Consider the following 57,044-nt stretch of genomic DNA (forward strand, 5'->3'; position numbering starts at 1 on the left):
ACGCCGGTTCCGGCATCGAGCTGAACAGCAAGTTCTTCAAGCTCGTGAGCTGGTACGACAACGAGTGGGGTTACTCCAACCGAGTCGTCGATCTCGTGAAATACATTGTGAGCAAAGGCCTGTAATCTGAAACGAACACAGCAACCTTGAAAGCCTTCGACGGGCCGGCTCACACGAGCCGGCCCGTTTTGTGTACCTGCTCATCTCCCCACTTCCCATGACCCTCCTTTTCTGTTTCCAACCATGTCCCTGTTTTCACAAATTCAGCTCCTGCCCCGGCCCTTCTGGGTTCTCGTAGGAGCCACCTTCGTCAACCGGTTCGGCGTCTTCGTCGTGCCGTTTCTGGCGTTGTTCATCACGCGGAACGGCAACACGCCGGCGCAGGCCGGACTGGCCGTGGCGGCCTATTCGCTTGGCGGTTTCGTCGCCTCCGCGATCGGCGGCTGGATGGCCGACCGTCTCGGCCGAAACGTCACCATGGCCCTGGCCGCCCTTTCGGGTGCGGTGTGCATGCTCGCCATGTCGCAGGCCGTGGACTGGCGGGCGCTGGCTATACTGGCCTTCATCACCGGAGCGATCACGGATTCCGGGCATCCCGCCAGCGTCGCGCTCGTGCAGGACATCGTGCCGCCGGAGCAACGCGTTACCGCTTACGCGGTGCAACGCTTCGCGATCAACCTCGCGTGGTCGCTGGGCCCGGCGACGGCGGGGTTCCTCGCTGAACACTCGTTCTTCTGGCTCTTCGCCGTCGATGCGGCCACCTCGGCCATCTTTGGCATCATCGCGTGGCTGTTTCTGCCGCGCGGACGCCGCACGGCGAGGGAGCACGCGGGCTGGAGTCATGCATGGCAGTCGATTCGCGTGAACAAGCCCTTCCTCGCGCTATTCGGTGCCTGCCTGTGCGTGGCGTGGATCTTCCGGCAGACGAACACGACCTTCCCGCTGCACTTCGAGCGCAACGGGCTAGAACTGCATCTTTGCGGTCTGGTACTGGCGATGAACGGCGCGATGATCTGTCTCTTTGAAGTCCCGCTGGCGTCGGGACTGCGGATGTGGCCGGTGAAGCAGGTGCTGGCGATTGGCTATATCCTCATGGGCGGAAGCTTCCTCATCTTTCTTGCCAGCGGGTCGCTCACGGCCTTTGTCTTGATGATGATCGTCTTCACCATCGGCGAGATGTCCGCATTTTCGCGTCAGCAGGCGTATGCTGCGAGCCTTTCTCCTGAAGACATGCGCGGACGCTACGTCGGCTTCCTTGGCTTTGCGTGGTGCGCCGGCAGCACGGCGAGTTCGGCGCTCGGCATGTCGCTCTACGATTATCACTCCACGGCGTTGTGGACGCTGAACGCCGGTCTCGGTGTTCTGGCTGCGCTGCTCATCCTTTACAGCCGCAAGGCACGCGTTTCATGAGCGATCCCAAGCCACCTTTGAATGCCGTGCTCAGTGCCGTGCTCGCGTTTGGCCTGTGGGGCGTGCTGCCGGTTTACTGGAAACAGCTCGGCCACCTCGGCAGCGACGTGGCGCTGGCGCAGCGCGTCGTTTGGACGGCTGTTGCCGTGCTACCACTGCTCGCGCTGCGCAGGGAATGGCGCGGGTTCATGATGTCATTGCGAGACATGATCGTGCTCAAAACGCATGCGTGGTCGGCGTTTCTGCTCGCCATCAACTGGGGCGTCTTCGTCTGGGCCGCGCAGCACGGGCGCATCCTCGATTGCAGTCTCGGCTACTTCATCAATCCGCTGCTCAACGTGCTCATTGGCAGCCGCTTGTTTGGCGAACGTTTGTCGAGACTGCAAAAGCTCAGCATCGCCTCCGCCGCCTGCGGAGTGATGACGCAACTGGTGCTCGTCGGACGCTTCCCGTGGATCGGTCTGCTGCTGGCGGGCTCGTTTGCTCTCTATGGACTCGCACGACGTCGTTCGCCGCTCGGATCGTTGCCGGGTCTCGCCGTCGAAACGGTTGTCGGCGTACCCGTGGCAGCGTTGTATTTGATCTGGAGCCAGCAAGGCGGAGCCACGATCTGGGGCACCGCATCCATCCACGACGTGCTGCTCATCGCCGGTCTAGGTGTCATCACCACGATCCCGCTGCTCGGCTTCGCGCACGGAGCGCGGCAGCTTCCCTTCGCCCTGCTCGGCGTGCTGCAGTTCCTCGCGCCCACCGGTCAGTTCTTGGTGGGAGCGTTCATTTACCACGAAACCATCAGCGCCGCCTCGCTCGTGTCCTTCGGACTCATCTGGACGGGAGTGCTGCTGTTCTGCAGCGATCTCTGGCTACGCCAGCCGGCGAAGAGCTGAAAACCTCAGGGTCTCGCTTCGAGCGACAGTTCAATGATCCGCGCGCAGAGGTCCGGAAACTCGATGCCCACGGCTTTGGCCGCCTTCGGCAGCAGGCTGCTGCTGGTCATGCCTGGGATGGTATTGATCTCAAGTACGAAGGGCGCCTGATCGCTGTCGCGCAGCATCACGTCGACACGACCATAGACTTCCGTGCCACAGGAGCGGAAGGCCTTCAGCGCCGCATCCTGTACGGCCTTGGTGACTTCGGGGCTCAGCTCTGCCGGGCAATGGTAGAGCGTTTTGCCGGTGCCGCTCATCCACGGATACTTGTTGTTGATGTCGTAGAAGCCTTCGGCCGGCTCGATGTGGATGATCGGAAACACCTGATCGCCGAGAATGCCCACCGTCAGCTCTTTTCCGGCCACGTAATCTTCGATCAGTGTGTCTTTGCCAAATTTCTTCGCGTCTTCGATGGCGGCATCGAACTCGGCCTGCTGATGGCAGATGTGCACCCCCACGCTTGATCCTTCGCGCGGTGGCTTGACGACGAGCGGAAGCCTGATCTCCAGCGGCTGGCTGCCATCCGTGAGGTAGTTCTGCGAACGCGGTGTCGGTACGCCGGCGGCGATGAAGCGCTCCTTGCTCAGCACCTTGTCAAAGGCCACACGGCTGCTCTCCACGCCCGCGCCGGTGTAGCGGATCCCCCGTTGTTCCAGGATGGCCTGAATCTGTCCGTCCTCGCCGAAGGTGCCATGGATCAGGTTCATGGCGATGAAGGTGTCCGCCGGAACGTCGAAATCCGGTCCGCTGACGTCGATCTCGATCACATTCGCGCCCTTGCTGCGCAGTGCCTCGGCCACGCTTTCGGCCGTTTTGAGGGAGACTTTACGTTCGGAGCCGGGGCCGCCCATGAGGAGGGCGATTTTCTTGTTCGTGAGGTCGAGCATGGTGCGGAGATATGGAATGAGGACGGCGGATTGGCAAAGGAATCCTGGCAATGTCCATGCCATGCGCCACGTCTTTTCCGGCATCATGAAACTGCGTTTGTTGTTCGTCCTCCTTTTCGCCGGAACCGCCCTGCCGGCTGATTTCGATCTTTTGATCACCAACGCGCAGATTGCCGATGGCAGCGGCGCACCGCTGGTTCGCGGCAGCATCGCTGTGAAGGATGGAAGGATTGTCGCGGTCGGAACAGTCCCGGGCACGGCGGATGCAACCATCGACGCTGGCGGCAAGGTCGCTGCGCCAGGTTTCATCGACGTGCACACTCACTCGGAGGACATCTGCCGCATTCCTACAGCAGAGAATTTTCTGCGAATGGGCGTGACGACGATCATTACCGGCAACTGCGGCCATTCGCGCACGGATGTGGCGAAATTCTTCGAGGAGATCGTGGAGTCGAAGGTTGCCGTCAATGTGGCCACGCTGATCGGTCATGGCTCCGTGCGTGAGCAGGGCATGGGCGGGAGCTTCATCCGGGCGCCGAACGCCGAACAGCTCGCGGTGATGGAGGAAATCGTCGATCAAGCGATGAAGGACGGTGCGGTCGGACTGAGCACCGGGTTGATTTATGTCCCAGGTTCCTTCGCCAAAACGGAAGAACTCATCGAACTCGCAAAGGTCGCCGCCGCACACGACGGCATCTACGTCAGTCACATGCGCTACGAGACCACCCGGATTTTTGAAGCGCTGGATGAGATCATTCGCATCGCCCGCGAGGCCGGAGTTCGCGCCGAGGTCTCCCACATCAAGCTTTCAGGACCCACGGCATGGGGAGGAGCCGACAAGGTGCTCGCTGTGCTCGACAAGGCGCGCGGGGAGGGTTTGAAGATCACGCACGATCAATACGCCTACACTGCCTCCAGCACCGGCTTGCGACAAACTCTGCCCGACAGTGCTCTCGAAGGCGAACATGCGGACTATCTCGCGCGCATCGCCGATGCAGGACGGAAGGCGGAGATCATCGCCAAAATGGCTGAGATGCGCGAACGGCAGGGCCGTAAGGACTACAGCTATGCGGTGATCGCCCGCTGCAAGGCCGATCCGTCGCTCAATGGAAAGACGGTTCCTGAAGCTGCAAAAATGCGGCGCGGTTCGGACACCCTGGAGGATCAGATCGAACTCATCCTCGACATCGAAGCGCGTGGTGGTGCAAGCGCCGTCTTCCACGGGATGAACGAGGATGATTTGCAGGTCTTCATGCGCAGTCCCTTCACGATGACCGCCAGCGACGGCGGGCCGCGTCGCCTCGGGGAGGACGTGCCACATCCACGCAGCTACGGCAACAATGCCCGCGTGCTGGGCCGCTACGTGCGTGAGTTGAAACTGCTGACGCTTCAGGAAGCCGTGCGCCGCATGACATCATTGCCTGCACACACTTTTCATCTCAAGGAGCGCGGGATGCTCAAAGCCGGAGCGCATGCCGACATCGTCATCTTTGATCCAGCCAAAGTCACGGACCCCGCGACTTTCAATGACCCGCATCATTACGCCGAGGGATTCAGCGATGTGATCGTAAACGGCGGCGTGGTCATTCGTGACGGGACGCTCACCGAGGTGCGCAGCGGCGGCCCGCTGCGCATGTCACAGTAGCCTTACGGCATGGCCGTTTCCGCGCCGAGATGGCCGTTGCGGAAAAGCCAGGAAGCAGACTGATAAAGAGAGATCGTGTCGTCGAGCTGATGTTTGGAGAGCTCGGATTTATCGGGAGTGATCGTTCCTGCCTTGAGATCGACTTTGCCCGTCGTAAACTCCTGTTTGGGCTTCAGGATGGCCAGCTCTCCCTGGGTTATGTATGCGATCTTTTGGTAGTTCGAGACGTAAATGCGCTCCTCTTCGGTGGTGTAGCCTGGGGAGAACACATCCTGGCCAAAGGAGCGCGTGGTGTAGCTCCAGTTCATCATGCCAAACAGCGTGGGGACGATGTCGATCTGGCTGCAAAGGCGGTCATAGACGCGCGGCTGAATGAGCTGGGGATTCCAAACGATGGCAGGAATGTGATACTTCGTCACGTCCAGTTCCATGCGGCCCGCACTGCCATGGCAATGATCGGCGACGATGACAAAGATCGTGTTGGCGAACCAGGGCTTTGTTTTCGCCTTCTCCAAGAAATCACCGATGCACCAGTCAGTGTATTTGACCGCGGCATCGCGCGAGCCCTGTGGCATGTCGATTCGGTTCTCCGGGAAGGTGAAGGGGCGGTGGTTGGAGACCGTCATCACATGCATGAAGAAAGGCTTGTTTGCCGCGTGGCTTGAGTCCGCCTCCTGCGTGGCCCAGCGGAAAAGATCTTCATCAGCCACCCCCCAGGCGTTTTGAAAGGTGATCTCGCTCTCGGGCTTGGAGCCGCGATCGATGACTCGGTAGTTGTTGCGGGAGAAGTAGTTGCGCATGTTGTCAAACATGGCGTCGCCTCCGTAAACATAGCTCACGTCGTAGCCACGTCGGCGGCAGAGCGATCCCGAAGTGAAGAGATTCGTGTTTTTCGGCCGCCACACGATCGACTGGCCTGGAGTGGGCGGCACGCAAAGCGTCAGCGCCTCGAGGCCGCGCACGGTGCGCGTGCCGGTGGCATACAGATTGGTGAAAAGGATGCCCTCATCCGCGAGGCGGTCGAGATTGGGCGTGAGATAGGACCTCATTTTGAAGTTCACCTTGAAATGGCTCATGAAGGCCGCGCTGAGGCTCTCCACGGAGACAAACACGATGTTGTGCCGCTTTTCAGGCCCTTCGTGCTTGATGAAACGGCGCAGGTCGTGTGGATCAGTGCTGGCGGGCGGTGTGTCGGAAAGTGTGAGCAACTCTTTCGCACGTGCGAGCGCCTTGTCCGTGTTCTGTTTCAGGTAGAAGCGCTCATAGTCGATCTCGCTTTCCCAAAACGCCGCGCAGAAGGCGTACGGGCCGTCCTTGGCCAGTTCACGGTTGAACTCATCGTTGAAGCGTGGGAGCTGCGACTGGGAGAAAACATTCGAGATGCCGATCACTACGACGGTGATGCCGAGGACAGGGACGAGACGGCGGGTCCATGCCGCATCTCCGGCACAAACCCATTGCACCGCGCCCAGCCTCCAAGCCCCCCAAGCCACGCCGGCTCCCGCCAGCCCCAGTCCGGTGAAGATCAGCGGCATCGGATAAGACTGCTGGATGTTGTCGATCACCTCCTGGGTGAAGATGAGGTAGTCCACCGCGATGAAGTTGAACCGCACTTGAAACTCGTCCCAGAAGAACCACTCCGCCACGCCGATGAAGATCAGCGCCACGGCGTAAAGGCCGGTGAGTACCGCCACGATCCATGGCGCGGCCTTGCTGCGCCAGAGCATGACCGGCAGGAGCAGCGTGAGCAAAAACCAAGGCACGAGAGCGTAGCACGCGGCCAGAAGGTCATACCAGAGCCCGAATCCGAATGAACCCAGCAAAGACAAGTCCCAGGCCACATCGTTCCTCGCCTGAAACAACAGCGCCAGCCGGGTGAACAACGCCAGGATCAGAAAGAGAGTGGCCAACATCACCGCACCGCGGGATAGAGGGGATCGAGGCGCCAAACGTTGGAGCAGGCCGCGGCTGTTCTGTGCGGGAGAGGCTTGGGAGGACATTCCCGAGACCATGTTTCCCATTGGGGGCTTGCCGAATGACAAGACTGTCATCATCATGAAAAAGCTGTCATCTTTCCGGACGTGCCGCCGGCGATGATGACAGCTTCTTCATTCGCCTTCGTTGGAGTCCGGGTTCAAACAGCGCATTCATGAAAGTTCTGATCGTCGAGGATGACCAAAAGACCGCGGCTCTGCTCACCCATGCGCTATCGCAGGAAGGCTTTGTGGTGACACATGCCACGGACGGAGAACGGGGCCTGCGCGAGGCGCTCACAGATTCCTACGATGCCATGGTGACCGACATCATGCTTCCGAAACGTGACGGTCTCAGCCTCGTCGGCGCCATGCGCAAGGAGGGGTGCACGACCCCCGTCATCATGCTCTCCGCCCGCGGGGAGGTGGAGCAGCGTGTGGAAGGCCTGAATGCCGGAGCCGATGACTACCTCGCAAAACCTTTTGCCATGTCAGAACTGGTGGCTCGGCTGCGCTCCCTGCTGAGGCGGAACGCAGGTCTTCGTCCTGCGGTGCTGACGCTGAATGACCTCGCCTATGACCTCACCACCCGGGAGACTCGGCGCGGGGGCAAACGCATCGAGCTGTCCTCTCGGGAAAGCCTGCTGCTGGAGTGCCTGATGCGCGCCGAAGGGCGCGTGGTGAGCCGCCGCGATATCATCGAGGCCGTCTGGGAGTATGACTTTGATCCTGGCTCAAATCTGGTGGACGTCTATGTCCGGCGTCTGCGGGAAAAGATTGACCGTGGGCATTCCACACCGTTGATCCAGACCGTCCGCGGTCTGGGCTATGCCCTTCGCCTTCAGCCATGAGTCTGCGCCGCCGCATCATGACCCTCTACATTGTCACGCAGTGCGTGTCCTTGGTCATCGTTGCGTTCTGGAGCTGGTTCGAATTCGAGGAGCAGCGGGAGATCGTGCGCCAGGGTGGGGTGGCGGCGGTGGAGCGCGAAAGCCCCTTCGTGGAGACTTTGGAGATTGTCACTGCCGGTGGAGTGCCCGCATTGGTGGTGGGCATCTTTGTGGGTGGATTGCTCCTTCGTCGTGCCTTGGAACCCATCGGCAGGCTGACCTTGGAACTGGAAAACACGGACATTTCGAATCTCTCGCGTCCAGTGCCTCGCAGCGGCAGCGGCGATGAAATCGACCGCATGACGATCGTGTTCAACAGCATGAAAGAACGTCTCGGCGCGTCCTTCACCCAGGCACGCGAGTTCACGCTGCATGCATCTCATGAGCTGAAGACACCGCTGACGATTCTTCATGGCACCCTCGAGCAGATGCTCGGGGACTCAGCGGTTCCGGAAGCACAAAAGGAACGCATCTCTTCGATGCTGGAGGAGGTGCAGCGCCTCGCCGGCATCGTCGGTCAGCTGGCCTTCCTCGCAAAAGCAGACGCCGGACTGCTTTCCTTTTCTCATGATCGGGTGGCCATGGACGATCTGGTGCGGGACCTGATGGAGGATCTCAACCACCTCTCCGCGCCGAATGAAATCACCGTGACTCTCACGGAGTGCCAGCCCGCCATCGTTCGCGGCGACCGCATGCGACTCCGACAGCTCCTGCTCAACCTCGCTGACAATGCAGTGAAGTACAATGTGCCACGCGGTACCATCACTCTCTCGCTAAAACCCGTGCAAGGGCGGATCTGCCTGGAGATCTGCAACACAGGACCGGTCCTGCCCGAAAACCTGCGTGCCCGTGTTTTCGAGCGCTTCTTCAGAGGTGATGAAGCCCACGGTGGGGACATCGAAGGCAGCGGCCTTGGCCTCAGTATCGCCCAGACGATCGTTCAGGCTCACCAAGGCCTCATCACGCTCCAAGTATCGCCTGAAGGTCTAAACTGCGTCACCGTCTGCTTCCCAAAGATTGCCGAATGAACCCCTCCTGTGTCATGCCAATGTTGTCCCTCGTGCTGCTCGCCGCATGCACAGCTTATCGGTCGAAGCCGATTTCACCGGAAGAGTCGGCTGCCGATTTTGCGCAGCGCCGCTTGGATTCCCCCGGTGTGAGGAAGTTTTTGGAAGAGCAGAAGGCATCCCGTGGCGCATGGAATGTGGACCGTCTTTCTCTCGTAGCAGCCTACTATCATCCGGACGTGGCTCTCGCGCGGGCGGAGGCGGATGAGATGTCTGCGGCGATCAAAACGGCGGAGATGCGCCCGAATCCGGTGTTCACCTTCGGGCCTCAGTTCGCCGGCAATCGTGTCAGTCCTTACACGCCGTGGTTCATCGCCGGCAATGTCTTCATCCCAATCGAAACCGCAGGCAAACGCAGCAAGCGCACGCAACAGGCCATCGCTGCCGCCGAAGCAGCGCGCTGGCGCGTTTCTTCACGCGCTTGGGCGGCCCGCTCTCGTGTTCGTGCGGCCATGCTGGAGTTGCATGGCGCGCGTGAGAACATCCGCCTGCTCGAAACGGAACAGAAGCTGCACGATGAGGCGATCAAAAAGCTGACCGCGCAGATGGAGGCCGGAGATGTCTCACCGTTCGAACTCACGCAAGCGCGTCTGATGCTCAATCGTGCCCGCCTGGCATTGCAGGACGCGCAGCGTCTGGCCGCAACGGGTGAGGCAAAGCTGGCGGCAGCGGTGGGTGTGCCGTTGAGCGCGATCCGGTCGGTGTCGCTCGACTTTTCGTCTTTGCAGCGCCTGCCAGATGTCAGCGAGAGTTCCACCCGTCGTCACGCACTGACCCAGCGTGCGGATCTGCTGTCGCTGCTGGCAGACTACGCAGCTGCCGAATCGGCCCTGAAACTTGAGATCGCGAAACAGTATCCGGACCTGAGGATTGGTCCTGGGTTCGACTACAATCAGGGGCAGAACCGTTGGCAACTTGGCGTGAGCCTCGACCTGCCTGTAAATGGCAATCGCGGCCCCATCGCTCAAGCCGAGGCCCGACGTGTGACGGCGGAGAAACGTTTCCTCGCGCAGCAAAACACGATTCAGGGCGAGCTCGACATCGCGCTTGCTGCTTATCGAGCATCGAGAGCCAAAGCATCCACTGCCGCACTCCTCGCGCAGGAGGCCCGGGCTGCGTCAGACACGACAAAACGCATGGTCGACGCTGGGCAGGTCTCCGCTCTAGAACTAACCCGCCGTCAGATCGAGGCCAGTAACGCGAACGTGGCGCTCATGGCCGCCAACATCGAAGCCCAAAGTGCTGCCGGCGCCCTCGAAGACGCCATGCAGGCCACGTTGCGATAACCCGCCACCTTTTATGAAGCATCTCCTCATCCTCGCCCTCGCCGCCATGGCATTGCGCGCCGCCGACTCCGGCGGTTCCGCACCTGCCACAGTCACCAAGGAGGGGGACCTGGTGGTCTTGACGCTCAAACCAGAGGCCGAACAGAATCTCCGCCTCAAAGTCGTCGCCGTTGAGAGGCGCAGCCTCCCTGAAGTGCGATTGTTTTCTGGGGAAGTCGTCACGCCACTGGCAGCAGAAGGCAAGCCGGTCGCACCTGTGCTTGGGGGCACCTTGGACGAGGTGCTACGTCTCGCGGATCTTCAAGCCGCCGCCGACGGACGCATCCTGCAGGCGCAAGTGCAGATCGACGCGGCGAAGATCGCCGTCGACCGCGCTGAAAAGATGCTCAGCGCAGAAGCCGGCAGCGCGCGCTCGGTTGATGAAGCGAAGACGGCCCTCGCTCTCGCGGAGGCGGCCATGACCACGGCCAAAGCACAGCGTGACCTGCTGGGGGCCGCAGTGGGACAAGGTGGCGCGAAGCGTGAATGGATCCGTGTGGCGATCTACAGCGGGGAGTCTGCGCTCCTCGACGCCAAATCAGCGGCCGTCGTCAAACCGCTTGGTTCTGCAAACGCTGGACAGAGCGCCAAGCCTGTCGCTGGTCCACCGACGGCCAACGCTCTTACCAACACGGTGGACTGGTACTATGCGCTGCCTGCTGAAACCTCGCTTCGCGCTGGAGAACGCGTGGCCGTCGAGATTCCCACGCTCGAAAACAAGACGGAGTCACTCGTCATTCCGTTCAGCGCGGTTCTCAGTGACATCCATGGCGGACAGTGGGTTTATGCGCAGACCGGCGAGCACACCTACACTCGCAAGCGCATCCAGGTCGCGCGCGTCGCTGGTGGCGAGGCCGTTCTTTCCAGTGGGCCGCCGGTCGGAACCAAGGTGGTCACCGACGGCAGCGCCGAACTGTTCGGCACGGAATTCATGACGGGAAAATAACTCCATGCTTCAAGCCATAGTCACCTGGGCGCTGAACATGCGCGTGCTCGTCGTCGCGGCGGCGTTGGCGTTGCTTTTTGTCGGCGTCAATGCCACGCGCGATGCGCCTCTCGACGTGTTTCCGGAGTTTGCTCCTCCTCTGGTTGAAGTTCAAACCGAGGCGCCGGGCCTTTCCACCGAAGAAGTGGATTCACTCGTCACCGTCCCGCTTGAGAATTCGCTCAATGGCCTGCCGTTTCTTAAAACCCTGCGCTCGAAGTCCGTGCTGGGACTGTCGTCCGTGGTGATGATCTTCGATACCGGCACGGACATTCTCAAAGCGCGACAACTCGTGCAGGAGAGGCTGAACCTCGCACAGAACCGTTTGCCCTCTGTAGTGAAGCCGCCGGTGCTCATGGCTCCTTATTCTTCTCTAAGCCGTGTTTTGAAAGTGGGACTGACGTCAGAGACGCTTTCGCAGATGGAGATGAGCGAACTCGCCTTCTGGACGATGCGCCCGCGGCTCATGTCCGTGCCCGGTGTGGCGAATGTGGCCATCTGGGGCCAGCGCGACAGGCAGTTTCAGGTGCTCGTCGATCCGCAGCGCCTTCGTGCCGCCGGTACGACGCTTGACGCGATCACGAAGGCCGCAGGTGATGCCGCAGTGATCAGCGCTGGCGGTTTCATCGACACGCCGAACCAGCGTCTGAGCGTTTCACAGTTGTCGATGATCACCACGCCGGAGGATCTCGCACGCACGGTGGTCGAATTTCGCAACGGCGCGCCGATTCGTCTGGGCGATGTCGCCGAAGTGAAGATCGGTCATCCGCCGCCGATTGGCGACGCGGTCATCAACGACGGTGACGGCATTTTGCTCATCGTGGAAAAGCAGCCTTGGGGCAACACGCTCGATGTCACGCTTGGTGTCGAAAAAGTGCTCGAAGAACTGAAACCCGCGCTGCCCGGCGTGAACGTGGACAGCACCATCTTTCGTCCGGCGACGTTCATCCAGCTTTCCATCGATCATCTCAGCGAGGCGCTGTGGCTCGGCTGTCTGCTGGTCGTCATCGTGCTCGCGCTGTTCCTCGGCGACTGGCGCACGACGATCATCAGCATCACGGCCATCCCGCTGTCTCTTGCCATTGCGCTCATCCTGCTGCGCTGGCGTGGCGAAACGATCAACACGATGATCCTTGCCGGACTCATCATCGCGCTCGGGGAAGTCGTGGATGATGCGATCATCGATGTGGAAAATATCCTGCGTCGTCTGCGCCAGCATCCGGACAAACCGCGGCTCAAGGTCGTGCTCGAAGCCTCGCTGGAGGTGCGCAGCGCGGTCGTCTATGCCAGCGTCATCATCGTGCTCGTGTTTGTGCCCGTGTTCTTCCTGCCGGGGCTTGCAGGCACGTTCTTCCGCCCGCTCGCGCTGTCTTACATTCTCGCCATTTCCGCTTCGCTCGCCGTCGCACTCACAGTGACTCCGGCACTGTGCCTGCTGCTGCTCAAACCCAAACAAGGCGCTCATCGCGATGCGTTGGTCTCGCGTGGTGTGATGGCGGTGTATCGCTCCATCCTTCCGTTGTTCGCACGCAGACCGTGGGCGGCCGTGTTGTTCCTGCTCATCGCCTTTGCGGGCACGGGCTGGGTCTGGCACACGCAATTGAAGGAAGAGTTTCTTCCCAGCTTCAAGGAGCGTGATTTCCTGATGCACTGGCTCGAAAAGCCGAACACAAGCGTGGAGGCGAGCAAGCGCATCACGAAAGCGGCGGCGCATGATCTCATGGCCGTGCCCGGCGTGCGCAATCAGGGCTCGCATATCGGCCGCGCGGAGGTCGCGGATGAAGTGGTCGGTCCCGATTTCACCGAGTTGTGGATCAGCATCGATCCAGACGTGCCTTATGACGAGACGATCAATAAGGTGCAGGCCGTGGTGGACGGTTATCCCGGACTTACCCGCGATTTGCTCACCTTTTTGCGTGAGCGCATCAAGGAGGTGCTCACCGGCGCCAGCGCGAGCATCGTGGTGCGCATCTTTGGCCCGGATCTCGATGAATTGCGCGACCGTGCCGCTGAAGTCGGTGCCGTGCTCAAGGATGTGCCCGGCGTGAGCGCGTTGAAGGTCGAGTCGATGGTGCTCGTGCCGCAGATCACGGTGAAACTGCGTCCCGAATCCGCCGCGCTGCATGGACTCACCGCGGGTCAGGTGCGGCAGGCTGTGACCACGCTGATCAGCGGACGCAAGGTCGGCGAGGTCTTCCAGGATCAGCGTGTGCACGACGTCACCGTCTGGAGCATTCCCGCCGTGCGTGCGGATTACACAAAACTGCGCGAGCTTCTCATCGAAACACCTTCCGGTGGTCATGTGCGCCTCGAGGATGTGGCCGATCTCGCCGTCGTGCCGACGCCGAACGCGATTAAACGCGAAGGCGCCTCGCGCCGCATCGACGTGACCTGCAACGTATCAGGTCGCACACTGGGAGATGTCGCACGCGACGTCGAAGAACGCATCGCCAAGGTAAAATTCGCGGCAGGCTATCATCCCGAAATCCTCGGCGAATGGGCCGAGCGTCAGTCGGCGCAGAGTCGGCTCGGCTGGCTGGGGCTCGCGTCGCTCATCGGCATTCTGGCGCTGCTGCTCGCCGATTTCCAATCACCCCGTCTCGTCACGCTCATCGCGCTCACGCTGCCCTTCGCGCTCATTGGCGGTGTCATGGCGGCGTGGTTCAGCGGTGGCGTGCTGTCGCTCGGTTCGCTCGTCGGATTTGTCACCGTGCTCGGCATCGCCGCGCGCAATGGCATTCTGCTCGTCAGTCATTACCGTCATTTGGAAACAGAGGAAGGTCACGCCTTCGGCCTGCCGCTTGTGCTGCAGGGCAGCGAGGAACGTCTCATTCCGATCCTCATGACCGCCGCCACCGCTGCGCTCGCGCTGCTGCCTCTTGTGCTCAAAGGCGACGTCCCAGGCAACGAAATCGAACGCCCGCTCGCTCTCGTCATCCTCGGCGGCCTCGTGACCAGCACCGCGTTGAATTTGTTCCTGCTGCCGGCGTTGTATGCGCGGTTTGGGCGTCAGAACATCGGTCCAAACAAAGGAGGGCTAGGGTGAGGTGGCGCCTGAATTTCAGACGCCACCAACGGATTTTCGCAGGGGATTAGTGTTGTGTGCAATGGTGCAAAGCGCCGCCGCAGGAGGAGCAGGTATGGTGGGTGATGTTGCCGCCCTTGAGCATTTCGACCACTTTGTTTTTGCAGTCAGGGCAGCTCATGGTGCTGGCGGAGCGCAGGGCGACAATGCCGCCCTTTTCGCCGGCCGCTCCGACTCCCCCCGTGACGGGAGCCTTGAACCAGATGGTATGGCATTTGCTGCAGGTTGCGGCGCTTGTGGGGACGGAAGCCGGCCCCTGGCAGGAGACGAGAGCGAGAGCGCCGATGGCGAGGAATCTCGCCGTGATCGTTTTGAGGATGGATGTTTTCATGATGATGGTTGTGTTTGTTTTTGGATGGAGCGGTGGCTCCACAGCGATCAACACCACCTCCTCATCAAACCCCTGGGGAGAACAATCCGTGCCCTGCGGATCGCAATGGACGCTTACTCTGCCTGCGAACTGTCGAGCGATGCACGCAAGAGCTGGCGGGCGCGATAGATGCGCGTCTCGACCGCTTTCGAGGTGCAGCCCACTGCAGCGGCGATTTCGGCATAGCTCATGTCCTCATAGGTGAAGAGCAGCATGGCCTCGCGCAGATCTGCGGGGAGTGCTGCGAGCGCCTTTTCGACGCGCTGCATTTGTTCGTGCTGCTCGAGCAGTTGGTCGGGTCCGGGGTGGGACTCCACGGCCTCAGGCACATGACCTTCCTCATCATCCATGGAGACGGTGGGATGGCGCAGCCTCCAGCGGGCGTGGTTGCGTGCGAGATTGGAGGCAATGCTGAAGAGATAGCTCGGAAACGCGGCGGTTGGGCGATAACGGGCGCGGCTTTGATACAGCTTCACAAAGGTTTCCTGCGCGAGGTCAAGGGCGGTGGCAGAGTTGCCGGTCATGCGCAGGAGAAATGCGGCGACCTTGTCCTTCCAGCGCTGCATTAGATCGTTCAGTGCCAGATCATCACCCGCGGCGAGACGCTGCATGGCGGCGATGTCGGCATTGGACGACGAGTCAGGCATGGAAGTCGGGTCAGTTGTGGGAATGAACACCGTCTGCCCGCGAAGGGTCGAGACCGAAGGCATTGGGCAGCACGAGCTTCAGATATTTGGCTGCCTGTTTCTCGTCCATGCAGGCCGCAGTTTCATAAACATGCTTCAGCATCGCCTGCTGGCATTCCATGGTGAGATCCGCCCGTTCACGCAGGTGTTTCTGCACATCGCCCTCCACTTTGCGGCTGTCTGACGAGGATTTCAGCAGGGCCTGGTTGGACCGATGCACGCGCGCGCACAGCTCCTCGCATCTGGGCTGATAAGCCAAGTGCAGGGCCTTCACTTTCTCAAACTGGGCGTCGGTGAGCGCGAGTGAATGCCTCAGCCATTCGAGTTCGGGCAGCAGGCTGCCGTTTTCCGTCGGAACATTGGATGTGTCTTCGCAGCCGCAGGATGGCAGCATGGTCCGCGATCCGTAAAACATGCCGATTCCCAGTAGGATGGCGGCGATGAGGATCAGCAGGCCACGTTTCATCGCGACACCTCCCGACCCGTGCGCAGGAGCGGATTGATCGACTCGGCATAGGCCAGTTCACCCCGGGCATCAGGAGAACCCTGATGTGTCATCCATCCAAATCCGCCACCCAAGAGCATGCAAACGGCGATGGTGGCGAAGGCCGGCGCGGGTCGTGACAGCGCCCCAAGCAAGGCGGTCCACGCCTGCGAGAGAGCCGCGAGAACCGATGGGTTCTCTTCGGCCTCAATGCGTGCCCAGACTTCGCGTGTGAAGGAGCCGGGCAGAGTGATTCGGGCGGGTGAGTCGCGCAGGAGGCGGTGCAGTTGATCGTCGTTCATGGGATCAATGGATGAGGGGTAAAGCATACACGGACAGCATGGGTCCACCAATGAGAACACCGGCCTGCGTCGAAACCCTTGCAAAATAAGTGCACATCCTGCTGTCGATTGTTCATCGGCGGTTTTTTTGAGGGTTTGGAGTGACGGCGGTGTTTGACACATTGACTGCATGGCTCGCCACCCCTGGCGATTTCCTGCTCCTCAAACCTTCACCCACTATTCCTCATCATGAAACGCATCCAGTTTATCGTCCTCTTCGCGGTTGCCGCCATCGGCACCAGTTTCATCCATGCCGCCGACGAAAAAGCTCCTGAAGGTGTGCCTGCCACCTATCCGCTCCAGAAGTGTGTGATCTCAGGCGAGTCGCTCGGCGAGATGGGCAAGCCCGTCAAAGTCACTCACGAAGGCACGGACGTGTATCTTTGCTGCAAGTCCTGCCTCAAGGACTTCAACAAAGAGCCCGCCAAGTATGTGAAGATGGTGAAAGACGCCGTTGCGAAGAAGTAGCCTGAGGCATCTGGCAGGATGTAGCCTGCCGCGTTTCTTCCACCAATCTCACGCCTTCCTGATCATGATCCGGTTCCTCATTCCTGCGGTCTCGTCCTTCGCGTTTCTCTTGGGGGCGGTGAGCTGTGTCTCCAGCAAAACATCAACATCAACATCAGTCTCAAGGAGAGAGGATCGTTTGACAGTTTCCTCGAGAGGCGCCCCGCGCAATCTGGCTTCTGGAGCGGGATTGGAGGAGTTCGTGAGTGTGGCACTTGCCAACAATCCGGAAATGGCCGCCGCCGAGGCGCGTGTGGCGAGGATGGAGGCCAAGGTGCCTCAGGCGAAGGCGCTTCCCGATCCCATGGCGATGGTCTCGCTGGGCAACATGGCGCAGACGGCGGCAGGACGTGTGACGGCCATGAGCGGTCTTCAGCAGAAGCTGCCGCTGCCGGGCAAACTGGGGGCGAAAGCACGCATGGCGGAGGAGGAAGTGACGGCTGCGCGCGCCATGCGTGATGCCAAGGCGTTGGGCATCGCCTCCATGGTGCGCAGCACGTATTGGGACCTATATCTCGCAGAGCAAACCGCACGCGTGCTGACCTCCAGCCGCAATCTGATCGGATCCGTGCAGACGGCCGTGGAAGCACGGTTGATCACGAACCAGGCCAATCAGGCCGATCTGCTGCAGGTCACCACGGAGGCCGCGAAGCTCGATGAGCAGATCATCCTCGCCAAGCGGGATGCGACCGTGGCGAAAGCGCGTTTGAACACGTTGATGCATCGTCCTCAGACCGCGGCGCTTCCGGCAGCGCGCTGGCAGTCAAGCATCGGACGGCTGCCTGCCGAGCCGCCGCTGGACGATCATCCTGCCATGGCGCAGGCCGCGGCGAAATTGCGGCAGTTTAACGCGCAACTGAAGCTCGCCCGTCTCGAACGTTTTCCCGATCTCACCGTGGGACTGCAGCATGGTGCCGTTTCGAATTCCGGCCTGTCGCCTGTGCACAATGGACAGGACCAGCTCTACGCCACGCTGGGCGTGAACATTCCTCTGTGGCAGGCGCCGCGGAAAGCCGCTGAGGAAGAAGCCCGCGCTGGCCAGCGCGAGAGCGAGGCTGGAATCTCCGCCACACGCGATGAGCTCTCCTATCAGTTGTCCGAAACGCGCACGCGTGTGGAGACGCAGAAACGGCTGATCGAACTGTTTGATGATCGCATCCTGGCTGATGCGAAGCAGGCCTTTGAAGTCAGTCTGGCCGGTTACTCCTCCGGCAAGCTTCCCTTTGTCGATCTCATCGAGCGCTGGCGGCGCTGGTTGGGATACGAGGTTCAGCAGTCGATGAATCAGGCGATGCTCGGCAAGGCCGTCGCCGCCTGGTGGCAGGCCGCGGGCATCCCTGTCACGTCGAACGCGAATTGAATCACGCAACGCTCACGCATCATGAACAAGCTCGCTCAAGTCTTACTTCGCCCGGGATTCGTCCTCATGCTGATCGTGGGTGTCCTGATGTTTCTCATCGGCTGGCGCATCGCCAAAGGACCTGCGGAGACGCATGATCATCAAAAGATGGAAGCTGCGGCCAGCACTGTGTGGACCTGCGCGATGCATCCGCAAATTCGGCAGCCGGGTCCGGGGAAATGCCCGATCTGCAAGATGAACCTGATTCCCGCCTCGACGAAGACGGCAGGAGGCCTACGTGAGATCAGCGTGATGCCCGAAACTGCGGCGATGCTCGATTTCCGTGTCACTCCGGTGATTCGTGCGGCGGCCGTGCGCGAACTGCGGCTGTTTGGCACCGTGTCGTATGATGAGAGGCGCGTGCAAAGCATCACGGCATGGGTGGGCGGGCGTCTGGATCGCATGTTTGTCGATTTTACCGGCACGCGCGTGCGCAAAGGAAATCACCTCGCGGAAATCTACAGTCCCGACCTGTTCGTGGCGCAGCAGGATCTCATCCAGGCGCGTCGCCAGCTCGGTTCGACAAATGGTGGCACGCAGCGTCTGCTCTATGACGCGGTGCGCGAGAAGCTGCGCCTGCTCGGCATTCCAGCGGAACGCATCGATGCCATGGCAGCGGCCGAGGCGCCGTCCGATCATGTGGTGCTGTCTGCCCCGCAAGACGGAATCGTGGTCGAGAAAATCGCCCGCGAAGGCGATTACGTCACCGTGGGCCAGAAGCTCTACACCATCGCCGATCTCGACATGGTTTGGGTGAATCTTGAGGCCTATGAGAGTGATCTGCCCTGGCTGCGTTTTGCCCAGGAGGCCACGTTCACCAGCGAAGCCATTCCCGGACGCGAATTTCACGGACGCGTGGCCTTCATTGATCCTGTGCTTGATCGCAAACGGCGCGTGGTGAGCGTGCGTGTGAATGTGAAGAACGAGGAGGGGCTGTTGAAGCCCGGCATGTTCGTATCCGGCCTCATTCATTCCGAGATCGATGCCAGCGGTCGCGCGGTCACCAATGATCTGCAGGGGAAATGGGTCAGTCCCATGCATCCGGAGATCATCAAAGACGGGCCGGGCGTGTGCGACATCTGCGGCATGAAGCTCGAGCGTGCCGAGGATCTGGGTTTCATCAGCCCCGGCAAGGCGGGCAAACTTCCGCTGCTGGTGCCGGCGTCCGCCGTGCTGCGCACGGGGGAACGCGCCATTGTTTACGTGAAGCTTCCCAAGGAGGACATCCTCAGCTTTGAAGGACGTGAAGTTCTTCTCGGCGCACGGGCCGGCGATCAATACGTCGTCGAATCCGGTTTGGCACAGGGGGATGTGGTGCTCTCGCGCGGCGCATTCAAGCTCGACAGCGAACTGCAGCTCCAGGCGCGTCCCAGCATGATGAATCCCGATGGCCTGCCTCAGATGTCGGCGGTGAAGCCGGACACCGTCTTGGCCGCGCAATGGCCTCCGGTGCTGCGCGCGATTCAGCGCCTCCGAAATGAAAGCGACCCCGAAGCCGGACCCATCGTGCAGCAGATCGAGGCGTTCGATCTTTCGGTCGTCGATCTGGATGTGGGAGCGGTGTGGAAGGAGCTCAGCCGCAGTCTGATCAACGATCTTCAGCAGCTTGCCAAGGCCGACACGAAGAAGGAGCAGCAGCGTGCCTGGAACGTGATCGACGGGCGGTTGGAACAACTCCATCGCCATCTGGGCCTCGGGGTGGAAATGCGCACCGAAAACACCCAGCCTGCCGACCCGCAGCGCATTGCGATGCTGCGCCGCCTGCTGGAGGCGTACTTTCCGCTGCAAATTGCGCTCGCTCATGACGATGGCGCCGGCGCGAAACAGGCCGCTGCGGAGATCGAAAAGGCTGCGGAGGCCATGCCGCCGTATGCAAAGTTCAAGCCTCTCGCGAATGCGGTGATCAAGGCGGCGGACATCAAGGCACGTCGTGCAACCTTTGAGCCGTTGTCCGCAGCCATCAGCGATGCAGTCCGCCAGGATGGGCATGACCTGGTCGGTGGCGTGTTTGTGATGCACTGTCCCATGGGGCTTGGGCGCGGCGCCGACTGGGCGCAGGGAACGCGTGACATCGTCAATCCCTACATGGGCAAGGTGATGATCACGTGCGGCGAACTCCGCCAAACACTCTCACCACCTGATACCGCTCCGGCAACGACACCGACAGAGCATGTTCATCCCAAACCCTGATCGCGGGACGCCGACTCCTCTTCATCGCCATGTCCCGTCTCATCCGCTTCTGTCTTGAGCAAAAGCTCGTCGTCTTCCTGCTGCTGGCCTTCTTCATCGGCTGGGGCGTGCGTGTGGCACCGTTCGACTGGAAGCTGGGGAATTTCCCGCGTGATCCCGTACCGGTCGACGCCATTCCGGATCTGGGCGACAATCAACAGATCGTGTTCACCGACTGGATGGGCCGTTCGCCGCAGGACGTGGACGATCAGGTGACCTATCCGCTCACCGTCGCGCTGCTCGGCGTGCCGCAGGTGCGGGAGGTGCGCAGCTATTCGTACTTCGGCTTCTCCAGCATCTACCTCATCTTCAAGGAGGGCACCGATTTCTACTGGGCGCGCAGCCGCATCCTTGAAAAACTCGGCAGCCTTCCTCCCGGAACATTGCCGGAAGGAACGAGGCCGGCGCTCGGTCCGGATGCCACCGGACTTGGTCAGGTATTTTGGTACACCTTGGAAGGCCGCGATCCCAAAGGCCAGCCCGCGGGCGGCTGGGACCTCGATGAACTGCGAGCCATCCAGGACTGGCAGGTGCGTTATGCGCTGCTGGCCGGAGGCGCGGTGGCTGAGGTGTCATCCATCGGCGGATTTGTGCGCGAATATCAGATCGACGTGAATCCAAACGCTCTGCGCGCGAACAACGTCATGCTCATGGATGTGGCGGAGGCGGTGCGAAGGGCGAACACGGAGTCCGGCGCGCGCAACATGGCGATCAACGGCGTCGAATACATCATTCGCGCCACAGGTTATGTGCGTTCGCTTGAAGACCTGCGCAGTGCCGTGGTGACCGTGCGCGACAACACGCCGGTGACTGTTGGTGACCTTGCGACGGTGCAGCTCGGCCCCGCCATGCGACGCGGCGCGCTCGACAAAAACGGTGCGGAGGCTGTGGGTGGCGTGGTGGTCGCACGCTATGGCGAAAATCCACTCGTCGCGATCCAGCAGACGAAGGAAAAGATCAAAGAGCTTTCCACAGGTCTTCCTCAGCGTGCCGTGGTGCGCTGGGAGATGACGGATGTGGAGGCCGTGCGGGCTTTTGCGGCGAAAAACCATCTGCCACTGCCCGCCAGCGGAGCGCACGATAGTGTTCTGGGTGACGAATGGCAGAAGTGGCTCGCGGCAACCGACATGGCGCAGTGGCCGGAGTGGCTGACCTTGTCCAAGGTGACCGTGGTGCCGTTCTATGACCGCAGCGGTCTGATTCGCGAAACATTGGGGACACTGGAAGACGCGCTGCGGCAGGAGGTGTTGATCACCATCATCGTCGTGATGGTAATGGTGCTGCATTTGCGCGGCAGCCTGTTCATCAGCTGCATGCTGCCGCTTGCCGTGCTGATCGCATTCGTGGCAATGAAGCTTTTCGGCGTGGATGCGAACGTGGTGGCGCTTGGAGGGATTGCCATCGCCATCGGGACTGTCGTGGATGTGGGAATCGTGCTGACCGAAAACATTCTCAAGCACATGCATGACGCGCCACCGGACGAACCGGTGCTCGAAACGATTCATCGTGCCACCACCGAGGTGGCGAGCGCGGTGATCACCTCGGTATCGACCACCGTGGTCAGTTTCCTGCCTGTGTTCACGCTCACGGGCGAAGCCGGGCGTCTTTACGGGCCACTTGCCTACACGAAGTCGTTCGCGCTCATCGCATCCGTCGTTACCGCCGTCATCCTCATCCCGCCGATCGCCCATCTGCTCATGCGGCGACGCGTCGATCGGACGGCCGCAGTCCTCATGGCCAAGGTCAAAGCACCGCCCATGCTAACCCAGCGCGCTTTCAGCCTGATCATCGCGGCGCTGACCGGCTGTGTGCTTGCTTCAGACTGGATGCCTCTGGGTCTCGACTACAGCACATGGCGCAATGTGATTTTCACGATCGCCATCATCGGAGGGCTGTTGCTGTTTTACCGGTTGGTCGAACATTTTTATCCCGCCATTCTCGGCTGGTGCCTGCGACGCAAGACGGCGTTCCTTCTCATCCCGGCTGGCATCATCGTGATGGGGCTTCTGAGCTGGCTCGGCTGGGAGAAAACTTTCGGCTGGACCGGTGCTCGCGTGCCGTCACTGGCGCAAACCCGCTTGTGGAAAGATTTGCAGAAAACCTTCCCCGGGCTCGGTGGTGAGTTCCGACCGGCGCTCGATGAAGGTTCGTTTCTCGTCATGCCGACGATCAATCCGCATGCATCCATGGAGGAGGCGCTCGACTACCTCAAAAAGCTCGATGCGGCCGTGGCGGAGGTGCCGGAAGTGTACATGGTCGTTGGCAAGCTTGGCCGCACCGACTCCGCGCTCGATCCCGCACCGGTGTCGATGTACGAAAACATCGTGAACTACAAAAGCGAGTTCATCACCGACGCCAATGGCAGACCCCTGCGCTATCGCTACGACTCGGACGGCGAGCGTTTCATCTTCGACGAATTCGGCGATCTCATTCCCGACAGCGGCGGTCGTCCCTTTCGTCAATGGCGCGATCACATCCGGTCGCCGTCCGACATCTGGCAGGAAATCGAGAAACGAATCTCCATCACCGGCATGACCGGTGCGCCGCAGTTGCAGCCCATCGAAACGCGGCTCGTGATGCTGCAGACCGGCATGCGTGCGCCCATGGGCATCAAGGTGCGCGGTCCATCGCTGCAGGCCGTTGAGTCCTTCGGAATTCGCATTGAACAGCTGCTCAAAACCGGCGGTGTTCCGGGGCTTTCCGCAGGCTCGGTGAGCGCCGAACGCATCGTTGGGAAACCCTATCTCGAAGTCGTTCCCGACCGGGATGCGATTCAACGCTACGGATTGAACATCGCCGACGTGCATCAAATGCTCGAACTCGCCGTTGGCGGCAAAACGGTCACCACCACGGTCGAAGGACGCGAACGATTTGCCGTACGTGTGCGCTATATGCGCGAGGAGCGTGACAGCATCGAGGCGCTTGAACGTGTGCTCATCACTTCGAAAGAGGGGGTCGCGATCCCGCTCGCGGAAATCGCCGAGATCCGCTTCACGCGCGGGCCGCAGATGATCAAAAGCGAGGACACCTTTCTCACCGGATTCATCACTTTCGGCAATGAGCCCGGATCAGCTCCCATGGACGTCGTTCTCGCCGCTCAGAAATTTTTGCGTGAGGCGGAAACGCGGGGCGATCTCGTGAGGCCACAGGGCGTCACCTATCGCTTTGCTGGCGACTACGAGAACCAGCTCGAATTTGACCGCAATTTCGCGGTCGTGCTGCCGCTCACGCTGGGTGCGATTTTCATGCTGCTTTACCTGCAGTTCCGTTCCAGCCTCATCGCACTTCTCGTCTTCACCGGCGTCGCGATCGCCTGGGCGGGCGGTTTCTGCCTGCTGTGGGCCTACGGGCAGGCGGACTTTCTCAACTTCTCCGTGTTCGGCCAGAACCTGCGCGAGCTCTTCCATGTCTTTCCGATCAATCTCTCGACTGCCGTCTGGGTGGGCTTCCTCGCGTTGTTCGGCATTGCCACGGATGACGGTGTCGTGATCGCCACCTATCTCAAGCAGCGCTTTGCCAAAGACAATCCGCGAACCGTCGCCGAAATCCGGGCCAGTGTGGTTACGGCCGGCACACGACGTGTGCGCCCGTGCCTGATGACCACCGCCACCACGGTGATCGCATTGCTGCCGGTGCTAACCAGCACCGGTCGCGGCAGTGATCTCATGATCGCCATGGCCGTGCCGATTTTCGGCGGCATGACCATCGAGATCATCACCATGTTTGTCGTCCCGGTGCTATTCAGCGCCTGGAAGGAGCGCGGGGCCGTGCGTTCGCCTGCAAGCTGAAGTGAATCAGCCGTTCGCAATTCGGGACTTCACCCAATCGCCGATGTCTTTCGCTGCTTGATCTGACACGCTGGCTTCAGTAACGCACTCGTCGGGCCTGAATTCACCGCGCGTGGCGATGCGGTCGGCCTTCCAGACATGAACACCTGCCGGGTATGGCCCGACTTTGCGCGGATCACTCCAAGTGTGAATGCCAAGCGTGTGAGGATTGACGGCTGCTGCGATGTGCATGGGGCCGCTGTCCACGCTGATGCAAAATTGCGCCTGGCGCATGCCCCAGATGAGCTCTGAGAGCGAGGTGCGATGGCTCCAATCGTGAATGTGTTCGCCTGTGGGGCGGGTTTTATCATCGGTCATGCCGACGAGAACGACGGTATGCGGCGCGAGTGCGTCGCACAGTGCCTGCAAGGAGGAGTTGGAAAGCGATTTGCCCTCGCCGCGCGACCATGGATGAACGACGATGAATTGAAACAGCGATTCCGACCAACCGGCGGGTGCAGCGCCTGATGTTAGCTCAAACGTGATGTCCTGAGGCTTGATGGGAATGCCCAAGGCTCGCGGCAGTTCCAAATAGCGGTCCACGGCGTGAGCGCCTGCATCGACAGGCACGGTGTGGTTGTAAAAGAAGCCGGCTCCCTCACGCGCATCCGAAAGGCCGATGACACAGGGTGACCCACGCCAACTGCTGACGACGCCGCTGCGGAACAGCCCTTGGAAATCGAGCACGACCTCAGGTTCCTCGCGTGGCAGCGCCATCCAGGTGCGTCGCCAGTTCCAGAAGCGCAGCAGGCCAGCGAGGCCGCGGAACGTTTTGCGCGGAAACGGAATCACTTCGTCGATGATTGGGCTGCCCTGAAGGATCGGCGTCCATTCAGTGTTGGCGAGCCAGCGGATTTTCAGGTGTGGGTGCGCGTCACGGATCGCCTTCACCGCGGGCAGGGTGTGCACGATGTCTCCCAAAGAGCTGGGTTTGACGATCAGCGCAGAACGGAAGTCGCGCAGGCTTGGAAGCTGGCGCGCGGCGGAGGTCATTTGCCCAGCGCCAGGCGATCCGCGAGCAGCGAAGGCAGACCGGCGTCGCGGATCTTGCCCTGGGCGGTCTCGATGTCGTATTCGAGACGACGGATGGAGATCGTCTGCGCCTGCACATCGTAGATGGCGTAGGCGGCGCGCCAGTCGCCATCGCGGGGCTGGCCGACGCTGCCGACATTGACGAAGTACTTCACGCCGCGTTGCAGCATGACATCGGTACCGCGTGCGGCGCGCACGGCGTCGTCTTTTTCAAAGATGCGCGGCACGTGGGTGTGGCCGTAAAAGCAGACCTGGGTGAACTGGTAGCTGAAGCTGGCCATCGCATCGAAACGGTTGGTCACGTAACCCCAGTTGCCGGGAGAATCGAGCGTGGCATGGACGACGGTGAAGTCGCGCACCTGGCGAACGAGTTTCAAATCGCGAAGCCACTGGCGCTGCTCCTCATTGAGCTGTTCGCGGGTCCAGAGCAGGGCGTTCTGGGCCAGAGGATTCAATTCTTCGAGCGAGCTTTCGCTGGCGGCACCTTCATCGTGATTGCCGCGCACCACCGGGCAGCCCAAGTCTCGCACAGCCTGCAGGCATTCCACCGGATTGGCTGCGTAACCGACGATGTCGCCCAAGCAGACATAATTGGCGCAACCTTGCTCCTGGGCGTCCCGCAGAACGGTCTGCAGGGCTTCCAGGTTGGCGTGGATGTCTCCGAAAATGGCGAATTTCATCGTCTAGGGTTGGCGGCGAGTGGTCGCATCTTCGAGACAAGCACCGGGAAATCAAGCATTTCGGTATCAGAAACCTTCCTGTGAGGCTTTCAGGGTGCGATGCGCTTGGTGGAAAAGCAAACGGGGCGGATCACCCGATCCGCCCCGTCGCTTTAATAGAGTCCAACAGCCAGAAGGAAGCACTATTTTGAAAGTTTTGATCGAACCGTCTCCAGTTCGTTATCTGTGGGTAGTTTCCCACACTTTCCAAACGATGGGTCAGGTGGTCGTAAATGAGTTGTAAGGAGGATGTGAGAATGCCTCGGAGGCGGGGTCATTTCACATTCGCCGTTCTTTCGTAGTAGCGAAATTCGAGCCCCTCCGCGTGACCGACGACTTCCTTCAGGCTGAAAAGGTGTTCGAAGGGGGGCAGCAGCACGTCGCCCTCGTAAGGCTCGGAGATCCAGGTGAGGTAGAGGCCGTCACACTGCGGGAGCAACTCCTCAAACACACGCGCTCCGCCGATGACGAAGACAGTGTCGGCGTCTCCGCAAACCTGCGGAAGTTCGGAGGCGCTGCGAATGACGGTGATGCCTTCGCGGGGCTCCATCGTGCGGCTTAGGACGATGTTTTGGCGGCCGGGGAGCGGGCGACCAATGGAGTCGAAGGTTGCACGACCCATGAGGATGGGATGTCCCAGAGTGGTGCGCTTGAAGAACTTCAGATCCTCCGGGAAATGCCACGGCAGCTTACCCTCGCGTCCGATGACACGGTTGCTGGACATGGCGACGATGGCGATGAGGCGCATGACAGGGGAGTGGCGAGTACTACCAGAGGTCGATGGGCTGATGCGGTTCGGGACGGATGATTTCGGTGTCGGGGATTGTTTCGTTGAAACGACTGGTGAACCACATCTGGGCGGGTTCTTCGCCGTGAACGAGCAGGAGCTTCTTCGGCTTCACTTTCTCGATGTATTCGGCGATCTGCTCACGTGAGGCATGGGCGCTGAGATCAAAGCTCTCGATGCGGGCGTTCAGAGCGACTGCCGGGAGATCGCGAGCGAGCTTGATCATGGTTCCGGGAGGGGCGTTGCGAATTTTGTAGCCCGGAGATTCGGGGTCGGTGTAGCCGACGAAGCAGACGGAGTTGCGCGGATTGTCGAGGAACTTCTGGGCGAACGTGTTCGAGACGGTGTGCTCGGTCATCATGCCGCTGGAGAGGGCGTACAGCGTGTGCGGGCTGGAAACGATTTCCTGGCGCTTTTTGTTCTTTCTCGGTACCAGCATGCTCATGTCCTCGAGGAGGCGGAAGCCGGGATAGCTGCGGCGGCTGCGGGAGGCGTAGTGGTCGTAGAGCACGGTGATCTTGGTGCTCAGGCCTCCGATGTAGAGAGGCATTTCAGGAATGAGGCCCTCCTGATGCAGTTCGTGCAGCATGAGCATGACCTCCTGCGTTTTGCCCAGGGCAAAAACGGGGACTAAAACGGCCCCGCCAGCCTCGTGCGTGTCACGGATGACTCCGGCGAGGCGTTCCTTTTCGGCCTTGCGGCTGAAGTTTTGCGGGCGGGCGTAATCGCCACGCGTGGTCTCGGCGATCATGACGTCGATGCCGCTGGTGGGGAAGTCGGCGGCGCGGCAGATCGTCTGCGCCTCGAAGTTCACGTCGCCGGTGTAAAACAACGTGTTGCTGCCTTCGCGGACCAGCACCCCGGTGGACCCGAGGATGTGGCCGGCATCAAACATCGTGGCCTCCAGGTTCGTGTCCGGGATTTCAAACGGACGGTCGATGTCCCGGTAGATCCACTGCGCACGGATCCCGTCGAGTTCGCGGTGGGTGAAGAGCGGGTACTCGGTGATGCTTTCCTCCTCGCGCTGCTTGGTCATCACGTTGACGGAGTTGTGCAGCATCGCGGACGAAAGTTCGCCGGTGACTTCGGTCATGAGGACCGGGGTGTTCGGCTGCTTGCGCTGAAGCACGGGCAGGGAGCCGATATGATCATGATGCGCGTGAGTGATGATCACGGCGTTGGCCGACTGATGCGGCAGCGGTCCGAAATCCGGCAGAGCGTCGTAACCTGCACGCTTCGGGTGCATGCCGGAGTCCAGCACGACACGATGATCTCCGGCTTCGAGGAGATAGGAATTGGCGCCGATTTCACGTCGGCGCGTCAGATTACGAAAACGCATGCGGTTATTTTTTGGGGGGAAGGGGAGGGCGACACTAGGGGCTTGCCAGTGTTCCACAAGGGCTATTTGGTTCTTGTGCCAGCATAACAGGCACCCGTTATCTGGTTGCCGTCACCTCTTCTTTTTTCAACTTTAGGAATCATGCGCGTCCATTTGCTGCTACTGCTGATAAACCCTTTGATCGTGCTTGGCATTTGTCTGACCGGTGCGTCACTCCAGGCCGCAGACCGTGTCTGGAAAGATGCCACTGGCCAGAATGAAGTTCGGGCTGAGCTTGTCAGCTACAAGAATGGCAGCGTCCTGCTACGACGTGAAAATGGGATTGTCATTGTCGTGTCCTTGGCAAGTTTAAGCCCCGAGGATCAGGAGTTCATTACCGGAACACGCCCAACAGATTCCGCCGTGGTGATTCCGGCACCCGTCGTGACGGTTGAGGCTCTCGCCATGATGGGAGAATTGGAAGAAATTCGGCTTGATCTCCCGAAGCCTATGTTCATTAGCGGTCCAGCTCTGGAAATTCCCAACCTCGAGCGCTGGGACATCTCCAAACGCATCAAGAGTTTCATGGCTCTCAAGGGCACCGTGAACATCGCCAAGGGCAAAAAAGTTACGTCCTCCGATCCGGCCCCCATCATCGGCACGCTTGAGCTGGTCACTGATGGAGATGCCGACGGCGCTGACGGCAACTTTGTCGAGCTCATGCCTGGCAAACAGTGGGTGCAGATCGACCTCGAAGCCACTCACACGCTTCAAAAAATCGCGGTGTGGCATTATCACAAGGCTGCCGTAGCCTACAACGACGTGATCATACAAGTTTCAGATGACCCACAGTTCAAAACCGGTGTCACCACTCTCTGGAATGCAGATCATGACAACACCTCTGGCATGGGAAAGGGCAAGGATCCCGCGTATATCGAAACCAATTATGGCCGGATTATTGAAGGCAGGTTCGCCAAGGCACGCTACCTCCGCCTTTGGAGCAATGGCAATTCGGCGAACGACATGAACCACTATGTCGAGGTTCAGGTCTTTGCCGTTCCGGCCCAGAAGCAAGAAGCGGTAAAATGAGAGATTACTTCCTGCGTCCTGCGATGCGTGCGAACACCGTCGATATGGCGATCATGGCGGCGGGAATCGTGGGCGGGCACCACATCAGGTTGGATTGGAAGGTCAAAAAGCAGACCACCAGTGCCGCGAAGATGCACAGTATGCCGCGTAGCAGGGATTTGGGCCGCGGAACAAAAAACACCAGCCAGGCTCCCACCAGCCCGGCTGCGCCCCAGGTGATCCATTGCCCCCAGGCTGGCAGAAGGTGCAGACGCGGCATGGCGAGCACGTGAGCGAGCACTTGGGCGTGCGCACGCGCTAGGCCGTCTTTGGCATCGTCATCGGTTCCGATCACAATGATTTTGCCGCCCGAGAGATTTGCCTTGTCCTGCGGGGACACCGCTTCGGCCAGCTCCGCGGTCAGCAGGTTGAGCGCATCGACCTCGGCGACGGGCTGCTTCGCGGGGACGGTGAGTTCACCGGAGTGTGAAAGCGGGACGAAAGCGCCGTGGGAAAGGTAGGCCCCGGCTCCAGGGCCGAGCAGCAACCGCTGTGTGGCGTAGGGCGTCTTGGTAAACCGCGCCAGCGCCTGTGCGAGTGCGGTGGGAAGCAGATGACCGCCTTCCTGCACGACGTAGGGTAGAGCGGCTTCTCCGTTGACGTCGTGAACGATGGCGATGCCGAGCTCGGCTTGTCGGCGCATCAATTCATCAGGAGCGGCGATCAAGGCACCCAACGGGGGCGCCGTATCGATGTCTCCATGCACTTTCTGGAAACGCGGCAGCGAGTCTTCGAGTCCGCCGAGGAACGCAGGTGCCTCACGACTGGTGGCAAGTTGTGCTTCGACGCCGAGGACGGTGCTCGGAAAGGGCATCAGCGCCTGGGCGGCCTCCGCAACGAAGTCGGGTGACGGTTTGCCCCAGTGGAGGGTTTCGGGAATGAGCACGACGGCGGGATCGTAGGCCTGCAGGCCCTTCAGCACCATCTGCCAGTCGAGCGGACGTGGCGGCCAGCCGGAATACTCTGCTTTGTCTGCTTCGCGCATTTTCACGAAGACCACGGGCGAAGCGGACATCGCATGAACGCCGGCAGTGATGAGACGATCACGGGCATTGGCGACTAGGAAGTCGAGAAACAACTCGTCCACACGCTGAAACCGCCCGGCCTGATGCTCACGATCCAGCCACCAGCCGAGGCTGCCAAGCAGGAGAATGAGAATGAGAGCGCGGATCATGAGAGGCGGCGCCCGGCTGAGAGCCTCCGGTTAGGGGGCCGGTGTCTCAGCCGGAATCTCGTTGGCGTCACGCTTGTCGGCGGCGAATTTGAGGCGTTTCTGCTCTTCGTCGTAAGAAACCTTCACGTTGTCGCCTTCGCGGATGTCGCCACGCAGGAGGTGCTCGGCCAGCGGATCTTCGATGTTCTTCTCCACGGCACGGCGCATCGGACGGGCACCATACTGCGGGTCGAAGCCCTCTTTCATGAGGAATTCGCGGGCACCGTCGTCGAGCGCGATGTGGATGTTCTTCTGCTTGAGTCGTGTGACCACCTTGCCGACTTCGAGATCGACGATCTTGTTGAGCTGCTCCTTCTCGAGCATGCGGAAGATGACGATGTCGTCGAGGCGGTTGAGGAACTCCGGCTTGAAGAATTTCTTCGCGGCCTCGGTGATCTTGCCCTTGATGCCGGCGTTGTCGGCGGAGTCTTCCTGCATGGCCATGAAGCCAAGGCTGGTCTGACGTTTGATCTGCTCAGCTCCGACGTTGGAGGTGAGGATGACGATGGTGTTTCTGAAGTCGATCTTGCGGCCAAAGTTGTCAGTGACCTGGCCTTCTTCGAGAATCTGCAGCAGCAGGTGCATCACATCCGGGTGCGCTTTTTCGACTTCGTCGAAGAGAATCACGGAATAGGGACGACGACGCACGGCCTCGGAGAGCTGGCCGCCTTCTTCGTAACCGACATATCCAGGAGGTGCCCCGATCAGACGGCTGGCGGTGTGTTTCTCCATGTATTCGGACATGTCGATCTGGATCAGCGCCTCAGCGGTGCCAAACATGAACTCGGCGAGGTTCTTCGCGAGGAAGGTCTTGCCGACACCGGTCGGACCGAGGAAGAGGAACGAGCCGATGGGACGGCGTGGGTCTTTCAAGTCGGCGCGGGAACGGCGCAGAGCCTTGCTGATGGCGATGACAGCTTCGTCCTGACCGATGACTTTGCCCTTCAGCTCGGATTCCATCTTCAGGAGCTTCTCGGCCTCCGCCGTTTCCATGCGCTGAAGCGGGACGCCGGTCCACTTCGAGACGACAGACATGATGTCCTCCTCCGTGACATCGACGATGCGTTCCTGATTGGTGGAGCGCCAGGTTTCAAGCACGTCGTCAAAACGCTTCTTGGCGTTTTTCTCGCGGTCGCGCAGGTGGGCGGCCTTTTCGAAGTCCTGCTCCTTGATGGAGCCTTCTTTTTCTACGCGGATCTCCTCGATCTCGGCCTCGATGGCCTTGAGTTCGGGTGGGCGTGTCATGGCGGCGATGCGAGCCTTCGAGCCTGCCTCGTCCATGATGTCGATGGCCTTGTCCGGCAGGAAGCGGGAAGGAAGATAGCGCGAGCTGAGGTTCACGGCGGACTTGAGAGCGTCCTCGGTGTACTTCGCCTTATGGTGCATCTCGTATTTGCCACGGAGACCGAAAAGGATCTTGATGGCGTCCTCGACGGAAGGTTCTTCAACCTTCACGCTCTGGAAGCGGCGTTCGAGTGCGGAGTCCTTCTCGATGTATTTGCGGTACTCGTTCAAGGTGGTGGCGCCGACGCATTGCAGCTCGCCACGGCTGAGCGCGGGCTTGATGATGTTGCTGGCGTCCATGGCGCCTTCGGCTCCGCCGGCACCGACGATGGTATGCAGCTCGTCGATGAAGAGAATGACGTTCTTGTTGCGGCGGATTTCATCCATGACCGCTTTGATGCGTTCCTCGAACTGGCCGCGATACTTCGTGCCGGCGACCATCAAGGCGAGATCGAGGGTGATCACGCGCTTGTCCCGCAGAATCTCAGGCACATTGCCCGCAGCAATCTCCTGAGCGAGTCCTTCAACGATCGCGGTCTTGCCGACACCTGCCTCACCGATGAGGACCGGGTTGTTCTTGGTGCGGCGGCAGAGAATCTGAATCACGCGGGCAATTTCATCCGCGCGTCCGATGACAGGGTCCATTTCACCTTTGATGGCGAGCTCAGTGAGATCGCGGCCAAAAGCTTTGAGCGCAGGGGTCTTTTCGTTTTTCTTCTTTTCACCTGACTGCGTGTTGCCGGTAGGAGCGACGGATTCGCCCTCTTCTTCCTCTTCTTCTTCGTTTTGGGAGGAGAAGTTGGGGTCGAGTTCCTTGAGGATCTCGCTGCGCGCCTTGTCGAGGTTCACATCGAGGTTGCGAAGCACCTGGGCGGCGACGCCTTCGCCTTCACGCAGTAGGCCGAGCAGGATGTGTTCGGTGCCAACGTAGCTGTGGTTGAGCGCCTTGGCTTCCTTGGAGGCGAGGGCGAGAACCTTTTTCACCCGCGGGGTGTAGGGGATGTTGCCGACCATCTTCGTTTCCGGGCCGGAACCGACCTGTTGTTCGACCTGCATGCGCACAGTCTCGAGATCGAGGCCGAGCTTGGTCAGCACATTGACGGCGACGCCCTGGCCGAGCTTGATCAGGCCAAGCAGCAAATGCTCCGTTCCGACGTAGTTGTGGTTGAAGCGGTCCGCCTCCTTGCGTGCGAGTGCCAGGACCTGTTGGGCGCGTGGGGTGAAATTATTCATCATGAGGTGCGGAGGGGGTGCCTCCTGGGGTTGAATTTGATGGTGGAAGGTTACCCGGGCCGTCGATGGATTGCAACCGTGCGCGGGTTATTTCAGCGCGCATGCTGTCACGTTCTTCAGGGGACAATTCACGCGCAGCATTGAGCTGTAAATGAGCGGGCTGAATCTCCAGCAACAGCATGTCAATCAGGCTGCGGTCGCAGTTGCCGATGAGGTCGAGATCAGCACCCAGTCGGAGCATGGAAAGAAGGTTCAAGGCTTCCTTGGAGGTCAGGATGTGCGCGTAACGCAGGATGGCGAAGGCGCGTCCTACCTGATCGCGCAGCATGGTCTGGTGGTCTTCCTTGAGCTTTGCACGCGCGGTCGTTTCGGAACGGACGACACCTTCGATCACTTTTTCGATCTGGGCGATGATCTCGGGCTCCGCCTCTCCCAGCGTGTGCTGGTTGGAGATCTGGAACAGGTTTCCGAGCGCCTCGGTGCCTTCGCCATACAGGCCGCGCACCGCGAGACCGATCTTGCCGACCGCCTTGATCACCGGATTGATCTGCTCCGTGAGAACGAGCGCCGGGAGATGCAGCATGACTGAAGCACGCATGCCGGTGCCTAGATTGGTCGGGCAGGCGGTAAGGTAGCCGAGCTTCGGGTCAAAGGCATACGGGAGCAGACTTTCGAGTTCCGAGTCCACGCGGTCCACCACCTCGTAGGCGCTGGCAAGGTTCAAGCCGGGTCGGATGCCCTGAATGCGAAAGTGATCCTCCTCATTGATCATGATGGAGATGCTCTGTTTCCGATCGACGACCACGGCACAGCCCGTAGAGCGTGCCGCATGCTCGCGGCTGACCAGATGACGTTCCACCAGCACCTGTTTGCGAATCTTGCTCAGGTCGGAGTACTCTTCGCTGTAGCCGTCGCGCATTTCAGGAAGGTTTTCGACCACCGGGCGTGCGCGTTCGAGGAGTTCGACCCTCTGGCGCTCCTGGCTGAAGCCGGGAAACGGATAGCCACGAAGATTGCGCGCCAGACGCACCCGCGAGGTCATGACGATCTCGGAATGCGGCCCCGCGCCCTTCATCCAGTCAGCGGGGTTTTTGATCAATGTGGCAAAGCGCATCATGGCGTGGCGGGTGTTGGATGTGGCAACATGGATACGCGTTGAATGACAAGCAAGGATGGCTCCACCTGTGCCAAAAAACGGCGCCCTTCCCCTCCTCTCATTTGGAGGAGGCCTTGGGCTGGAGACGTTCGATCTCGGATTTCAATTTGGCCGCATCCTCGTAGCGCTCCTCCTGCACCGCGAGATCCAGTTCAGCACGGAGCTTGGCAATATCGACAGGCGGTGGTGTGGCAGGTGCCGGGGGCGGCGGAGGAGGTGGCGGGGGCGGTTCTGCGACAACTGAAGCCCGCTGTCTGGGCAGCATCTGAGGCGCTGCAGCACTCAGGTGGGTTGGGCGCTTGCCTACATGACGCGTTCCCTTGTGCATGTTGCGCAGAAGGCCGTCCAGCCCGTCGCGAAAGGCCGCGTAGCATTCAGGGCAGCCCATGCGTCCGATTTTTTTGAGCTGGGACGCCGTGAAACCACAGGCGTCACATACGACCTCCATCGAATCCGAATCGGTCCGGTGCGAGGGGCTGAGAAAGGCCTCCGCGAGACCGAAACCGGTCTCCTCGGTCACACCTTTGGCCTTGGAGCAGGTCTCACACAGATTCACCGTGGTCATCTGACCGTTGATGATCTGAGTGAGGAACACGGTGGCCTCATTCTCGCAAACGTCGCATTTCATGGAAGTGATCGTGCATGCTGTTCATGTCACACAAGTGATACGAGCGGCAGCGCGTACTGGTTATGACAGGTATTTGCGCCCGTCAACCGATGCCCTGAGCCGCCAGCCATTCGTCCAGTTCCTCCTGCAGCCGGGGATGCTTTGCAAAGCTGTAATGAAACGTTCGGAACCCCAGTCTTGCCGCCGTCTCAATGTTTGGCTGCAGGTCGTCGATGTAAAATGTGCGCGCCGGATCGATCTCGAGCTGGCGGATGGTGTGGTGAAAAATGGCCTCTCCCGGTTTTGAACAGCCGGCGGAGTATGAATACACTCCCCCGCGGAAGTGGCGGAAAATGTCGAAGGTCCGCAGAAAGTAGTCTTTGTGCAGACCGCTTGTGTTTGAAAGCAGGTACATGGGCAGCTTTCCTTGCAAAGCGCCCAGGGTCGCGTGCATCGGCTCATTTTGGGCGAAGATATCGCACCAGATCGCCTCAAACTCGTCCTTGGTGCCGCGGAAACCGGTCACGGCCATCGCTTCGCGCACAAACGTCGCATCATCCATGCGGCCGTCCTCATAGGGGCCCTTGATGTCATCGAACAACGTCAGCACCGTCTCCGCCGGATGGTCGCATTGCTCCGCCAGCCGTCGGGCGGCGATGCTGAAGTCGAAATCGATGAGAACTTTGCCAACGTCGGACAAGAGGGCGGGCTGGGACATGGCCGCTCCCTATGCCCGTTGGCGGCACCTTGCACCAGATGAAATCCAACGGAATTGCTTCAGAATTACTTCATCAGCTCGGCAAGCTTCGGACCGATCGCATCGGCCCAGATCTGATAGCCGGCCGGGGACAGATGCAGGAAGTCGGGCATGACGGTCTTGTCGAGCTTGCCGTCGGCGACGGGGAACTTGCCGCCGATGTCGAGGTAGAAGATGTTTTTGCCGTCATCGAGCTTGGAGATGATCGCATTGACCTCCTTCAGCTTGTCGTTTTGCGCATTGAGCTGGCCGTCGGGTTTGCTGCCGCGCGGGAAAACGGCCAGCAGGAGGATTTTCGCCTGCGGTTGTTTCGCACGAATGGTTTCGACGATGGCGGTGACGCCCTTGGCGATGCCTTCAGCGGTGTCGGTTCCGGAATTGTTCGTGCCGATCATCAAAACGCATGCCTTGGGCTTGATGCCGCCATCCAGCTCACCGTTCTGAATGCGCCAGAGCACGTGCTGCGTGCGGTCACCACCGATGCCGAAGTTCGCGGGTGTGTATTCGCTGAAAGCCTTGGCCCACACTTCCTTGCCGTTGCCTGCCCAGCCTGCGGTGATCGAGTCACCGAGGAACACGAGCTGCGCCTTGCCTTCCTTGGCGATGCCCACAAACTTTTCATGGGACGCGATGAAGCCCGTGTTGGGCTTGCCATCCGGTCCCATCTTTGGCGCTGCAACATCTGGCGCTTGGGCGGGCAGTTTGACCGCAGGAGCGGCAGGTTTGGCTGGAGCGGGTGTCTGCGCCTGAACAACTGCGGTGAAGGGCAGAAGAATGGAGAGAGTGAGTGACGTGATTTTCATGTAGTGGAAGTATTGAGAGGTGGAGTCGGAAGAAATGAGCAGCCAGTTCATGGCTGCTCATCGAATTCGTAGTGTGTAGGAGAAGGGATTTACTTCTTCTGCAGCGGTGCCGTTTCCGCGCCTGCGGGCACTTTGTCGGCGGGAACGAGTTTCCACAGGGCACCGCGTTCGCTGGTGTAAGGATCGACCGGGCCGCCGTAGTTCGCGGTGGCGTGGGTCAGGTAGAGATTGCCTTCGGCATCGAAACCGCTGCCGGTCGGGCGAAGAGCGGTGTCGAGGTCGAGCAGTTCCTGCATCTGATACTTGCCTCCGTCCTTGGCGATGCCCCAGATCTTGCCGCTGCCCCAGTCGGCGCAGAAGTAGATGCCTTCGAGGCTGGTATTCGCCTTGCTGCGGCTGACTCCGATGTTGATGACGCAGATGCCCTGATCGACGTGGCTGTATTCAGCGACGGGAAGCACGCCGACACGCGGATTATCCTTCTCAGTTTCGAGCGGGAAGGTGTGGGAGCCGCACATGAACTTCCAGCCGTAGTTCTCGCCGCCTTTGCTGCCCGCGGGCTGCATGTTGATCTCCTCCCAATGGTTCTGGCCGATGTCGGCGATCCAGAGGTCGCCTGTCTTCGCGTCAAAGCTGAAGGTCCATGGATTGCGCAGGCCGTAGGCCCAGATTTCAGGCTTGGCCCTGGGGTGGATTTTTGAGAAGGCAAGTTCGGTGACACCGAAGAGAGTCATCTGCTGTGGCAGGGTGATGAAGGGATTGTCCTTTGGAATGCTGTAGTTGCGGTCGGGTGTGGTGTTGTCCACGTCGATGCGGAGCATCTTGCCCATGTGCGTGTGGAGATCCTGACCGGTGCTGATCACGTCGCCTTCCCAGCCGCCGTCACCGCTGCCGACGTAAAGATAACCGTCTGGGCCGAAGGCGATCTGGCCGCCATGGTGGTTGCAGTAGGGGAAGTCGAGCTGCATGAGCACCTTGATCGAGTCCAGGTCGGCCTCGTCAGGCTTGTTTTTCTTCGCCTTGACCTCGCAGATCATGGACGCGCCGTTGAACCACATGTCGGCGTAGCAGAAAAAGATGCGGCCGTTTTCCTTGAACTTTGGATGGAAGGCCACGCTGTAGAGGCCGAGCTCGAGGAACGAGCTGATGGTCTTGTCCTTGATGTCGAGGAAGGGCTTTTTGTTCTTTTTGCCGTCCTTGATGATCTGGATGACGCCAGGACGCTCGCAGACAAACAAGCGGCCGCTGCCATCCGGCGCACCGGCGACGGCGACGGGATCGACGAGATCATCGGCAATCTTAACGAGGGCGATGGCGGGGTTGCCGGGCAGTTTGCCGCCTGGCTGGACAGTGCTGGAATCAGCAGCGCGTGAGAGAGAGGGGAGGGCCAGCAGGCCGATCGCGAGCGTGAGAGTGCGGTTGAATTTCATGGGTTGGGTGGTGAAAGAACGGTGAGGCTATGAAACCGTCTTTCACAGGGCAAGCATGAAATCCATCCAGCCGAAGAACGGCAGGATTTTGCATCCTCACAATGTCTGGATAAAGCGGTCCGCCTCGGCGATGGAGCGGTTCATCTGATCGAGCAGCCGTTGGATGTCGCCCTGGATGTTGTCCGCCGTGCCGCGGAGCGAGCCGATGGCGGCGGCGTTCAGGTTGTGCTTCAGGAAGAGCACCTGATCGCGGAACTGGCGCAGCACCGGGTCCATCGTCGATTCTGCGGCGTGAAGAGAGCGCGAAAGCGGCTCAAAACGTGCCCGGGTTTCTGACAGTTTGCGGCGGCTGTCGGCGGCGAGGCTGGCGTTCTCATACTGGCGGATTTCGTTCTCCCATTCGCGGAAAAGGTCACGCGCCACCGTGTCCACCTCGCGAATCTGCCGGCGCACGTCGGTGGCCTGCGCTTCGCAGTCTTCGTACTCGCCTTTGAAGCGGTTGTAGGCGCTTTCGAGATTGCCGCCGTTGTAATTGGTGAGCTTCTTGAGCTGGGTGAGCGCATCCTGGAACTGCTCGCCTGCCTCCTTCTGTTCCCCGCGCGCCTTTTTGACGGCACTCTTGAGCAGGTCACGCTTCTCATAGCCCAGCTTTTCCCACGCTGCGTAGTAGACGGTGTTGCAGGAGGCGAGCGTGAGGAGGAACGCGGAGAGAAAAAGGCGTGTGGTCATGGTTGGGACGAGATGAAATGAAGACGGGTCAACAGGCCGTGATGGAAACACAATCCTGTTAACCCGTTCAAAGAACGAAATCTCAGCGGGCTCAGCCGACGAATTTGAGATTGCCAACCTGGCCGGCCGCCATCGCGGCGTGCTGGGCGTCGGTGCAGGCCGAATTGGTCGGGGCGTCGGCCTCGGCATCGCTCTTTTCGAGCAGGTTGTTTTCGGTCATCCAGGCTTCGACTTCGGCGCCGCTGATGTCGGCCAGCATGGTGCCATTGATCTCGACGCATGGGGACAGCGGCTGGCCGCTCTTCTGTTCCATCTCCCAGCGGAAGGCGGGGTTCTTGATGATGTCCTTCTCCTCGTAGTCAAGGTTGTACTTGCGGAAGATGGCACGGACGCCTTCGCTCCAGCCACAGTAGGTTTTCAGGTAGGCGGTGATTTTGGGTGTTTGCATAGCGCGTTGGGGTTACGGCACGAGCGTAGCGGACGATGCAGGGAATGCAACCCTGCGGGCTGTCCGCGCCACAAGCCGAGTCAGGATCGCCGGACCGATAAATAGGAGACAAAGCAGTGAGTCTGGCCCTATAGTCGCCACACAGGTCTTTTTCTGTGTTCGCCGCCTCCTCGGAGAGGCCATGGATTACGTTCTCCGTGACTGCCCGTTCGCCAGGGCAGGTGCGTCATCACCCACTGTGTTGCTGCTGGCTGCAGCCTGCTCTCAAACGACTCCATTCATGGCCACTCCCAATTATTCATTCGAGAAACGGAAGCGCGATCTCGCCAAGAAAGCTGCCAAAGAGGCCAAGCGCCTCAAGAAGAAGGAAAAGGGAGGCGAGCCGCATGTGCCGGTCATCATTGCACAGCATGAGCAGGGAGCCTTTGCCGGCGAGGATGTGGCACCGGTGGAAGGTGAAGACGCCGTTTCCGCGTAGCCTTTTCGTCAGGGCTGTTTCCCCTGCCACCCGAGTTTCTCCTTCAGGAACTCATACGTGCCCACGCCGTGGATCATGTGCGGGCCGTCGAAGTGCTCGATGGTTGTGCGATCTCCGATGAGGAGCTTGTTGTAGAGGCGGCGGACCTTGGCGTATTCGTAGTTCACCCATTCGTCGATGCCGACGCCGTCGTTGTGGCCGCGTTCGACCATGAACGGGCGCGGGGCGATCAGCGCGGCCATTTCGGCGTAGTTGAAGGTGCGGCCCATGTTCCACTCCCAGATCTCGTATTCGTGCGTGTGGAGGTAGCTCATGGGCATGTCGCTGCTCACGCACTTGCGAACCCATTCGTTGAAGTCGCCGCTGCAGATGCTCAGGCAGTAGTCCGTGAGCACCGCCGGCGTGCGCATCGCTGACTTGCCGCCGTAGCTGAGTCCGTAAAAGGCGATCTTGTCCGGCATCGCGTAGGGCTGCGCCTTCAGCCATTCGAGAATGCGCTGATGCTGGCCGTTGATGACGCTGTAGAGCGTGAGACCGAGCGGATTGAGCTTCCGCTGCAGCGTGCGGAAGTTGTGCATGCCGCGATATGGATTGTGCGGCGCAAAGGTGATGAATCCCTGCTCCGCAAGGCGCAGCGTGAAGGCCTGATAAGCGCCAAACGCACGCTGTGTTTCGTCGGTCGTGATCGTGTCCTCAGGAATGCCTTCCAAGCCGTGCTGACAAACGACGACGGGGCGCTTCTCGCCCTCTTTGAGATCCTTCGGCAAGCACAGCCAGCCCCAGGCGAAGACATCGTCCCACACATCGAGCGTGACCTCGTAGATCGCGACCTTGTCCGTCTCGCGCACGAAGCGGCTCTTCGCGTTCATTGGCAGATTCGGATCCGGCAGACGGCCGATGACCTCGTTCCAAAAGCGGTCGCGTTCACCGGCGGTGTGCTTCTCGAATTCCTCGACCGACTTCAGCGGGAGCTTCTTCCAGAACTCGTTGTTGCGTTCGATCTCGGTGCTGAAGAGTAGGCGCTGCGTGAAGGTTTCCAGCTCGCGCACGAGACGCTTCTGCCGCGTGGGATCGGGCTTGAGCGCAAACGTCGCGCCGGGGACCTTCAAGGTCCTCAACGCGGCCTCGGCGGTCTCCTTCGGCAGCAGGTGACGGATGATCTGGTCGTTCAGCGTCTCCGTCGTGCAGGTCATGATGCGGCTGGAGGGCGCGAGCTGCTTGGCGCGGGCGATCTCGGCTTCGAATGCTTTGAACTCCGGCGCGGTGAGTCGTCCCGGCGCGGCGATGGCGCGTGCTCCCTTCGGTGCTTCCATGGAAACGACGAGCTTCGGATAAAACAGATGCTGCAGGGCCAGCGGACGCGGTGCGATGAGGCTGGCGATCTCTGCATCACCCAGATCACGCAGCAGGCCGAAGACGTTGCGTTCGATCGGCTCCTCCCACACGCCTTCACGCGGCGCGAAGTAGCCTGCGGAGTAAACACAGTCGATGCGCTCATCGATCGCGGCCGCGTGCAGCGCCAGCATGCCGCCTTCACCGACGCCGGCGATGAGCAGCGGCACCTGCGCCGGTTGCGCTTTGAACCAATCAACGACCGCGAGCGCCTTCTGCACCTCGTAGCCGATGAGATGACGGCCCAGTTCGTAGCTCTGACGATAAATCCACTCGCGATGCGAGCAGTTCGTCTTCACGCCATACTTGTCGTTCGTGCTGAACTCCGAATCACGGCTGATCAGCGTTGGAATGACGACCTCGCAGCCGGTGGTGAGCAGCCATTCGTCCACCAGCTTCTCCGGATTGCTGGAGGCGTCCGGCATGTAAATCACCCGCGCATGCGCCTTGTCCTTCGGCAGGATATAAATGCCTTCGCCATGCACGCCATCGAAGACCGGCCAACGCACGCGGAACACGCGGCACATCGGTGTTTCCATCAGCAGCGCCGGGGCAGCCGTACTGCTGATGACTTCGATATCCGTGAATGGCACGCGCTCATCCACGATGCCCAGCGCCGCCTTCAGCTTCTCGCGCGTCGGCTTGCGTGTCGCTTTCGACTGCTCAATGAGCCGCAGCGCCATCTTGTCGATGCCCGCGACCATCGTGGCCGAGAAATCCGGATTGGGTTCCAGCGACTTCGTGCCGGGAAGAATTTGGGCATGGGCGAGCGTGGTCGCGATGACAGATAAAAGAATCAAGGAACGGGTCGGAAGGCGCATGAGGATCCATACGCGCCATGCCGGTCGAGATTCTCCGGTTTGCAAATCTTGTCAGATCAACGGAAAGCCGTCACGGGGCGGGCTTGGTTGCAGACGGCGCGGCGGATTCCCTGTTTTTTGCCGCCTCGCTGAGATCCGCGGTTTCTACGCTGATCACCTTGATGGGGCCTACTGCCGCGAGGGCCGCATATCCTTCTGCAAGCCGGTTGTCCGTTCCGGTCGCCAGTTCCTTGCCATCCATGAAGAACGTGAGGCGGTCGCCGATGGCGTAAAACTCCAGGCAGTGCTCCTCCCCGGGATTCGCACTCGGGCGAGTCGCCACTTTGGCAAGGACGCGATGGGGGGATTTGGGCGGGTCGTCCATGATCAGAATGCTGGAGCCCGTGCCGGAGTCAGACCAGAGCGTGATGCCGTAACGCGGAAGATTGCCGTGCAGACTCGACCGGCGCAGCACCAGTTCCACGTAGCTCCTTCCCGCCTCGAGCACGCGATAGCGGACACGAATCCCGCCGTCGGCGAGCTTTACAGGAAGCTCCTGATTGGTGGATTCCGGCGTCACGGTGACCTCGTGGCCGACCCAGCGTACCACGGGGACGAAAGAGGAGAAAGCTGGGGACGCGGCGCTTGTCGTCGGGACAGCAACAGAAGGCGCAAGCTCCAGTACGCAGCGGAAGCCATAGTTGGGCTGGCGAGTCGATGGCGGGGGAGTGATGCGCCAGGAAGACTGCATGACGCGGGATTTCCCATCATCCGAGGAAGCACCACGCACCAGGCAACTCGCATGCGATGCCGGGTGCAGGTCCACGCACCATTCCCACGCGTTGCCGCCAAGGTCGTAGAGTCCGAGCGGGTTCGCCGCGAAGCTCCCCACGGGCGAACTGTGCACAAAGCCATCGTTGTGGCCGTCGAGCATGATCCTGTTGCCCGTTCGAGACTGCGGATCGTCCCGGAACTCCTCGCCGCTGTAATTGCCGGCGTCCCGCGGCGGAGGCCACTGCGTGCCCCATGGATAGACTGCCGGGATCTTCCCGCTCTTTTCGTTCGGTGGCTTCGCGGCGTCCTCCTGGTCACCGATCCCTGCCACGCAACTCCATTCGTGGTCGCTCGGCAGGCGATAGACTTCGTTCGCGGCGAGCTTGCCGGCCTTGCGCTCGCGCTCCGTCAGCCACGCGCAGAAGGCAGCCGCGTCATCCGAATTCAGGTTCACCGCAGGATGCGTCGCCGCTTGCTGGAAGACAGGCTTCGGCCACTCGCGCTTCGTCTCCTTCGCGAAGGCCTCGTAGTCCTGCACCCGCGTCTCCCAGATGCTGAAGAGCACGCGCTGCTTGTCCGTCGGCCCGCCGGTGATCGGTACGGGGACGAACTTCATGCCGAGGGTGTTGACGAACGGTGCGTCCTTGGTGGCCGCAGCGGGTGTGGAGGCGGAGGGAGTGCCGACACGCCGCATCTCGATGCTGTGATAGGTCACCTCGCTGTTGTACATGCCGATGCCGAAGATGGGGCCGCTCAGTCCGGTGAATACGCCGCTCCATGGAGTGCCGCTGCCGGTTTGTCGGATTTGAGACCAGTCGGCCTTCCAGTGAACGGCTTCGACATCATCCACCATGAGACGCACCTCTTTCGCTCCCACCTGAAGAAGCACGGTGGAGGTTTTGCCCATCGGGATCCATTCTTTGCGCGCTGAAACCATGTCAGAGGGTGTCTTCAGGTCGCGTCCCTCAATCCTTTCGAGCCCCGCTCTGCGCAGGCCATCGAAGTAGACCAGCCCGGGGTAATCAATGCCGATCGATCCGCCTGTGTCGCCCCATCGAAAGGGAAAGAACAATCCGTCCACCGGCCCGCCTGTGCGTGTGAGCCGGCAGCGAATCTCGTAGTCTCCCTCGGGCTGCTTCACGGGCAGCTTGCAAAGAGACCACTTCACGAGATTCACACAGGCGAGACCCTCTTTGCCAGACTTCCAATCACCTCGGACAACGTCACGATCGAGTTTCACGTGAGGCACGAGATCCGTCCAGGTGTCGCCAATGGTGATGCCTGGAGGTGGTGAAGATTCGCTCTTCCCGGACTCCATCTTTTTCATCTCGATGCTGTGAAAGGTGGCCTCGCAATTGAAGATGCCGACGCCGAAGATCGGGTCGCCAGCCACATCGAGGAACATGGAGCCGCCCGCACCGCCTTTTTGCTGGAGCTTTGACCACTCTGCGGGCCAACGGAAGGCCTCCTCGTCATTCACGGAGACGATGACCTCCTTGTCACGCACCTGAAGAAGGATGGTGCAGGCTTTGCCTTTCGGGAGCCACTCCTTGCGCTTGGCCCTGGGGGTGGCGGCGTCACGCATTTCGAGATTTGTGAGATCCTCGATCGTGATCCAGCGCTGGCCGTCGGCGAACTCGGGTAAGTGTGCGAGGGTGTAGTCAATCGGCACATAGCCGCCGGTTCTGCCTTTGCGGAAGGCAAAGAACATGGCGAGGTGCGAGCCCTCGCCGCGCGTCACCTTGTAGCGCAGGTCGTAGTCCGTTCCGGGGTCCTGCACGGGAATGTTGCAGAGGGCCCATTGGGCGCGCTTCGCATGCAGGCCGTTCTCATCCACCGACCACTCGCCGCGAATGACGTCGCGCTGTGGCTGGATGTGGGGGATGAGATTCGTCCACTCGGTGCCGACTGAGGCAGTGGGCGTGGGCGCGGTCCACGTTCTCGCCATAGATGTGGGCGGAACGGATGGCACAGCAGAAGCACTTGCAGGAAGTGGCGCTGCGGCCTCGAACTTCTCCCAGGTGAAGTAACCGCCTGCCAGAAGCACGATGGTGCCTGCCACGATGAGTGCTGAACCCCAAACGCGGTTGTTTTTTGTGAACGGTGCATCTTTTTGATCCGGATGAGGTTGAGCTTTGGTCGCCGGCCTGCCCCCGGCTTGCGTGAGCGCGGTCGTGGAGCCTTTGGTTCCGGTCATGCCTGCGGTTTTCCGATTCTGCACGCCATCCGACGCTAGCGGCTGTCCGCCGGTCACGGTTGTGATGCCGCCGAGATCCGTCTTGATCTCACTGACGCTGGCATAGCGCTCGTGCGGGTCGGTTTGCAGAGCGCGGGCCACGATGTGGTCCCAGTAGGAATCCACACCTGCTTTTTCCGAAGGCGGCTTCCATGCACCCCGTGGCAGCGTGCCGGTGACCATCTGATAGATCATCACACCGAGTGCATAGATGTCCGCACGATGATCCACATTCGCGTCGCCCATGAACTGCTCGGGCGCGGCGTAGTCTGGCGTTCCCATGCCGTACCCGGTCTGGGTGTGGTAGCTGTTCTCGGCGTCAAAACGCTTGGCGAGACCGAAGTCGGCCATCTTGATGCGGCCGTCGCGCGTCAGCAGGATGTTCGCGGGCTTGATGTCGCGATGCACGATGCCGTTGTCGTGGGCGAACTGCAGCGCGTCACAGATCTGCGGCAGCAACTTCAACGCCGTCTCCTGCGTCATCTGGCCGCTGCGGATGACGTTCACCAGATCGGTGCCGTCAATGAACTCCATCACGATGTAAAGGTACTCCGGCCCCGCCTCGCCATAGTCGATCACATTGACGATGTTCGGGTGATTGAGCTGTGCCATGGCCAGCGCCTCGCGGCGGAAGCGTTCCTCAAAGCCCTGATCCTTCGCCCGGTCGCGGCGCATGATCTTGATGGCCACCTTGCGTTGCAAACGCACCTGCGTGCCCTTGTAAACCGCACCCATGCCGCCGGCGCCGAGGAAGCCCTCGACGGTGTAGTTGTCAACCGGCAGCAGCCGCGCGAGTTCCTGTGGCATAGGAACATCCTGAGGATCACGCGAATCCGTCGGCGGCGAGGGGCCCGCCACTCGAATGGTCGCGTCGAGATCGGGCGCGTGATCAGGCTCCGGCATGCGGCCTGACTTCTAGCCTAAAGAGGATGCTGACGTCAAGCTGACACGTATGGAAGCTGCGGTTGATCGCCTAAGAGGAACGTTTCTGTGCGAAGAGCCACTCCCAGAATTCGGGATTCGCGTACGTTTGCGTCCATGAGTCATGGCCGACTTCGGGATAGATCGTGAGTTTGACGGGGGCGTTGATCTTCTTGAGAGCGTCGTAGATCTTGTGGCTGTTTTCGACGGGGACAGCGCCGTCCTTGTCGCCGTGGAAGATCCAGCACGGCATGGTTTTGAGACGCTCGGCGGTCACCCAGCGGACACCCGCGCCGCCGCAGATCGGAGCGATGGCGGCGAAGGCACGGGGATACTCAAACGCGGTCTCCCACGTGCCGAAGCCACCCATGCTGAGGCCGGTGAGGTAAACTCGGCTGGTGTCGATGTGCTCGGTTTTGATGAGGTGGTCGGTGACGGCCTTCACGCCGTGCGGATTCCACAGCTCATTCTTCGGGCACTGCAAGCTGGCGATCACAGCGGGGAACTTTTGACCTTCGGCGATCAACTTCGGCGGACCGTGCTTCTTCAACATTTCCAGATCGCTGCCGCGCTCGCCGCTGCCGTGGAGAAAGATCACGAGCGGCCACTTCTTCTTCGCGTCGGCTTCGTAGCCCTCAGGTTTGCTCAGCAGGTAGCTGTAGTTGACCTTGATGACGAAATCGCCGGTGAAGTTCTGCGGTGTTTGGGTGTCGGCGAGAGCGAATGAAGCGGTGGCAAGAAGGACGACGAGTGATTTGACCATGCGAGCCAAACGATGATCCGCAGGCCACGCTTACGACGGGCGTGATTTTCCCGTGCCCGGAAGAGCGCTGAGGAAGAAGTAGCGCGGCGAACGCAGAAGGTCACCTGCCTCGCGGATTGCCATGCAGAAAAGCAGTTCGTCGAGGCGGCTGCGTGCCTGCTCGTGACTTCTCAAGTGTTTGTCGAGGAAGTCGCGGAGGCGTTTGTTCGCGTTCATCTCGATCGGAATGCTGCCGGCGTTGAGCAGCAGAATGAGCAGGAACACACCCGCGGCGACGAGGATGGCGATGCGTGGAACCATGACGCGGAAGACCATGAGGCCGGTGATGAGAAACACGGCTGCGACAGGCAGATAGCGGCTCATGCGGATGCAGCTCTGACGCCATTTGAGTTCGCCCAGGCTGTCACCGGTCTGCAGGGCGTGCGCGGCTTCATGCAAGGCGGTGGCCCAGGCGGCGAGCGTGGTGCCCTGAGCGGATTCGCGTCGCAAAAACAGGCGGCGGCGGACGGGATCAAAGTAATCGCTGACGACCGCGTTGTGCTCGACGACCTGGACATCCTCGACGCCTTCGGATTTGAGGAACATCAGGGCGATCTCGGCTCCGGTGTGCGCCGTGGGGGCATTGACGCGCGCGCCCTTCATCATCATCGTCTCATACCGGGCCGTCGCCCAGCGAGCGAGGGCGAGTGCGGCAAAGAGGACGACACCGATGAGAATGAGAGGCATGCGGCAACCCTCGCAGCATTACGCGGGCAGGCAAATCGAGTGTGCGACGTTCTTGCAGGACGCTGGGCGGCGTGATTGGATGCGTGCATGATCCGCTTGTTCGTCCTCCTCGCCGCCTGCTGTGTGACAACTGTTTCAATCGCCGGGGAGATTCTCGGGCAGGGCGAGTTTCGGTATCGTGTGGTGCCGGGCTGGGGTCGTGAGGCGCTGGCGCAGGTGAACGTGAAGAACGGACACGCGGTCGTCGTGGACAACTCAGGGCGTCTGCTGTTTCTAACGGACGATCCGAGGAACAATGTGATCATCCTCGATTCTCAGAGCGGCGCCTTGATCAAACATTGGACGGCTCGCATGCCCGGTGCGCACGGCATGAGCGTGGTGAACGAGGGCAACCGTGAGGTGCTGTTCATCACGGACACGCAACTGCATGAGGTGCGTAAGCTGACGCTCGAAGGCGAGGAACTGGCCGTGTTTCCGTGGCCGGAGAAGACGAAGCTCTACGCTGATGCGAAGGAGTACCGGCCCTCGAAAACGATTCACTTCGCGCATGGCGACTTCTGTGTCTTCGACGGCTACGGCAAGGACTACATCTTCCATTATCAGCCGGACGGCACGCTGCTGCGCTGGTGGGGCGGGACCCTTGGGGAAGGGGAGGACCAGTTGAAGCACTGGGGGCCGCATGGCGGAGCGCTGGACGGTCGGGATCCTGCGAACCCGCGCATCATCATTGCGATGAGCGATCAGCAGGAGATCAAACGCTTCACGGCGGAAGGCAGGTTTGTGGACAAGATCCCGATGCCCGGCGGCAATCCGCGTGACATCGTGCTCTGGGGCGAATACGCGATCGTGCCGCATCTGGGCGATCAATGGCCGAAGGACAAAAATGCGCCCGGCTTCATCTCGATTGTGGATCGCGAGTACCGCATCGTTTCGAACATCGGCGCTCCTCCGGCCATGTATGAAAACGGCGTGCTGCAGCCGATGAAGAGCGATGGAACGACCTTCATTCACCCCCACGGCGTGGCCGTGGATGGCGAGGGGAATCTTTATGTGGCGCAGTTCTCATCGCCTGCGGCTCCGCTGCTGAAGCTGGAGCGGCTCAAGTAGCTGCAACTTTGCGCCTTCGGGACGGTTTACCTTCGCGATGAACCCCGAGTCCAGCTATCAGGTTGCCAAAGGGGCGCGGCGGCGGAAGATGCCGCCCATGCGCCCTTTGGTTCTATTTTTTGCCCTCGCCACGACCGCCGTGGCCCAGTCTGAAGGCACCCAGCCTCCGCCGCCGAAACCGGGCGAAGGCGGGCCGCCGCATCGGGATGGAGAACGTCGCGGACCTCCTGGAATGATGCCTGGCAAGGGCAAGCCCCAGCGCGGATTCGACGGCTTTGAAAAGCTGTCGGAGGCTGAGAAGCAGAAGGTGCGCGCCGCCTTTGAAAAGGCTTGGCAGCGGCCAGAGGTGATCGAATCGCGTGACAAGGCGATGAAGGCGAATGAGGACATGCGCAACGTGCTGCACGCCGCGCTCAAGGAGATCGACCCTGAAGTTGTGAGCATCCTCGAAAAGATCAAACCGCCGTTTCCGGTGGACCAGCGCGGCCTGCCGGAGATGCCGAAACCGGACTCGCCCGATTTTGCGCGCATGGCCGCCATCCGCCTTGGTGCCGAGATGCTTTCCGTTTCCAAGCCGGAACGCCGCGAGGAAACCCGCCGCTTTCACGAGCGCATCATGCAAATGCCACGTGTGAAGGAGGAGATGGAAAAGCTCGCCCAGCTGCCGCCTGAGGAACGCATGGCCGCCTTCGGGCATCTGCGCGAAGTGTATCGTGAGGTGGCTGGCGACGAGTTCAGAAAGCTCAGGGAAAAATTCGAGGGCACAGACGGAGGAAGCGCTGGTGGTTTTCGCCGCCCTCCTGCGGATGGTGGCAAACCTCCAGCGCCGGAGAACAAGTAACTTCGATGCCAGGCATGCGCATTCGCTGGCTGGTCGGCCTTCTTTTTACGGTCTCGGTGTTTGCGGGCGACATTCGCGTTCGCGGTTCGATTGTCGGACGCGTTGAAAATGACGGCACGGTGCGATTGCATGGCAGCATCGTCGGCAAGTTTGAAAGCAGTGGCGACATCCGCGTGCGCGGCAGCCTCAACGGCAAAATCGAAAGCGACGGCTCGATTCGCAAGAGCGGCAGCTTGGTCGGCAAGATCGAAAGCAACGGTGACGTGCGCAAGAGCGGCAGCATCGTCGGTCGCATCGAGTCGAACGGTGACGTGCGCGACCGCGGCAGCATCGTGGGTCGGGCCGAGGGCATGACAAACGAGCAGGCAGCAGTACTGTTCTTCTTTGACTTCTTTGACGTCAGATGACAAAAAAGCCCGGCTTTTATGGCCGGGCTTTTCAGTGAAAAGTCGAGATTCGCGGCTCAATCTCCGCCGCCGGCGACCTTCGGCGAGTTGCCGAGAGCATCCTTGATGGCGGCCACCGCGTAATCGCGGTTGAGCTTGGTGATCCAGCGGACGCTGATTTCCTTCGGGCAGGCGGCTTCGCACTCGTATTGGTTGGTGCAGTTGCCGAAGCCTTCCTTGTCCATCTGACGCACCATGCCGAGCGTGCGGCGGTCCTTCTCGGGCTTGCCCTGTGGCAGGAGATTGAGCTGGCCGGCCTTGGCGGAGACGAAGAGCATGGCGCTGGCGTTTTTGCAGGCGGCCACGCAGGCACCACAGCCGATGCATTCGGCGGCATCCATCGCGGCATCGGCGATTTCTTTGCCGATAGGCAGCGCGTTGGCATCCTGCGGAGCGCCGGTGCGCACGCTGACGAAACCACCGGCCTGCTGGATGCGATCAAACGCGCCGCGATCGACGACGAGATCCTTGATGACCGGAAAGGCCTTCGCGCGGAACGGCTCGATCCAGATCGTGTCGCCGGTGCGGAACTTGCGCATGTGAAGCTGGCAGGTCGTGGTGGCCTTCTCGGGGCCATGTGGCACGCCGTTGATCTGCATGGAGCACATGCCGCAGATGCCTTCTCGGCAGTCGTGGTCGAATGCGACGGGCTCCTCGCCCTTCGCGATGAGGCGCTCGTTCACGATGTCCATCATTTCGAGGAATGAGGCGTGATCCGGGATCTCCGGCGCTTCGATGTCCTGGAAGTGACCGGGCTGGCCTGCGTTTTGACGCCAGACTTTGAGGTGAAGATTGAGTTGGGACATGGGACGTTGAAAAAGGCGTTATTTGTAGCTGCGCACGGCGAGGTGGACTTCTTCAAAGGAGAGCGGCTCCTTGTTGAGCGTAGGTTTGCCGTAGTCGCCGGTGTATTCCCAGGCGGCGGCGTAACAGAAGTTTTCGTCGTCGCGTTTGGCCTCGCCATCCGGGTATTGGTATTCGCTGCGGAAGTGACCGCCGCAGCTTTCCTCGCGATGACGGGCGTCGAGGCAGAGCAGTTCGGCGAATTCCATGAAGTCGGCCACGCGTCCGGCTTTTTCGAGCTCGGGATTGCAGGCGTCGCCGCTGCCGGGGACGAACAGATTCGTTTTGAACTCTTCGCGCAGCTCAGGAATGCGCTTCAAAGCCTCGGTCAGTCCTTCCTTTGTGCGCGCCATGCCGCACTTGTCCCAGACGAGGAGGCCGAGTTCGCGGTGGAAGCTGTCCACGCTGCGCTTGCCCTTGTTGCTGAGGAAGTGCTTCGTCTGCGCGTTGCAGTCTTCGAGCGCCTTCTTGAACTCCGGATGCTCGGTGGTGATACTGCCCGGCTTCTGACCGACGAGGTAGTTCGCGATGGTGGTCGGGATGACGAAATACCCATCGGCAAGGCCCTGCATGAGCGCGGAGGCGCCCAGACGGTTCGCGCCGTGGTCGGAGAAGTTGGCCTCGCCGAGCACGTGCAGGCCGGGGAGGTTGCTCATCAGATTGTAGTCCACCCACAGGCCGCCCATCGTGTAGTGCACGGCGGGGTAGATGCGCATCGGTTGCTTGTAGGCGCTCTCGCCGGTAATGCGCTCATACATTTCGAAAAGATTGCCGTAACGCTCGGCGATGGTGTTGGCACCAAACTGCTGGATGGCTTCCGCGAAGTCGAGATACACGCCGCGACCGCCGGGGCCCACGCCACGTCCGTCATCGCAGGCTTCCTTCGCAGCGCGGGACGAAATGTCACGCGGGGCAAGGTTGCCAAAGCTCGGATACTTGCGCTCGAGGTAGTAATCGCGATCGGCCTCGGCGATCTGCGAAGGCGCCTTGCCGCAATCTTCCTTCTTCTTCGGCACCCACACGCGGCCGTCGTTGCGGAGCGACTCGGACATGAGCGTCAGCTTGCTCTGGTAGTCGCCGCTCACCGGAATGCATGTCGGATGAATCTGCGTGTAGCAGGGATTCGCGAAGAACGCACCTTTCTTGTGCGCGCGCCATGTCGCGGTGACGTTGCAGCCCATCGCGTTCGTGGAGAGGTAGAAGACGTTGCCGTAGCCGCCGGTGCAAAGCAGCACCGCATCGCCCGCATGCGCCTCAATTTTGCCGGTGACGAGATTGCGTGTGATGATGCCCTTCGCGTGACCATCGACGGTCACGATGTCGAGCATCTCCGTGCGCGGATACATCTGCACACCGCCTGCGGCGATTTCCTTGTTCAGCGCCGAGTAGGCACCGAGCAGCAACTGCTGCCCGGTCTGACCACGCGCATAAAACGTGCGGCTCACCTGGGCGCCGCCGAAGGAGCGATTCGCCAGCATGCCGCCGTATTCGCGGGCAAAGGGCACGCCCTGCGCCACGCATTGGTCGATGATGTTCACGCTGACCTCGGCCAGACGATGCACATTGGCCTCGCGGGCGCGGAAGTCGCCGCCTTTGACTGTGTCGTAGAAGAGACGATGCACGCTGTCGCCGTCGTTCTGGTAGTTCTTCGCCGCGTTGATGCCGCCCTGCGCTGCGATCGAGTGTGCGCGACGTGCGGAATCCTGGAAGCAGAAGCACTTCACCTTGTAGCCCAGTTCCGAGAGCGTCGCCGCAGCCGAAGAACCGGCGAGACCGCTGCCCACGACGAGCACGGTGAACTTGCGCTTGTTCTTCGGATTGATGAGCTTCGAGTCCTGCTTGTGCTTGGACCACTTCATGGCCATCGGGCCGGAGGGAATGTGAGAGTCGAGAGACATGGCGAAAAAGGCGGAGAGCTAAGGGCGGAGGGCGAAGAGTCAGATTCAGCGGCCGTAGCCGAAGAGCCAGATGGCGAGGACGATGGCGGCGTTTCCGGCGAAGATGAGTCCGGCGAAGGCGTAACCGGCCTTTTTAAAGAGCGGCTCGGTCTTGTCCGTGCTGATGCCGAGCGTCTGGAAGAGGCTGCTGAAGCCGTGGCTCAGGTGGCTGCACAGCAGTCCCATGGCAATGAGGTAGAAAATGGACGCAGGCGCCCAGGAGAAGCCCGCGATGACCATGCGATAGACATCGTGGACGGTTTCGCCGTGCAGCGTGGTCTTATAAGTCGCGTAGTCATTGCCGGCACGGACGGTGAAGTGCAGCAGGTGATACACGATGAAGGCCAGGATCGTCAGGCCGCTCCAGATCATGATGTGGGAGGACTTGCTGCTCACCTGCGCCTTCTGCATGCCGTATTTGTCCTGCCGTGCGTCCCGGTTGGCTTTGGTCAGCGAGATCGTGGCGACGATGTGAATCACGACCGCCGTCAGCAGGCCGATGCGGGCGATCCAGACGCCGCCGCCGTGCAGCATGGTCTGGAGCATGTGGCCGTATTCATTGATGGCGTCCTTGCCGACGAAAATCAGCAGGTTGCCAATCATGTGGCCGAGAACGAATCCGATCAGCACGAGGCCCGTCAGGGCCACCAGGATTTTCTTGCCGATGGAGGACGCGTAAAATCGCGAAAGGGAGTCAAAAACAGCGCTCATGTGGGGAGTGGGCCATCATCATGGAGATACGCTGTCACCGTGCAAGCCGAGCGTGCATTTTTCCTGCCAAATCGCTGCTGCGATCTTGTCTCAAACCCGCTCGATCGCCATCGCGATGCCCATGCCGCCGCCGATGCACAGGCTGGCGATGCCGCGATGCTGGCCGTGGTCTTCCAAGTAGTGCAGCAGGGTGACCAAAACGCGGGCTCCGCTGGCCCCTATCGGGTGGCCGAGGGCGATGGCCCCGCCGCGTGGATTGACCTTCGTGGCGTCGAGGCCGAGTTCCTTGATGCAGCCGAGGGTTTGGACGGCGAACGCCTCGTTGATCTCCACGGCATCGATGTCACCGAGGCTCCAACCGGTTTGAGCGCATACTTTCTGAATGGCTCCGACCGGACCAAGGCCCATCAACGCCGGGTCGCAGCCGACGGCAGCGCAGGCGATGATCCGGGCTTTCGGTTTCAACCCGTGACGTGACACAGCCTCTTCGCTGGCAAGCAGGACCAAGGCAGCACCATCGTTGATGCCGGAGGCGTTTCCAGCGGTCACGGTGCCGTCTTTGCGGAAGGCAGGCTTTAGTTTCGCGAGTGATTCGGCGGTTGTGTCGGCGCGCGGATGTTCGTCTTCGGTCAGATCGCTTACAGGAATGATCTCACGGCTCAAACCCGCACGATTCGCCGCGACACGGCTTTGACTGAGCGCAGCGAAGGCGTCTTGTTCAACCCGAGTGATGCCATGTTTGTCGGCAATGCGCTCTGCCGTCTCGCCCATGCCGATCTTGAGCAGCGGGTCGGTCAGGCCATCGACAAACATTGCGTCCTGCAGCGACGAATCGCCGAGCTTTTTGCCAAAGCGCAGATCTGTCGCGTAATGCGGTGCGCGGCTCATCGATTCGACACCACCAGCGAGAATGAGATCACTTTCGCCGCTACGGATGGCATCGGCGGCTAGAGCCACGGCTTTTAACGAAGAGCCGCAGGCCATGTTCACGGTGAACGCGGGCACGTCCTGAGGAATGCCGAGCTTGAGGCCGATTTGACGCGCCACATTCATGCCCGCACCCGCTTGCAGCACCTGACCGAGAATGACCTGCTGAATATGCGGACGCAGTTCCTTTGGCAACATCGCCTCGCCGAGCGTGTGACCGAGTTCAGTGGGGGAAAGCGCCTTCAGTCCGCCGCCGAATCTTCCGATGGGCGTGCGCTTGGCTTCGATGATGTAAACGGGCTTCATGGGATGGTGCGGATGGTTTCGGCGAGCAGGGGCGTGAATTGCATCTGATCAAGCACATCGCGCTGCAAATCGAGTCCGGCGGCGATTTCGACGAGGCGCAGCCCCTGCGGTGTGAGTTCAAACACGGCGCGTTCAGTGACGTAAATCACCTGCTGCCCGTTTTGCAGCGCCGTGGGGCCGTGAAAGCAGACGTGCTGGAGCGATCGCACAAACTTGGCATTTCCCTTCGCCTGGAACGTGCAGCAGAACACCAGACGGCGTGCGCTTTGAGCGATGTTCACGAATCCGCCGACGCCGGCGAAACGATCCGCGAAGCTGGCGACGTTTACGCTGCCTTCGGCATCGACCTCAACCGCGCCAAGTACCGCGATGTCGAGCCCGCCGCCGTCGTAGAAGTCGAATTGCGAAGGCTGGTCGATCACGGCTTCCGGAAAGTGGCTGCAACCAAAGCTGAGGCCGGACGCGGGCACGCCGCCGGTGGGACCGCTTTCGACGGTGAGCGTGAACTCCTGCAAGCGTCCCGTCTCCGCGGCGACCATGGCCACGGCTTCTGGCAAGCCGATGCCAAGATTCACGATGTCGCCCTGTCGAATCTCGCGCAGGGCACGTGTGCCGATTTGTTTGCGCTCGGATTCGGGCATGACGGGCAGTTCGAAGCTGCCGTCGCCGGTGACGACAAAGTCTTCGTTGAAGACCTCGCCAAATGTCTGGTCGTGCTGCACGCCCGAGGATGTGACGACATAATCGACGAGAATACCCGGCACGCGCACGGCCTTCGGATCCGGCAGTTGATCCACAACGCTCTCCACCTGCGCGATGACGATGCCGCCATGGTTCTTCGCCGCCTGCGCCATCGGCAGCACCTCGCTGATCAGGCCTTCGCATTCCATGCTCAGATTGCCGCCATGGTCCGCATACGTCGCGCGAATGAGCGCCACATGAATGGGCATCGGCCTGTAACGCAGCCACGTCTCGCCATCCAGTTCGATGCGTTCGACGAGCGGCTCGGTCGTGCGTGCGTTGAGCATCCCTCCGCCGTGAATCGGATCGATGAAGGTGTTCATGCCGACCTTCGTGATCAATCCCGGCCGCTTCGCCGCAATCTCGCGCGTGAGCACACTGAGCACGCCCTGCGGCAGATTGTAGGCTTCGACTTCATTCGCGAGCGCGAGTGCGCCGAGCTTCGGCGCGAGGTTCCAATGACCGCCGACAATGCGTTTGAGCAATCCGCGATGCGCGAGGTGGTTCATGCCGCGCTCCGCACGATCACCTTGTCCCGCGCAATAGTAGAGAGTGAGATCGTTCGGCGTGCCGGTTTGCAGGAAGCGGCGCTCCAAGGCCGAGGTGAGCATCTCCGCGTGCCCGGCACCGACAAAGCCGCTGACCGCCACCGTGGCGCCGCTTGGAATGGCGGCGACGGCTTCGTCGGCAGTGGCGATGACGGCTGGTGAACGCATCAGCCTCTCCAGCCGCCGTTGATTTCGATTGTTTGCCCCGTCACGTAGCTGGCCAGCGGCGAGCAGAGGAAGAGCACGACGTTCGCGACTTCCTCGGTCGTGCCGAATCGTGCGAGGGGAACGTTTTTGATCATCTCGGCGCGGACACTCTCGGGAATGGTGGCAGCCATGGCGGTGTCGATGACACCCGGTGCGATCGCATTGGCGCGAATCTGCTTCTTCGCTGCTTCACGACTGAGCACGCGCATCATGGCCTGCACACCGGATTTGGCCGAGGCGTAGTTGGCCTGGCCGAAGAAGCCCTGGATGGCCGCGATGCTGCCGAAGCTCACGATCGCGCCGTGATCGCGCATGATCTCGAGGGCGTATTTGCAGCAGTAGAACACGCCGGAGAGGTTCACATCGATGACCGCGTCCCATTCATCGAGCCCCATCTTGGCGATGGTGCGGTCCTTGATGATGGCGGCGTTGTTGATGAGATAATCGAGTCCGCCGTGACGGGCCTGAACATCTCCCATCATGGTTTGCACCTGTTCGGGCTTGGAAACATCGGCTGCGATGATGCTGGCGCTGTCGGTGCGGGCGAGATTGAGTTCATCAGCGAGCGTCTGCGCATCTTCCGTGGTGCCCGGTGTGCCGAGGTGATTGAGCACCACTGTGGCACCGGCGCGGTGAAATGTCCGGGCCACCTGGGCGCCGATGCCCTGCGATGCGCCGGTGACGAGGGCGACTTTGTCTGTGAGGTCGATGTTGATCATGATTGAATGGCGGACAGTTAAACGGGCATTCGATGTTTGTCATTGCCGACAGCCTGTGGCATAAACAAGTCAGTTATGGTCAAAAAGCTCCTCCACACCCGCTACCGGGTGAACGATCTCGAGAAAACGGTGAACTTCTACACCCAGGTGCTCGGCCTGAAGGAAATCCGCCGCCACAAGTCGCCACGAGGATCGGAACTCGTCTTTCTGCAGACGCCGAACAGCGATGAACTCATCGAGATCTGCAGTTATCCAGCCAGCGGGCAGGTTACGTTTTGCAGCGATCTGACGCACCTCGCGTTCGAGGTAGACAGCATTGAGGAATTTGCGAAACATTCCGCCGCGCTTGGCTATCCGCTGTCTGACGGCCCGACGCAGAGCTCCAGCGGCGTTTTTGCCTTTATTGACGCCCCCGAGGGGTATGAGATAGAACTGATCGAATACCGGAAATAATCTGACTCACGAACGACATGGACTTTGACTGGATCGGCGCCGCCTTCGACCTCACCCAACTTCCTCCCAAGGACATTGAGGAGTCGTTCGAGGATCCGTTCTCGATCAAATTGCTGCCTGACGGCCAGCACGAGGACGCCGAGGCCCGTTACTACAACCTGGGCAAGTCACTGCAGGGCAAGCCGGTGTACAGCGTGTTCTGGACGGACGGCAAACGCTACCGTGTCGTTTTTGCCCGGCTCATGACCCCGGGAGAGCACGACTTCTTTGAACGCAAGAAGGCGGAGGAAATGTGAGTTCACTTAACACCCTCATGGAGACCTCATCTGCCGACTTAAAACCCATCCGTGCGTGGAAGGACGTGCCTGCCTTTGAGTCCGAGGAGGCGGAGGGGCGGTTTTGGGCGGAGCATCAGCTCGATGCCCGTCTGATGCAGTCCTCGATTCATCGGGCGGATGTCCGCGAGTCCACCACGATCACGCTGC

At 60.6% G+C, this 57,044-nt stretch carries 49 protein-coding genes and 1 pseudogene (1 of these 50 running past the window's edge); 21 read left to right on the forward strand and 29 right to left on the reverse strand.

Annotated features, from left to right (window positions below; translation table 11 throughout):
- The 3 genes and pseudogenes from KDL09_RS25180 to rarD all read left to right on the forward strand — a co-directional run.
- A pseudogene (locus KDL09_RS25180) lies at nucleotides 1–125 on the forward strand (type I glyceraldehyde-3-phosphate dehydrogenase); the annotation flags it as partial.
- A 118-nt stretch (nucleotides 126–243) separates the two neighbouring features.
- Nucleotides 244–1,410, forward strand: coding sequence for an MFS transporter (locus KDL09_RS22700; RefSeq protein WP_294390325.1), 1,167 nt, complete (start codon nucleotides 244–246; stop codon nucleotides 1,408–1,410).
- A complete protein-coding gene (gene rarD, locus KDL09_RS22705) occupies nucleotides 1,407–2,297 on the forward strand; it encodes an EamA family transporter RarD (protein WP_294390328.1) in 891 nt (296 codons plus the stop codon). Before KDL09_RS22700 ends, rarD begins: the two co-directional genes overlap by 4 nt.
- A 5-nt stretch (nucleotides 2,298–2,302) precedes the next feature.
- Here the strand turns inward: rarD and KDL09_RS22710 are convergent, their stop codons facing one another.
- On the reverse strand, nucleotides 2,303–3,226 hold the full coding sequence (locus KDL09_RS22710) for a D-alanine--D-alanine ligase (RefSeq protein ID WP_294390331.1): 924 nt from the start codon (nucleotides 3,224–3,226) through the stop codon (nucleotides 2,303–2,305).
- A 61-nt stretch (nucleotides 3,227–3,287) separates the two neighbouring features.
- On the opposite strand from KDL09_RS22710, the gene KDL09_RS22715 reads away from it, so the two are divergent.
- Nucleotides 3,288–4,871: a D-aminoacylase gene (locus tag KDL09_RS22715; protein ID WP_294390335.1), complete on the forward strand. Its 1,584-nt coding sequence runs from the start codon at nucleotides 3,288–3,290 to the stop codon at nucleotides 4,869–4,871.
- A gap of 2 nt (nucleotides 4,872–4,873) precedes the next feature.
- Here the strand turns inward: KDL09_RS22715 and KDL09_RS22720 are convergent, their stop codons facing one another.
- On the reverse strand, nucleotides 4,874–6,784 hold the full coding sequence (locus tag KDL09_RS22720) for an alkaline phosphatase family protein (RefSeq protein WP_294390338.1): 1,911 nt from the start codon (nucleotides 6,782–6,784) through the stop codon (nucleotides 4,874–4,876).
- Between the two features lie 236 nt (nucleotides 6,785–7,020).
- Here KDL09_RS22720 and KDL09_RS22725 point away from each other — a divergent pair, with 236 nt between their 5' ends.
- From KDL09_RS22725 to KDL09_RS22745, 5 genes are read left to right on the forward strand one after another with little or no spacing between them, the layout of a single operon-like run.
- Nucleotides 7,021–7,695 (forward strand): response regulator transcription factor, encoded by a 675-nt coding sequence (locus tag KDL09_RS22725; RefSeq protein WP_294390340.1) that lies wholly within the window; start codon nucleotides 7,021–7,023, stop codon nucleotides 7,693–7,695.
- On the forward strand, nucleotides 7,692–8,762 hold the full coding sequence (locus KDL09_RS22730; RefSeq protein ID WP_294390343.1) for a HAMP domain-containing sensor histidine kinase: 1,071 nt from the start codon (nucleotides 7,692–7,694) through the stop codon (nucleotides 8,760–8,762). The genes KDL09_RS22725 and KDL09_RS22730 overlap by 4 nt, the downstream gene beginning before the upstream one ends.
- 14 nt (nucleotides 8,763–8,776) lie before the next feature.
- Entirely contained in the window at nucleotides 8,777–10,087 is a 1,311-nt protein-coding gene (locus KDL09_RS22735) for a TolC family protein (RefSeq protein ID WP_294390346.1), read from the forward strand.
- A gap of 13 nt (nucleotides 10,088–10,100) precedes the next feature.
- On the forward strand, nucleotides 10,101–11,072 hold the full coding sequence (locus KDL09_RS22740; protein WP_294390348.1) for a hypothetical protein: 972 nt from the start codon (nucleotides 10,101–10,103) through the stop codon (nucleotides 11,070–11,072).
- 4 nt (nucleotides 11,073–11,076) lie between these two features.
- The gene (locus KDL09_RS22745; protein WP_294390352.1) at nucleotides 11,077–14,157 is read left to right on the forward strand and encodes an efflux RND transporter permease subunit; all 3,081 of its coding nucleotides are present in this window, start codon (nucleotides 11,077–11,079) and stop codon (nucleotides 14,155–14,157) included.
- Between the two features lie 46 nt (nucleotides 14,158–14,203).
- Here KDL09_RS22745 and KDL09_RS22750 read toward each other — a convergent pair whose 3' ends face one another.
- The 4 genes from KDL09_RS22750 to KDL09_RS22765 form a co-directional block, all read right to left on the reverse strand.
- Nucleotides 14,204–14,527 (reverse strand): hypothetical protein, encoded by a 324-nt coding sequence (locus tag KDL09_RS22750; RefSeq protein WP_294390354.1) that lies wholly within the window; start codon nucleotides 14,525–14,527, stop codon nucleotides 14,204–14,206.
- Between the two features lie 113 nt (nucleotides 14,528–14,640).
- Entirely contained in the window at nucleotides 14,641–15,213 is a 573-nt protein-coding gene (locus KDL09_RS22755) for a sigma-70 family RNA polymerase sigma factor (protein WP_294390357.1), read from the reverse strand.
- 10 nt (nucleotides 15,214–15,223) lie between these two features.
- Nucleotides 15,224–15,718: a hypothetical protein gene (locus tag KDL09_RS22760; RefSeq protein WP_294390358.1), complete on the reverse strand. Its 495-nt coding sequence runs from the start codon at nucleotides 15,716–15,718 to the stop codon at nucleotides 15,224–15,226.
- Nucleotides 15,715–16,038: a hypothetical protein gene (locus tag KDL09_RS22765; RefSeq protein WP_294390361.1), complete on the reverse strand. Its 324-nt coding sequence runs from the start codon at nucleotides 16,036–16,038 to the stop codon at nucleotides 15,715–15,717. The genes KDL09_RS22760 and KDL09_RS22765 overlap by 4 nt, the downstream gene beginning before the upstream one ends.
- 228 nt (nucleotides 16,039–16,266) lie before the next feature.
- On the opposite strand from KDL09_RS22765, the gene KDL09_RS22770 reads away from it, so the two are divergent.
- The 4 genes from KDL09_RS22770 (at nucleotide 16,267) to KDL09_RS22785 (ending at nucleotide 24,000) form a co-directional block, all read left to right on the forward strand.
- A complete protein-coding gene (locus KDL09_RS22770) occupies nucleotides 16,267–16,545 on the forward strand; it encodes a hypothetical protein (RefSeq protein WP_294390363.1) in 279 nt (92 codons plus the stop codon).
- Between the two features lie 241 nt (nucleotides 16,546–16,786).
- Complete coding sequence (locus KDL09_RS22775; protein ID WP_294390365.1) at nucleotides 16,787–17,944, forward strand: TolC family protein; 1,158 nt, start codon at nucleotides 16,787–16,789, stop codon at nucleotides 17,942–17,944.
- Between the two features lie 21 nt (nucleotides 17,945–17,965).
- Nucleotides 17,966–20,173 carry an efflux RND transporter periplasmic adaptor subunit gene (locus KDL09_RS22780; protein WP_294390368.1) on the forward strand — a complete coding sequence of 736 codons (2,208 nt, stop codon included), beginning with the start codon at nucleotides 17,966–17,968 and terminating at the stop codon, nucleotides 20,171–20,173.
- Between the two features lie 29 nt (nucleotides 20,174–20,202).
- A complete protein-coding gene (locus KDL09_RS22785; protein WP_294390370.1) occupies nucleotides 20,203–24,000 on the forward strand; it encodes an efflux RND transporter permease subunit in 3,798 nt (1,265 codons plus the stop codon).
- A gap of 6 nt (nucleotides 24,001–24,006) precedes the next feature.
- Here the strand turns inward: KDL09_RS22785 and KDL09_RS22790 are convergent, their stop codons facing one another.
- The 4 genes from KDL09_RS22790 to KDL09_RS22805 form a co-directional block, all read right to left on the reverse strand.
- Nucleotides 24,007–25,032: a glycosyltransferase family 9 protein gene (locus KDL09_RS22790; RefSeq protein ID WP_294390374.1), complete on the reverse strand. Its 1,026-nt coding sequence runs from the start codon at nucleotides 25,030–25,032 to the stop codon at nucleotides 24,007–24,009.
- Nucleotides 25,029–25,751, reverse strand: a complete 723-nt coding sequence (locus KDL09_RS22795) for a metallophosphoesterase family protein (RefSeq protein WP_294390375.1) — start codon at nucleotides 25,749–25,751, stop codon at nucleotides 25,029–25,031. Before KDL09_RS22795 ends, KDL09_RS22790 begins: the two co-directional genes overlap by 4 nt.
- Nucleotides 25,752–26,064: 313 nt before the next feature.
- Nucleotides 26,065–26,538: a dihydrofolate reductase gene (locus KDL09_RS22800; RefSeq protein ID WP_294390378.1), complete on the reverse strand. Its 474-nt coding sequence runs from the start codon at nucleotides 26,536–26,538 to the stop codon at nucleotides 26,065–26,067.
- A 19-nt stretch (nucleotides 26,539–26,557) separates the two neighbouring features.
- A complete protein-coding gene (locus KDL09_RS22805) occupies nucleotides 26,558–27,916 on the reverse strand; it encodes an MBL fold metallo-hydrolase (protein ID WP_294390381.1) in 1,359 nt (452 codons plus the stop codon).
- Between the two features lie 141 nt (nucleotides 27,917–28,057).
- On the opposite strand from KDL09_RS22805, the gene KDL09_RS22810 reads away from it, so the two are divergent.
- Nucleotides 28,058–28,984 carry an SHD1 domain-containing protein gene (locus KDL09_RS22810; protein ID WP_294390384.1) on the forward strand — a complete coding sequence of 309 codons (927 nt, stop codon included), beginning with the start codon at nucleotides 28,058–28,060 and terminating at the stop codon, nucleotides 28,982–28,984.
- A gap of 4 nt (nucleotides 28,985–28,988) precedes the next feature.
- Here KDL09_RS22810 and KDL09_RS22815 read toward each other — a convergent pair whose 3' ends face one another.
- The 9 genes from KDL09_RS22815 to KDL09_RS22855 all read right to left on the reverse strand — a co-directional run bounded on the left by KDL09_RS22815 (nucleotide 28,989) and on the right by KDL09_RS22855 (nucleotide 38,683).
- Entirely contained in the window at nucleotides 28,989–30,197 is a 1,209-nt protein-coding gene (locus KDL09_RS22815) for a hypothetical protein (protein WP_294390385.1), read from the reverse strand.
- Nucleotides 30,198–30,227: 30 nt separating this feature from the next.
- Nucleotides 30,228–32,753, reverse strand: a complete 2,526-nt coding sequence (locus KDL09_RS22820; protein ID WP_345781105.1) for an ATP-dependent Clp protease ATP-binding subunit — start codon at nucleotides 32,751–32,753, stop codon at nucleotides 30,228–30,230.
- On the reverse strand, nucleotides 32,746–33,870 hold the full coding sequence (locus tag KDL09_RS22825; protein WP_294390391.1) for a protein arginine kinase: 1,125 nt from the start codon (nucleotides 33,868–33,870) through the stop codon (nucleotides 32,746–32,748). Before KDL09_RS22825 ends, KDL09_RS22820 begins: the two co-directional genes overlap by 8 nt.
- Before the next feature lie 97 nt (nucleotides 33,871–33,967).
- Nucleotides 33,968–34,537, reverse strand: coding sequence for a UvrB/UvrC motif-containing protein (locus tag KDL09_RS22830; RefSeq protein WP_294390394.1), 570 nt, complete (start codon nucleotides 34,535–34,537; stop codon nucleotides 33,968–33,970).
- Between the two features lie 82 nt (nucleotides 34,538–34,619).
- Nucleotides 34,620–35,234 carry an HAD family phosphatase gene (locus KDL09_RS22835; RefSeq protein WP_294390399.1) on the reverse strand — a complete coding sequence of 205 codons (615 nt, stop codon included), beginning with the start codon at nucleotides 35,232–35,234 and terminating at the stop codon, nucleotides 34,620–34,622.
- Between the two features lie 65 nt (nucleotides 35,235–35,299).
- Nucleotides 35,300–36,127 (reverse strand): platelet-activating factor acetylhydrolase IB subunit, encoded by an 828-nt coding sequence (locus KDL09_RS22840; RefSeq protein ID WP_294390403.1) that lies wholly within the window; start codon nucleotides 36,125–36,127, stop codon nucleotides 35,300–35,302.
- Nucleotides 36,128–36,165: 38 nt separating this feature from the next.
- Nucleotides 36,166–37,506, reverse strand: coding sequence for a PQQ-dependent sugar dehydrogenase (locus KDL09_RS22845; protein WP_294390406.1), 1,341 nt, complete (start codon nucleotides 37,504–37,506; stop codon nucleotides 36,166–36,168).
- 96 nt (nucleotides 37,507–37,602) lie between these two features.
- On the reverse strand, nucleotides 37,603–38,235 hold the full coding sequence (locus KDL09_RS22850) for a DUF2959 domain-containing protein (RefSeq protein ID WP_294390408.1): 633 nt from the start codon (nucleotides 38,233–38,235) through the stop codon (nucleotides 37,603–37,605).
- A gap of 91 nt (nucleotides 38,236–38,326) precedes the next feature.
- A complete protein-coding gene (locus KDL09_RS22855; protein ID WP_294390410.1) occupies nucleotides 38,327–38,683 on the reverse strand; it encodes a glutaredoxin in 357 nt (118 codons plus the stop codon).
- Nucleotides 38,684–38,963: 280 nt separating this feature from the next.
- Between KDL09_RS22855 and KDL09_RS22860 the strand changes: the two genes are divergently transcribed.
- Nucleotides 38,964–39,161 (forward strand): hypothetical protein, encoded by a 198-nt coding sequence (locus tag KDL09_RS22860; protein ID WP_294390413.1) that lies wholly within the window; start codon nucleotides 38,964–38,966, stop codon nucleotides 39,159–39,161.
- Nucleotides 39,162–39,169: 8 nt separating this feature from the next.
- On the opposite strand, the gene KDL09_RS22865 is transcribed toward KDL09_RS22860, so the two are convergent.
- From KDL09_RS22865 to KDL09_RS22880, 4 genes are all read right to left on the reverse strand, one after another.
- Nucleotides 39,170–41,374 (reverse strand): alpha/beta hydrolase family protein, encoded by a 2,205-nt coding sequence (locus KDL09_RS22865; protein WP_294390415.1) that lies wholly within the window; start codon nucleotides 41,372–41,374, stop codon nucleotides 39,170–39,172.
- 70 nt (nucleotides 41,375–41,444) lie between these two features.
- Nucleotides 41,445–45,266 (reverse strand): bifunctional serine/threonine-protein kinase/formylglycine-generating enzyme family protein, encoded by a 3,822-nt coding sequence (locus KDL09_RS22870; protein ID WP_294390417.1) that lies wholly within the window; start codon nucleotides 45,264–45,266, stop codon nucleotides 41,445–41,447.
- Between the two features lie 70 nt (nucleotides 45,267–45,336).
- Nucleotides 45,337–46,047 (reverse strand): prolyl oligopeptidase family serine peptidase, encoded by a 711-nt coding sequence (locus tag KDL09_RS22875; protein WP_294390423.1) that lies wholly within the window; start codon nucleotides 46,045–46,047, stop codon nucleotides 45,337–45,339.
- 30 nt (nucleotides 46,048–46,077) lie between these two features.
- Nucleotides 46,078–46,773 carry a zinc metallopeptidase gene (locus tag KDL09_RS22880; protein ID WP_294390428.1) on the reverse strand — a complete coding sequence of 232 codons (696 nt, stop codon included), beginning with the start codon at nucleotides 46,771–46,773 and terminating at the stop codon, nucleotides 46,078–46,080.
- An 87-nt stretch (nucleotides 46,774–46,860) separates the two neighbouring features.
- On the opposite strand from KDL09_RS22880, the gene KDL09_RS22885 reads away from it, so the two are divergent.
- The 3 genes from KDL09_RS22885 (at nucleotide 46,861) to KDL09_RS22895 (ending at nucleotide 49,128) form a co-directional block, all read left to right on the forward strand.
- Nucleotides 46,861–47,880, forward strand: coding sequence for a hypothetical protein (locus KDL09_RS22885; protein WP_294390431.1), 1,020 nt, complete (start codon nucleotides 46,861–46,863; stop codon nucleotides 47,878–47,880).
- A 97-nt stretch (nucleotides 47,881–47,977) separates the two neighbouring features.
- On the forward strand, nucleotides 47,978–48,721 hold the full coding sequence (locus tag KDL09_RS22890; protein WP_294390433.1) for a hypothetical protein: 744 nt from the start codon (nucleotides 47,978–47,980) through the stop codon (nucleotides 48,719–48,721).
- A 14-nt stretch (nucleotides 48,722–48,735) separates the two neighbouring features.
- Complete coding sequence (locus KDL09_RS22895; protein WP_294390435.1) at nucleotides 48,736–49,128, forward strand: polymer-forming cytoskeletal protein; 393 nt, start codon at nucleotides 48,736–48,738, stop codon at nucleotides 49,126–49,128.
- A gap of 56 nt (nucleotides 49,129–49,184) precedes the next feature.
- On the opposite strand, the gene KDL09_RS22900 is transcribed toward KDL09_RS22895, so the two are convergent.
- The 6 genes from KDL09_RS22900 to KDL09_RS22925 all read right to left on the reverse strand — a co-directional run bounded on the left by KDL09_RS22900 (nucleotide 49,185) and on the right by KDL09_RS22925 (nucleotide 56,106).
- Entirely contained in the window at nucleotides 49,185–49,973 is a 789-nt protein-coding gene (locus KDL09_RS22900) for a succinate dehydrogenase/fumarate reductase iron-sulfur subunit (protein WP_294390438.1), read from the reverse strand.
- 18 nt (nucleotides 49,974–49,991) lie between these two features.
- Nucleotides 49,992–51,908: a fumarate reductase/succinate dehydrogenase flavoprotein subunit gene (locus KDL09_RS22905; protein WP_294390441.1), complete on the reverse strand. Its 1,917-nt coding sequence runs from the start codon at nucleotides 51,906–51,908 to the stop codon at nucleotides 49,992–49,994.
- A gap of 45 nt (nucleotides 51,909–51,953) precedes the next feature.
- Entirely contained in the window at nucleotides 51,954–52,658 is a 705-nt protein-coding gene (locus tag KDL09_RS22910) for a succinate dehydrogenase cytochrome b subunit (protein WP_294390444.1), read from the reverse strand.
- A 90-nt stretch (nucleotides 52,659–52,748) separates the two neighbouring features.
- A complete protein-coding gene (locus tag KDL09_RS22915) occupies nucleotides 52,749–53,891 on the reverse strand; it encodes a thiolase family protein (protein ID WP_294390446.1) in 1,143 nt (380 codons plus the stop codon).
- Complete coding sequence (locus tag KDL09_RS22920) at nucleotides 53,888–55,348, reverse strand: malonate decarboxylase subunit alpha (protein WP_294390450.1); 1,461 nt, start codon at nucleotides 55,346–55,348, stop codon at nucleotides 53,888–53,890. Before KDL09_RS22920 ends, KDL09_RS22915 begins: the two co-directional genes overlap by 4 nt.
- On the reverse strand, nucleotides 55,348–56,106 hold the full coding sequence (locus tag KDL09_RS22925) for an SDR family NAD(P)-dependent oxidoreductase (RefSeq protein WP_294390453.1): 759 nt from the start codon (nucleotides 56,104–56,106) through the stop codon (nucleotides 55,348–55,350). Before KDL09_RS22925 ends, KDL09_RS22920 begins: the two co-directional genes overlap by 1 nt.
- Nucleotides 56,107–56,181: 75 nt before the next feature.
- Here KDL09_RS22925 and KDL09_RS22930 point away from each other — a divergent pair, with 75 nt between their 5' ends.
- The 3 genes in view from KDL09_RS22930 to KDL09_RS22940 are tightly spaced (at most 17 nt apart) and all read left to right on the forward strand, a layout consistent with a single transcriptional unit that may run on beyond the window.
- Nucleotides 56,182–56,559: a VOC family protein gene (locus tag KDL09_RS22930; protein WP_294390456.1), complete on the forward strand. Its 378-nt coding sequence runs from the start codon at nucleotides 56,182–56,184 to the stop codon at nucleotides 56,557–56,559.
- A gap of 17 nt (nucleotides 56,560–56,576) precedes the next feature.
- Nucleotides 56,577–56,855 carry a BrnT family toxin gene (locus KDL09_RS22935; protein WP_294390458.1) on the forward strand — a complete coding sequence of 93 codons (279 nt, stop codon included), beginning with the start codon at nucleotides 56,577–56,579 and terminating at the stop codon, nucleotides 56,853–56,855.
- A 17-nt stretch (nucleotides 56,856–56,872) separates the two neighbouring features.
- Nucleotides 56,873–57,044: the 5' portion of a CopG family antitoxin gene (locus KDL09_RS22940; protein WP_294390460.1), read on the forward strand. It continues 119 nt past the right edge of the window; the window shows 172 of its 291 coding nt (coding positions 1–172); it begins with the start codon at nucleotides 56,873–56,875; the stop codon falls past the right edge of the window.

Source organism: Prosthecobacter sp., assembly GCF_020439865.1.
In the GTDB taxonomy this organism is placed as follows: domain Bacteria; phylum Verrucomicrobiota; class Verrucomicrobiia; order Verrucomicrobiales; family Verrucomicrobiaceae; genus Prosthecobacter.

Coding starts and splice junctions, on each gene's coding strand:
- KDL09_RS22730 (WP_294390343.1), top strand. CDS start 7,692: ATGAGTCTGCGCCGCCGCATCATGACCCTCTACATTGTCACGCAGTGC.
- KDL09_RS22720 (WP_294390338.1), bottom strand. CDS start 6,784: ATGTTGGCCACTCTCTTTCTGATCCTGGCGTTGTTCACCCGGCTGGCG.
- KDL09_RS22715 (WP_294390335.1), top strand. CDS start 3,288: ATGCGCCACGTCTTTTCCGGCATCATGAAACTGCGTTTGTTGTTCGTC.
- KDL09_RS22885 (WP_294390431.1), top strand. CDS start 46,861: ATGATCCGCTTGTTCGTCCTCCTCGCCGCCTGCTGTGTGACAACTGTT.
- KDL09_RS22815 (WP_294390385.1), bottom strand. CDS start 30,197: ATGATCCGCGCTCTCATTCTCATTCTCCTGCTTGGCAGCCTCGGCTGG.
- KDL09_RS22845 (WP_294390406.1), bottom strand. CDS start 37,506: ATGAAATTCAACCGCACTCTCACGCTCGCGATCGGCCTGCTGGCCCTC.
- KDL09_RS22910 (WP_294390444.1), bottom strand. CDS start 52,658: ATGAGCGCTGTTTTTGACTCCCTTTCGCGATTTTACGCGTCCTCCATC.
- KDL09_RS22855 (WP_294390410.1), bottom strand. CDS start 38,683: ATGCAAACACCCAAAATCACCGCCTACCTGAAAACCTACTGTGGCTGG.
- KDL09_RS22900 (WP_294390438.1), bottom strand. CDS start 49,973: ATGTCCCAACTCAATCTTCACCTCAAAGTCTGGCGTCAAAACGCAGGC.
- rarD (WP_294390328.1), top strand. CDS start 1,407: ATGAGCGATCCCAAGCCACCTTTGAATGCCGTGCTCAGTGCCGTGCTC.
- KDL09_RS22810 (WP_294390384.1), top strand. CDS start 28,058: ATGCGCGTCCATTTGCTGCTACTGCTGATAAACCCTTTGATCGTGCTT.
- KDL09_RS22920 (WP_294390450.1), bottom strand. CDS start 55,348: ATGCGTTCACCAGCCGTCATCGCCACTGCCGACGAAGCCGTCGCCGCC.
- KDL09_RS22935 (WP_294390458.1), top strand. CDS start 56,577: ATGGACTTTGACTGGATCGGCGCCGCCTTCGACCTCACCCAACTTCCT.
- KDL09_RS22895 (WP_294390435.1), top strand. CDS start 48,736: ATGCGCATTCGCTGGCTGGTCGGCCTTCTTTTTACGGTCTCGGTGTTT.
- KDL09_RS22735 (WP_294390346.1), top strand. CDS start 8,777: ATGCCAATGTTGTCCCTCGTGCTGCTCGCCGCATGCACAGCTTATCGG.
- KDL09_RS22785 (WP_294390370.1), top strand. CDS start 20,203: ATGTCCCGTCTCATCCGCTTCTGTCTTGAGCAAAAGCTCGTCGTCTTC.
- KDL09_RS22795 (WP_294390375.1), bottom strand. CDS start 25,751: ATGAAATTCGCCATTTTCGGAGACATCCACGCCAACCTGGAAGCCCTG.
- KDL09_RS22865 (WP_294390415.1), bottom strand. CDS start 41,374: ATGCGCCTTCCGACCCGTTCCTTGATTCTTTTATCTGTCATCGCGACC.
- KDL09_RS22880 (WP_294390428.1), bottom strand. CDS start 46,773: ATGCCTCTCATTCTCATCGGTGTCGTCCTCTTTGCCGCACTCGCCCTC.
- KDL09_RS22850 (WP_294390408.1), bottom strand. CDS start 38,235: ATGACCACACGCCTTTTTCTCTCCGCGTTCCTCCTCACGCTCGCCTCC.
- KDL09_RS22925 (WP_294390453.1), bottom strand. CDS start 56,106: ATGATCAACATCGACCTCACAGACAAAGTCGCCCTCGTCACCGGCGCA.
- KDL09_RS22800 (WP_294390378.1), bottom strand. CDS start 26,538: ATGCGCCTCATCGCCATCGTCGCCATGTCCAGCAACCGTGTCATCGGA.
- KDL09_RS22830 (WP_294390394.1), bottom strand. CDS start 34,537: ATGAAATGCGACGTTTGCGAGAATGAGGCCACCGTGTTCCTCACTCAG.
- KDL09_RS22710 (WP_294390331.1), bottom strand. CDS start 3,226: ATGCTCGACCTCACGAACAAGAAAATCGCCCTCCTCATGGGCGGCCCC.
- KDL09_RS22870 (WP_294390417.1), bottom strand. CDS start 45,266: ATGCCGGAGCCTGATCACGCGCCCGATCTCGACGCGACCATTCGAGTG.
- KDL09_RS22890 (WP_294390433.1), top strand. CDS start 47,978: ATGCGCCCTTTGGTTCTATTTTTTGCCCTCGCCACGACCGCCGTGGCC.
- KDL09_RS22905 (WP_294390441.1), bottom strand. CDS start 51,908: ATGTCTCTCGACTCTCACATTCCCTCCGGCCCGATGGCCATGAAGTGG.
- KDL09_RS22835 (WP_294390399.1), bottom strand. CDS start 35,234: ATGTCCCAGCCCGCCCTCTTGTCCGACGTTGGCAAAGTTCTCATCGAT.
- KDL09_RS22790 (WP_294390374.1), bottom strand. CDS start 25,032: ATGACCTCCGCCGCGCGCCAGCTTCCAAGCCTGCGCGACTTCCGTTCT.
- KDL09_RS22750 (WP_294390354.1), bottom strand. CDS start 14,527: ATGAAAACATCCATCCTCAAAACGATCACGGCGAGATTCCTCGCCATC.
- KDL09_RS22755 (WP_294390357.1), bottom strand. CDS start 15,213: ATGCCTGACTCGTCGTCCAATGCCGACATCGCCGCCATGCAGCGTCTC.
- KDL09_RS22860 (WP_294390413.1), top strand. CDS start 38,964: ATGGCCACTCCCAATTATTCATTCGAGAAACGGAAGCGCGATCTCGCC.
- KDL09_RS22840 (WP_294390403.1), bottom strand. CDS start 36,127: ATGAACTGGCTGCTCATTTCTTCCGACTCCACCTCTCAATACTTCCAC.
- KDL09_RS22745 (WP_294390352.1), top strand. CDS start 11,077: ATGCTTCAAGCCATAGTCACCTGGGCGCTGAACATGCGCGTGCTCGTC.
- KDL09_RS22740 (WP_294390348.1), top strand. CDS start 10,101: ATGAAGCATCTCCTCATCCTCGCCCTCGCCGCCATGGCATTGCGCGCC.
- KDL09_RS22700 (WP_294390325.1), top strand. CDS start 244: ATGTCCCTGTTTTCACAAATTCAGCTCCTGCCCCGGCCCTTCTGGGTT.
- KDL09_RS22915 (WP_294390446.1), bottom strand. CDS start 53,891: ATGAAGCCCGTTTACATCATCGAAGCCAAGCGCACGCCCATCGGAAGA.
- KDL09_RS22930 (WP_294390456.1), top strand. CDS start 56,182: ATGGTCAAAAAGCTCCTCCACACCCGCTACCGGGTGAACGATCTCGAG.
- KDL09_RS22760 (WP_294390358.1), bottom strand. CDS start 15,718: ATGAAACGTGGCCTGCTGATCCTCATCGCCGCCATCCTACTGGGAATC.
- KDL09_RS22780 (WP_294390368.1), top strand. CDS start 17,966: ATGAACAAGCTCGCTCAAGTCTTACTTCGCCCGGGATTCGTCCTCATG.
- KDL09_RS22725 (WP_294390340.1), top strand. CDS start 7,021: ATGAAAGTTCTGATCGTCGAGGATGACCAAAAGACCGCGGCTCTGCTC.
- KDL09_RS22805 (WP_294390381.1), bottom strand. CDS start 27,916: ATGCGTTTTCGTAATCTGACGCGCCGACGTGAAATCGGCGCCAATTCC.
- KDL09_RS22875 (WP_294390423.1), bottom strand. CDS start 46,047: ATGGTCAAATCACTCGTCGTCCTTCTTGCCACCGCTTCATTCGCTCTC.
- KDL09_RS22820 (WP_345781105.1), bottom strand. CDS start 32,753: ATGAATAATTTCACCCCACGCGCCCAACAGGTCCTGGCACTCGCACGC.
- KDL09_RS22825 (WP_294390391.1), bottom strand. CDS start 33,870: ATGATGCGCTTTGCCACATTGATCAAAAACCCCGCTGACTGGATGAAG.
- KDL09_RS22765 (WP_294390361.1), bottom strand. CDS start 16,038: ATGAACGACGATCAACTGCACCGCCTCCTGCGCGACTCACCCGCCCGA.
- KDL09_RS22770 (WP_294390363.1), top strand. CDS start 16,267: ATGAAACGCATCCAGTTTATCGTCCTCTTCGCGGTTGCCGCCATCGGC.